This is a genomic window from Acidaminococcus sp., assembly GCF_057597765.1.
Window position 1 is genome coordinate 114,233 of sequence record NZ_DBMBXK010000006.1, and the last position, 56,623, is coordinate 170,855.

At 57.2% G+C, this 56,623-nt stretch carries 54 protein-coding genes and 1 riboswitch (1 of these 55 only partly in view); of the genes, 8 read left to right on the forward strand and 46 right to left on the reverse strand.

All coding sequences use genetic code 11. The features are described 5' to 3' along the window. From ACZOF8_RS05670 to ACZOF8_RS05740, 15 genes are all read right to left on the reverse strand, one after another. On the reverse strand, positions 1 to 1,005 hold the 5' portion of the coding sequence (locus ACZOF8_RS05670; RefSeq protein ID WP_022487194.1) for a TonB-dependent receptor plug domain-containing protein. 978 nt of this gene lie to the left of the window's left edge; 1,005 of the gene's 1,983 nt are visible here — the first part of the coding sequence; it begins with the start codon at positions 1,003 to 1,005; its stop codon lies beyond the left edge, outside the window. A 103-nt stretch (positions 1,006 to 1,108) separates the two neighbouring features. Further along, a complete protein-coding gene (locus tag ACZOF8_RS05675) occupies positions 1,109 to 1,909 on the reverse strand; it encodes an energy transducer TonB (RefSeq protein ID WP_154487717.1) in 801 nt (266 codons plus the stop codon). Beyond that, on the reverse strand, positions 1,896 to 2,318 hold the full coding sequence (locus ACZOF8_RS05680) for an ExbD/TolR family protein (protein WP_487426666.1): 423 nt from the start codon (positions 2,316 to 2,318) through the stop codon (positions 1,896 to 1,898). The genes ACZOF8_RS05675 and ACZOF8_RS05680 overlap by 14 nt, the downstream gene beginning before the upstream one ends. Further along, the gene (locus ACZOF8_RS05685) at positions 2,315 to 2,968 is read right to left on the reverse strand and encodes a MotA/TolQ/ExbB proton channel family protein (RefSeq protein WP_441373805.1); all 654 of its coding nucleotides are present in this window, start codon (positions 2,966 to 2,968) and stop codon (positions 2,315 to 2,317) included. Before ACZOF8_RS05685 ends, ACZOF8_RS05680 begins: the two co-directional genes overlap by 4 nt. Beyond that, on the reverse strand, positions 2,965 to 3,336 hold the full coding sequence (locus ACZOF8_RS05690; RefSeq protein ID WP_481143761.1) for an ABC transporter ATP-binding protein: 372 nt from the start codon (positions 3,334 to 3,336) through the stop codon (positions 2,965 to 2,967). The genes ACZOF8_RS05685 and ACZOF8_RS05690 overlap by 4 nt, the downstream gene beginning before the upstream one ends. A 26-nt stretch (positions 3,337 to 3,362) precedes the next feature. Next, the gene (locus ACZOF8_RS05695; RefSeq protein WP_441373807.1) at positions 3,363 to 3,833 is read right to left on the reverse strand and encodes a NanQ anomerase/TabA/YiaL family protein; all 471 of its coding nucleotides are present in this window, start codon (positions 3,831 to 3,833) and stop codon (positions 3,363 to 3,365) included. Then, on the reverse strand, positions 3,830 to 4,723 hold the full coding sequence (locus ACZOF8_RS05700) for an amidohydrolase family protein (protein ID WP_308664296.1): 894 nt from the start codon (positions 4,721 to 4,723) through the stop codon (positions 3,830 to 3,832). The genes ACZOF8_RS05695 and ACZOF8_RS05700 overlap by 4 nt, the downstream gene beginning before the upstream one ends. Continuing rightward, the gene (locus ACZOF8_RS05705; RefSeq protein WP_308664297.1) at positions 4,710 to 6,134 is read right to left on the reverse strand and encodes a lipase family protein; all 1,425 of its coding nucleotides are present in this window, start codon (positions 6,132 to 6,134) and stop codon (positions 4,710 to 4,712) included. The genes ACZOF8_RS05700 and ACZOF8_RS05705 overlap by 14 nt, the downstream gene beginning before the upstream one ends. A gap of 1 nt (position 6,135) precedes the next feature. Next, positions 6,136 to 6,756, reverse strand: a complete 621-nt coding sequence (locus ACZOF8_RS05710) for a hypothetical protein (protein WP_487426667.1) — start codon at positions 6,754 to 6,756, stop codon at positions 6,136 to 6,138. A 162-nt stretch (positions 6,757 to 6,918) separates the two neighbouring features. Further along, positions 6,919 to 7,623, reverse strand: coding sequence for a tRNA (N6-threonylcarbamoyladenosine(37)-N6)-methyltransferase TrmO (gene tsaA, locus ACZOF8_RS05715; protein WP_279126789.1), 705 nt, complete (start codon positions 7,621 to 7,623; stop codon positions 6,919 to 6,921). After that, a complete protein-coding gene (locus ACZOF8_RS05720; protein ID WP_022487184.1) occupies positions 7,620 to 8,255 on the reverse strand; it encodes a YSC84-related protein in 636 nt (211 codons plus the stop codon). The genes tsaA and ACZOF8_RS05720 overlap by 4 nt, the downstream gene beginning before the upstream one ends. Positions 8,256 to 8,288: 33 nt before the next feature. Continuing rightward, positions 8,289 to 9,722 carry a hypothetical protein gene (locus ACZOF8_RS05725; protein ID WP_288311001.1) on the reverse strand — a complete coding sequence of 478 codons (1,434 nt, stop codon included), beginning with the start codon at positions 9,720 to 9,722 and terminating at the stop codon, positions 8,289 to 8,291. 84 nt (positions 9,723 to 9,806) lie between these two features. Continuing rightward, positions 9,807 to 11,132, reverse strand: coding sequence for an AMP-binding protein (locus ACZOF8_RS05730; RefSeq protein WP_022487182.1), 1,326 nt, complete (start codon positions 11,130 to 11,132; stop codon positions 9,807 to 9,809). 18 nt (positions 11,133 to 11,150) lie between these two features. Beyond that, positions 11,151 to 12,371, reverse strand: coding sequence for a thiolase family protein (locus tag ACZOF8_RS05735; protein ID WP_022487181.1), 1,221 nt, complete (start codon positions 12,369 to 12,371; stop codon positions 11,151 to 11,153). After that, entirely contained in the window at positions 12,361 to 12,936 is a 576-nt protein-coding gene (locus ACZOF8_RS05740) for a biotin transporter BioY (protein WP_022487180.1), read from the reverse strand. Before ACZOF8_RS05740 ends, ACZOF8_RS05735 begins: the two co-directional genes overlap by 11 nt. 713 nt (positions 12,937 to 13,649) lie before the next feature. Between ACZOF8_RS05740 and ACZOF8_RS05745 the strand changes: the two genes are divergently transcribed. After that, positions 13,650 to 14,939 (forward strand): dicarboxylate/amino acid:cation symporter, encoded by a 1,290-nt coding sequence (locus tag ACZOF8_RS05745; protein ID WP_022487179.1) that lies wholly within the window; start codon positions 13,650 to 13,652, stop codon positions 14,937 to 14,939. Further along, positions 14,929 to 15,765: an alpha/beta hydrolase family protein gene (locus ACZOF8_RS05750; RefSeq protein WP_288311005.1), complete on the forward strand. Its 837-nt coding sequence runs from the start codon at positions 14,929 to 14,931 to the stop codon at positions 15,763 to 15,765. The genes ACZOF8_RS05745 and ACZOF8_RS05750 overlap by 11 nt, the downstream gene beginning before the upstream one ends. 21 nt (positions 15,766 to 15,786) lie before the next feature. Here ACZOF8_RS05750 and ACZOF8_RS05755 read toward each other — a convergent pair whose 3' ends face one another. The 8 genes from ACZOF8_RS05755 to ACZOF8_RS05790 form a co-directional block, all read right to left on the reverse strand. After that, positions 15,787 to 16,158 carry a DUF488 domain-containing protein gene (locus tag ACZOF8_RS05755; RefSeq protein ID WP_487426668.1) on the reverse strand — a complete coding sequence of 124 codons (372 nt, stop codon included), beginning with the start codon at positions 16,156 to 16,158 and terminating at the stop codon, positions 15,787 to 15,789. A 19-nt stretch (positions 16,159 to 16,177) separates the two neighbouring features. Continuing rightward, the gene (locus ACZOF8_RS05760) at positions 16,178 to 16,339 is read right to left on the reverse strand and encodes a hypothetical protein (RefSeq protein WP_022487176.1); all 162 of its coding nucleotides are present in this window, start codon (positions 16,337 to 16,339) and stop codon (positions 16,178 to 16,180) included. A gap of 6 nt (positions 16,340 to 16,345) precedes the next feature. Continuing rightward, the gene (gene hcp / locus ACZOF8_RS05765; RefSeq protein WP_022487175.1) at positions 16,346 to 17,983 is read right to left on the reverse strand and encodes a hydroxylamine reductase; all 1,638 of its coding nucleotides are present in this window, start codon (positions 17,981 to 17,983) and stop codon (positions 16,346 to 16,348) included. 126 nt (positions 17,984 to 18,109) lie between these two features. Then, positions 18,110 to 18,895, reverse strand: a complete 786-nt coding sequence (locus ACZOF8_RS05770; RefSeq protein WP_022487174.1) for a ZIP family metal transporter — start codon at positions 18,893 to 18,895, stop codon at positions 18,110 to 18,112. Between the two features lie 12 nt (positions 18,896 to 18,907). Then, positions 18,908 to 19,522, reverse strand: coding sequence for a hypothetical protein (locus ACZOF8_RS05775; protein WP_288311007.1), 615 nt, complete (start codon positions 19,520 to 19,522; stop codon positions 18,908 to 18,910). Continuing rightward, on the reverse strand, positions 19,519 to 20,742 hold the full coding sequence (locus ACZOF8_RS05780) for a phosphopentomutase (RefSeq protein WP_154487704.1): 1,224 nt from the start codon (positions 20,740 to 20,742) through the stop codon (positions 19,519 to 19,521). Before ACZOF8_RS05780 ends, ACZOF8_RS05775 begins: the two co-directional genes overlap by 4 nt. Continuing rightward, positions 20,739 to 21,539, reverse strand: a complete 801-nt coding sequence (gene udp, locus ACZOF8_RS05785) for a uridine phosphorylase (protein WP_487426669.1) — start codon at positions 21,537 to 21,539, stop codon at positions 20,739 to 20,741. Before udp ends, ACZOF8_RS05780 begins: the two co-directional genes overlap by 4 nt. Positions 21,540 to 21,632: 93 nt before the next feature. Then, complete coding sequence (locus tag ACZOF8_RS05790) at positions 21,633 to 22,223, reverse strand: hydrolase (RefSeq protein ID WP_154487702.1); 591 nt, start codon at positions 22,221 to 22,223, stop codon at positions 21,633 to 21,635. 163 nt (positions 22,224 to 22,386) lie between these two features. On the opposite strand from ACZOF8_RS05790, the gene ACZOF8_RS05795 reads away from it, so the two are divergent. After that, entirely contained in the window at positions 22,387 to 22,953 is a 567-nt protein-coding gene (locus ACZOF8_RS05795) for an ECF transporter S component (protein ID WP_229778404.1), read from the forward strand. Between the two features lie 49 nt (positions 22,954 to 23,002). Here the strand turns inward: ACZOF8_RS05795 and rny are convergent, their stop codons facing one another. From rny to ACZOF8_RS05870, 15 genes are all read right to left on the reverse strand, one after another. Beyond that, positions 23,003 to 24,532, reverse strand: coding sequence for a ribonuclease Y (gene rny, locus ACZOF8_RS05800; RefSeq protein ID WP_022487168.1), 1,530 nt, complete (start codon positions 24,530 to 24,532; stop codon positions 23,003 to 23,005). Between the two features lie 200 nt (positions 24,533 to 24,732). Beyond that, entirely contained in the window at positions 24,733 to 25,269 is a 537-nt protein-coding gene (locus tag ACZOF8_RS05805; RefSeq protein ID WP_022487167.1) for a regulatory protein RecX, read from the reverse strand. Beyond that, positions 25,259 to 26,347 carry a recombinase RecA gene (gene recA / locus ACZOF8_RS05810; RefSeq protein WP_022487166.1) on the reverse strand — a complete coding sequence of 363 codons (1,089 nt, stop codon included), beginning with the start codon at positions 26,345 to 26,347 and terminating at the stop codon, positions 25,259 to 25,261. The genes ACZOF8_RS05805 and recA overlap by 11 nt, the downstream gene beginning before the upstream one ends. A 60-nt stretch (positions 26,348 to 26,407) precedes the next feature. After that, the gene (gene hslO, locus ACZOF8_RS05815; protein ID WP_487426670.1) at positions 26,408 to 27,268 is read right to left on the reverse strand and encodes an Hsp33 family molecular chaperone HslO; all 861 of its coding nucleotides are present in this window, start codon (positions 27,266 to 27,268) and stop codon (positions 26,408 to 26,410) included. 9 nt (positions 27,269 to 27,277) lie between these two features. Then, positions 27,278 to 27,739: a 6,7-dimethyl-8-ribityllumazine synthase gene (ribH, locus tag ACZOF8_RS05820; protein ID WP_022487164.1), complete on the reverse strand. Its 462-nt coding sequence runs from the start codon at positions 27,737 to 27,739 to the stop codon at positions 27,278 to 27,280. After that, positions 27,736 to 28,962, reverse strand: a complete 1,227-nt coding sequence (locus tag ACZOF8_RS05825; protein WP_154487699.1) for a bifunctional 3,4-dihydroxy-2-butanone-4-phosphate synthase/GTP cyclohydrolase II — start codon at positions 28,960 to 28,962, stop codon at positions 27,736 to 27,738. Before ACZOF8_RS05825 ends, ribH begins: the two co-directional genes overlap by 4 nt. A 12-nt stretch (positions 28,963 to 28,974) precedes the next feature. Further along, positions 28,975 to 29,613, reverse strand: coding sequence for a riboflavin synthase (locus tag ACZOF8_RS05830; RefSeq protein WP_022487162.1), 639 nt, complete (start codon positions 29,611 to 29,613; stop codon positions 28,975 to 28,977). Positions 29,614 to 29,617: 4 nt separating this feature from the next. Next, complete coding sequence (gene ribD, locus ACZOF8_RS05835) at positions 29,618 to 30,733, reverse strand: bifunctional diaminohydroxyphosphoribosylaminopyrimidine deaminase/5-amino-6-(5-phosphoribosylamino)uracil reductase RibD (protein WP_423776545.1); 1,116 nt, start codon at positions 30,731 to 30,733, stop codon at positions 29,618 to 29,620. Positions 30,734 to 30,795: 62 nt separating this feature from the next. Continuing rightward, a riboswitch (FMN riboswitch) is annotated at positions 30,796 to 30,908 on the reverse strand. A 196-nt stretch (positions 30,909 to 31,104) separates the two neighbouring features. Continuing rightward, positions 31,105 to 33,036: a TonB-dependent receptor plug domain-containing protein gene (locus ACZOF8_RS05840; RefSeq protein ID WP_487426671.1), complete on the reverse strand. Its 1,932-nt coding sequence runs from the start codon at positions 33,034 to 33,036 to the stop codon at positions 31,105 to 31,107. A 162-nt stretch (positions 33,037 to 33,198) separates the two neighbouring features. Further along, the gene (gene truA, locus ACZOF8_RS05845) at positions 33,199 to 33,936 is read right to left on the reverse strand and encodes a tRNA pseudouridine(38-40) synthase TruA (protein ID WP_022487159.1); all 738 of its coding nucleotides are present in this window, start codon (positions 33,934 to 33,936) and stop codon (positions 33,199 to 33,201) included. Further along, positions 33,933 to 34,739: an energy-coupling factor transporter transmembrane component T family protein gene (locus ACZOF8_RS05850; protein ID WP_022487158.1), complete on the reverse strand. Its 807-nt coding sequence runs from the start codon at positions 34,737 to 34,739 to the stop codon at positions 33,933 to 33,935. Before ACZOF8_RS05850 ends, truA begins: the two co-directional genes overlap by 4 nt. Beyond that, complete coding sequence (locus tag ACZOF8_RS05855) at positions 34,733 to 35,596, reverse strand: energy-coupling factor transporter ATPase (RefSeq protein ID WP_154487695.1); 864 nt, start codon at positions 35,594 to 35,596, stop codon at positions 34,733 to 34,735. The genes ACZOF8_RS05850 and ACZOF8_RS05855 overlap by 7 nt, the downstream gene beginning before the upstream one ends. Beyond that, entirely contained in the window at positions 35,581 to 36,417 is an 837-nt protein-coding gene (locus tag ACZOF8_RS05860) for an energy-coupling factor transporter ATPase (RefSeq protein ID WP_022487156.1), read from the reverse strand. Before ACZOF8_RS05860 ends, ACZOF8_RS05855 begins: the two co-directional genes overlap by 16 nt. Positions 36,418 to 36,768: 351 nt before the next feature. After that, positions 36,769 to 38,313 (reverse strand): AbgT family transporter, encoded by a 1,545-nt coding sequence (locus ACZOF8_RS05865; protein WP_154487694.1) that lies wholly within the window; start codon positions 38,311 to 38,313, stop codon positions 36,769 to 36,771. Positions 38,314 to 38,872: 559 nt separating this feature from the next. Next, positions 38,873 to 40,417 (reverse strand): AbgT family transporter, encoded by a 1,545-nt coding sequence (locus tag ACZOF8_RS05870; RefSeq protein WP_022487154.1) that lies wholly within the window; start codon positions 40,415 to 40,417, stop codon positions 38,873 to 38,875. 366 nt (positions 40,418 to 40,783) lie between these two features. On the opposite strand from ACZOF8_RS05870, the gene ACZOF8_RS05875 reads away from it, so the two are divergent. Beyond that, entirely contained in the window at positions 40,784 to 41,281 is a 498-nt protein-coding gene (locus ACZOF8_RS05875) for a hypothetical protein (protein ID WP_288174435.1), read from the forward strand. Positions 41,282 to 41,363: 82 nt separating this feature from the next. Here the strand turns inward: ACZOF8_RS05875 and rpoC are convergent, their stop codons facing one another. The 6 genes from rpoC to rplU form a co-directional block, all read right to left on the reverse strand. Further along, the gene (gene rpoC / locus ACZOF8_RS05880) at positions 41,364 to 45,413 is read right to left on the reverse strand and encodes a DNA-directed RNA polymerase subunit beta' (RefSeq protein ID WP_195839655.1); all 4,050 of its coding nucleotides are present in this window, start codon (positions 45,411 to 45,413) and stop codon (positions 41,364 to 41,366) included. Positions 45,414 to 45,429: 16 nt separating this feature from the next. Then, positions 45,430 to 49,164 carry a DNA-directed RNA polymerase subunit beta gene (rpoB, locus tag ACZOF8_RS05885; RefSeq protein ID WP_022487151.1) on the reverse strand — a complete coding sequence of 1,245 codons (3,735 nt, stop codon included), beginning with the start codon at positions 49,162 to 49,164 and terminating at the stop codon, positions 45,430 to 45,432. 294 nt (positions 49,165 to 49,458) lie between these two features. Further along, positions 49,459 to 49,845: a hypothetical protein gene (locus ACZOF8_RS05890; RefSeq protein WP_022487150.1), complete on the reverse strand. Its 387-nt coding sequence runs from the start codon at positions 49,843 to 49,845 to the stop codon at positions 49,459 to 49,461. A 58-nt stretch (positions 49,846 to 49,903) separates the two neighbouring features. Continuing rightward, entirely contained in the window at positions 49,904 to 50,194 is a 291-nt protein-coding gene (gene rpmA, locus ACZOF8_RS05895; RefSeq protein ID WP_012937737.1) for a 50S ribosomal protein L27, read from the reverse strand. A 5-nt stretch (positions 50,195 to 50,199) separates the two neighbouring features. Next, on the reverse strand, positions 50,200 to 50,529 hold the full coding sequence (locus ACZOF8_RS05900; protein ID WP_022487149.1) for a ribosomal-processing cysteine protease Prp: 330 nt from the start codon (positions 50,527 to 50,529) through the stop codon (positions 50,200 to 50,202). A gap of 3 nt (positions 50,530 to 50,532) precedes the next feature. After that, complete coding sequence (gene rplU / locus ACZOF8_RS05905; protein ID WP_012937735.1) at positions 50,533 to 50,844, reverse strand: 50S ribosomal protein L21; 312 nt, start codon at positions 50,842 to 50,844, stop codon at positions 50,533 to 50,535. A gap of 256 nt (positions 50,845 to 51,100) precedes the next feature. On the opposite strand from rplU, the gene ACZOF8_RS05910 reads away from it, so the two are divergent. Genes ACZOF8_RS05910 through ACZOF8_RS05925 form a run of 4 tightly spaced genes read left to right on the forward strand, consistent with a single transcriptional unit; the run spans position 51,101 to position 54,808 of the window. Beyond that, positions 51,101 to 52,105, forward strand: a complete 1,005-nt coding sequence (locus ACZOF8_RS05910) for an ABC transporter ATP-binding protein (protein WP_022487148.1) — start codon at positions 51,101 to 51,103, stop codon at positions 52,103 to 52,105. Continuing rightward, positions 52,102 to 52,962, forward strand: a complete 861-nt coding sequence (locus tag ACZOF8_RS05915; RefSeq protein WP_022487147.1) for an ABC transporter permease — start codon at positions 52,102 to 52,104, stop codon at positions 52,960 to 52,962. Before ACZOF8_RS05910 ends, ACZOF8_RS05915 begins: the two co-directional genes overlap by 4 nt. After that, positions 52,943 to 53,740, forward strand: coding sequence for an ABC transporter permease (locus ACZOF8_RS05920; protein WP_022487146.1), 798 nt, complete (start codon positions 52,943 to 52,945; stop codon positions 53,738 to 53,740). The genes ACZOF8_RS05915 and ACZOF8_RS05920 overlap by 20 nt, the downstream gene beginning before the upstream one ends. A 6-nt stretch (positions 53,741 to 53,746) precedes the next feature. Beyond that, a complete protein-coding gene (locus ACZOF8_RS05925; RefSeq protein WP_022487145.1) occupies positions 53,747 to 54,808 on the forward strand; it encodes a polyamine ABC transporter substrate-binding protein in 1,062 nt (353 codons plus the stop codon). Positions 54,809 to 54,885: 77 nt separating this feature from the next. On the opposite strand, the gene ACZOF8_RS05930 is transcribed toward ACZOF8_RS05925, so the two are convergent. Together ACZOF8_RS05930 and ACZOF8_RS05935 are read right to left on the reverse strand one after the other, a co-directional pair. Next, complete coding sequence (locus ACZOF8_RS05930; RefSeq protein WP_022487144.1) at positions 54,886 to 55,335, reverse strand: hypothetical protein; 450 nt, start codon at positions 55,333 to 55,335, stop codon at positions 54,886 to 54,888. Positions 55,336 to 55,358: 23 nt separating this feature from the next. Next, complete coding sequence (locus ACZOF8_RS05935) at positions 55,359 to 56,558, reverse strand: LL-diaminopimelate aminotransferase (protein ID WP_022487143.1); 1,200 nt, start codon at positions 56,556 to 56,558, stop codon at positions 55,359 to 55,361. Between the last annotated feature and the right edge of the window lie 65 nt (positions 56,559 to 56,623).

The following is a 56,623-nucleotide window of genomic DNA, read 5'->3' on the forward strand; positions in this document are numbered from 1 at the left end:
GTCCATCTTGTAGGTGTTCTTGGCTTCGTTGACCCAGGTGGAATACCGGGCATGGTTGAAATCGTCCCAGGCGGCTGTCCGGGTACGGCCCACTTTCCCCAGCCGGCTGTAGTAGGACTGGATCTCCCAGTCGTTCTTCCGGTCGAAGCCGTAGTACTTCACATGATAATCGGACCGGTTGTTGTCATAGTAGCTGGTGGTGGTGCCGGCGGTGGTGCTGCCGGACAGGCTGGTGAGCTGTTCTTTCATGAAACTGGCCCCGAAGTCCAGGCCGCTGTGGTCATTGAACCGGTAGTTCCCATTGAAGGAGAAATTCCGCCGGGGGCCGTACATGTTGGTACTGCCGTTGTTGTCCTCCTTCCGGACCTTGGTCAGGTTGAAATCGAAGTTCATGTTCAGCTTCCCCATGTCCCCGGTGGCAAAGCCTCCGTACACGGAAGATTCCAGGCTGCCGGTGCGGGTACCCGCATAGCCGCCCTGGGGCTTGTTCTTTTTGGTGATGATGTTGATCACGCCTCCGGTGGCATCACTGCCCCAGACGGCGGAACCGGATCCCCGGAGGATTTCCACCCGGTCGATCTGGTTCACGTTGATCCGGTCCAGCTCGTAGGCATTCATGGTGCTGGCGGAATCTTCTCCGGCAATCCGGCGGCCATCCACCAGGATCAGGGTTTCCGTGGTTCCCATGCCCCGGACGCTTACATTGTTCCCCACCAAGGAGGTGCCGTTCCGGGACACGTCGATGCCTGTGGCGTTCTTGATGGCGTCCCGGACGTTGTAGGCCCCTTTCTTTTTCATTTCGTCAGCCTTGATCACCTGGACCGCCATGGGGACCTGTTTTTCCTCCAGCTTGGTCCGGGTGGCGGTGACCACCGTCTCTCCCAGTTCCAGATTGTCCATCGCAGTATCAGATGCCTCTGCGGCACTGCACAGCTGGGCACCGCCCAGTACGGCTGCCAGGCTTACCGCCAGCAGGATTCTTCTTTTCAGCCACGTTTGATCCATGGTAACGCTCCTTTACACTGTATTTTGCAGGTCATTCCTTTCCGCATGTTTCAGATTCCCCCGTGAGACCGGTCCGCCCGAAAGCCGCGGCCGGTCTCCCCGGTCAGTTCAGCCGGAAGGTAAATGTTTTTGTCGCATAGCACCGGACCGGGTATCCTTCCTTGTACGCCGGTTCAAAAGCATAGCCGTAGGCCGCATCCAGGGCTGCCTGGTCCATGGGACCATAGCCGGAACTGGACACCACCGAAGCGCTTTCCACGGAGCCGTCCTTCCCCACAATCATCCGGACCCGGACGGAGCCCTGGATCCCGTGATTCCGGAGCGCATCAGGATATTCCGGCGCCGGCCCTCCCAGGAAGCTGGCGGATACATCGGACTGGACCGCTTCCGTGTCGAAGCCGGGGCCATCCGCCCCTGCCGGGCCCGGAGGTTCTCCCGGGCTGCCTGACGGATTGCCCCCATTGGAGACTCCGTCAGGACTACCCCCTTCCAGATCCCCGGCAGCCTGGCCGCTGGAAGATGCTTCTCCGCTGCCGGTCAGAGCCGAACTGGCATTTTCTGTCGGTACAGGGGCTGCCGGGCTGTTCTGGGCAGCGGTCCGTTCTTCCGGAATGGCATCCGGGGCCGTCATCCGGGGCACCGCCGGAACCTGGGGACGGGAAGCAGCAGTCATCGGCTTTTGTCCTGCTGCAGGAGCCGGAGGGTTCCCGTTCCCCAGCCGGGCCCCGGGCACTTCCCCATACCCATGATAGGGACTGCCGGAAACGATGTTTACGGTGTAGACTTTATCCTGTTCCTGCTGTTTCTGCCAGGCCTGGAACCCGACGCTTCCCAGAGCCAGGAACACCGCCAGATGGACCCCCAGGGACACCAACAGCCCCTTCCGGCTGTCACTGCTGCCCATGGTCCGCCGCCTTTTCCGCCGCCAGGCCCACCCGGAGGATCCCGGCGGCCTTGCAATCGTCCAGGAGCCCCAGGACCTTTTCATAGGGCACCTGCCCGTCCCCGTAGATTACCAGGGAAAACTGGGGGTCTTTGGCCGCAGCGGCTTTGGCCTGGGCGATGAGGGCTTCCCGGGTCACCGGTTTCGTCCCCAGGTACAGACTGCCGTCCGCCTTGACCGCCACATTGAACCGGGCCTCCGGCTGGATCCGGGTCTGGGTGCCCGCTGGCAGCTGGACCGGCACCGTTTCCACTTCACTCATGTTCATGGTGGTAACGATGAAGAACACCAGCAGCAGGAAACTCATGTCGATCATGGGACTGATCATGATTCCCAGGTCGTTTTTTTTCCGGTCCTTCAGCTTGATCATGCCCGCCTCCGTTCCGAATGGCTGCATACGCTGAAGGTTTCCTTCTTCCGCACCGCTTCCAGAAGGGTGTTGCCCATTTCCTCGATGTTCAGGGTGATGGTCTTCATCCGCCGTTCAAAATATCCATGGAACACTACGGCGATAATGGAGATGCACAGGCCAAATACCGTGGTAATCAGGGCTTCCGCCAAGCCGGAGGTAACTCCCATAGGGTTGGTCATCCGCTGGGTCAGGTGGGTAAAGGCTCCCATCATCCCGGTAACAGTACCCAAAAGTCCCAGCACCGGAGCCAGGGTCACGATAATGTTCAGATAGGGCAGGTTCTTCTCGAATTTGTCCAGGGCCCGTTCCGCCCGGTAGCTGATGAAGTTTTCCAGGTACCCGTAATTGTCATGCCGCTCCATGACAATGGTGGCCAGCTTGGCGATTTCTCCCTGGGTGTGGTCCGCCAGTTCCTTGGCCTGGTACCAGTCATTGTTTTCCACATAGGTGCAGAAGTCCTTGGTGAATTCCCGGCCGCTGTCTGCCTTCCGGAAGAACAGCATCCGTTCCACCCCGATGGCCAGGGCGGCAATGGAACAGAAAAGCAGGGGCCACATGACCCAGCCCCCTTTGATGAAATAATCCACGCCTGCAGTCAGTATGTTCATGTTTCCTCTCTCTTTCCAGCCGCATTGTCTCCGGCTTCTTTCTTCCATAAGGCATAATACAGGCCCCGGCGGGCCAGCAGTTCTTCCGGAGGGCCCTCCGCGTATTTCTTCCCGTTCTGGATCACCACCACCCGGTCGCTGACTTCCAGAGCCTGGCCCAGGTCATGGAGGACCATGACGATGCCCATACCATTTTCCCGGTTCAGCTTCTTGACCAGCTGCATCACTTCCACCTGGTAGGAAATGTCCAGAAAAGTAGTTGGTTCGTCCAGGAACAGAAGATCCGGCTGCTGGGCCAGCACCGTGGCGATCCACACCCGCTGGGCTTCGCCTCCGGAACAGTCGCAGAAATGTTGCAGGGTTTTCACATAAAAAGCAGGCTGACTCCCTGCTTTTATTGATCCATCCGTACCTTGACTACGATTTTTTTTACCTTTTCCGCCTTCCCGTCAAATTGGCAGTTGGGCCGATGGACTTCCCAGGGGTAGAAAATGGCGAAATCCCGTTTTTCCAGCTTCACCACGTTTTCCTTTTTCACCTGGCCGTAGAACACCACGTCATTGGCTTCCCGCCGGTCTTCGGTGATCTCTCCGGCATTTTCCACGTCGGTGTAGCCGATGGCTTCCCGTCCGGCACCCAGGATCTGGATGTCGATGTACTGAAAGTGTTTTTCCGGCCGCCGGTCCCGGGCCGGTTCCGTTTCATACTCGTTGACGCTGGCAAAGATGTCTTCTCCGGCCAGCAGTTTCTTTCCCACCGGCAGCTCCGTTACATCCCGTTCCGCCAGCAGTTCAAGGGCCTTTTTCACCGGCCCGGTAAGCTGGCCTGCCAGCCGGTCCAGATGGTCCAGATTTCCTGTAATCATGCGTTCTCCTCCTTAGGCAGGAGCCCCAGCAGCTTGGTGTAGACCCGCAGGGCGTTCCTGTAGAAAAATTCTTCGTGGTGGGCTTCCGGCACCACCAGCTTCATATTTTCGATATAGCTGTGGATATTGATAAGCGGCCAGTCGGTGCCGTAGATCACCTTGTCATACCGGTCCACATAGTCCAGCCACATCCGGATATAGCGGAAATAATCCCGGTGCTTTTCGTAGAAGATGGCCCCGTCGAACTTCCCTTCCAGGAGCCCAGACAGGTCCACATACACATTGGGATTCTTGGCCACCACTTCCATGGCGTCCAGGATCCAGGGATTGCCGCAGTGGGCAATGACGAACTTCACCCGGGGGAACTGGCCCGCCACTTCGTCGATGGTGAGAGGATGGGCGTATTTCAGAAACCCGTGGCCCCCGGCGGTGTCTCCCGTATGGAACACCACCGGCACCTGGTAGGCTTCCGCCAGTTCATACAGGGGAAAATGCCGTGGATCATAGGCATACACCTGGTTGTAGCCGGTGTAGATCTTGATCCCCACACAGTGGGGGTTCCGGACCACCGGTTCGAATTCCTGGGCGGTCTTTTCGCAGTTCTCTTTGGTAAGGGCGTTGCTTTCCAGCCCGGCACAGAAGGCGATTTCCGCCGGCTGGTTGTAAGGATCCAGGGTGCAGGGGCCCGCCAGATCCGGCACCCTGGGCACCACCCCTCCGAACCGGCTGGGCCCCAGAGGTGCGTTGCCCATGGCCACCGACAGCACCACGTTGTTCTCCCGGCAGGCCTTCAAATAGTTCTCCACTGTATTTTCATGGCCGGCGGCTTTAGCCACCTGGTCGAAGCCTTCATACCGGAAAAAATGCATATGGCCGTCAATGATTTTCATTCAAATTCCCCTCTTCCCGCAAAAATATCCACAATGGTTCCTGCCTGTTGGCTTCCGGCAGGACGTTCTGTACTTCTTTTTTCTGTTCTTCCCACAGGGTCAGCAGGCTCTGGAGTACTCCCTGCTCGAAGCGCACCCGGGTGGTTCCTGCTGTGACCCGGTGGACTCCGCCATTCCTCAGGTCCAGCACTTCCTGGCCCAGCTGGATGGACCATTTGTCGCTCTGGCCCACCCGGTGCCGATCCACCTGGGCCACCACCAGGATGTCCGCCCCGGCCTGCCGGGCTTTCTGCCGGATCTCTTCCTGGGACCAAAGGTCCTCGCTGCCGGCGGTGTGCCGGTACTCCAGCACCACATACCGGGGCAGCAGGTTCCGGTATTCATCCAGCAGGAATTGGCCCAGATCCGGGGAATACCGGGTATCCGCCCCGTTGTCCCGGCTCAGGATCACCAGGGCCGTCAAGGGACCGGCGCCTTCCCGCTGCTCCCAGGGCGCCGGGGGCCAGATTCCCGCTTCCACCGCCTTCTGCCGTTCCTGATAATAATCCCGCACCGCCAGGTCCAGATAATAGGAAATGGGATGCTGGTAGTCCGTGTATTTTCCCGACAGGGCATATTCTTTCTTTTCTCCGAACTGCTGATACCCGGACCGGGTCACGGTCTGGAGCGCCCCGGGCACCGGGTCCAGAGAGGTCACCGCCCGGAGCAGGCTGATCTTCGTTCCGTATTCCCGGGCAAAAGCCCGGTTTCCCACCGCCGGGGCCCCGAAGGTGATCACCGGGATCTGGGCCCGGGATACCCCCTGGGCCGCCAGTTCTTCTCCCACCAGGGTGGCCCCGGCTCCGCCCAGGCTGTGGCCGGTGAGCAGCAGCCGTTCCCTGGGATGGGTTTTCAGGTAGTCCCCCAGGTTTTCCGTCTTCCCGTCCCCATCCACATCCAGAGGCTGGGAAAGAGCCGTCCGGGCGTACTGGAGGAAGCCTTTGTGGACCGCTGGTCTGTCCGTTTCTCCGACGGCCGGTTTCCCGGAAGGATAGTCCACCGTCTCCATCTGGAGATTCAGCTTCCAGTCCCCTTTGGAGGCACTGCCCCGGAAGGCCAGCACATTCCAGATTTTCCCCCGGAGGGGATCCGGTTTCCGGGCCAGGGTGAAGTTCACTTCCGTTTTCCCGTCCTTCAGGGTATAGGGAGTGAGCTTCCAGCCGTAGTCTTCCAGATACCGGACTTCTTCACTGTTTTCCGGGTGATAGCTGCCGGCGCACACGGCCGCTGCCATGGCCGTCATGGCCGCCTGTTTCACCGGACGGTCCGGCGCCGGCTGGGAGGCCGCCCAGGCCGCCCGGTGCAGCACCAGCAGGGCAGCGGCCGCCAGAAAACGGACCAGCCGTCCCCCTTGATTTCTTTTCAGGACCATCTCAGGCCCGGGGATTCCGGGTGTTCAGGTCCTGGAGGTCCGGCTGGCTCAGACGGATATACACCGGCCCGTCCAGGAGGGTTCCCAGTTCGTCCGTCTGGAACAGGATGGAAATGCTCCCGTCCTGGTTCAGGAAGAAATCTTCCGGCACCCGGGTCACCTGCTTGGTGGGATGGATCTTCACATCACTGCTGTTGTAGCACTGGTTGGCCAGGTATCCGTTCAGGTCGGCCACCGTCACCCGTACAAAGGCGGACAGAGGCAGCCGCTGGCCGCTGGCCAGTTCATACACCACGGCACTGGTCCGGACCTTGTTGTCGCTGCCCTGGGTCCGCAGATCGCTGAGCACCAGGGAAACCAGCTGGTTGTCCTCGTAATTGGTTTCATACCAGGTCCGGCCGGAGGTGAACTTCCGGTCCACGAACCCGGCCCGGAAATCATCCATAAAGGTCTTGATGTCCTTGTTGATCATGGTATCCGCTTTTTTGTTCTTGGTATGTACCACCGGCCAGGTCATTTCCAGGTTCCCCACCTGGGCCTGCTGGCTTTCCACCTCGGCAAAAGCCGGGACGGACAGGCTGAAGCAAAGGGCCAGAGCCGCCAAAGCCGCTTTTTTAAACATGGTTCCACGCTCCTTTTTTCCTTAATATTCCTAGTATAACATAAAAAGATGCGGTTGGATAAACAACCGCATCTGGTCGGAAGAGGGAATTGCAAGACAGATAAAAAAAGAGCTGTTCTCTGTAAAATACAGGTAACAGCTCTTTTTTTCTTATTTTGATGATTATTGAATCTTTTCAATGGAAATTACAGTTACATTTTCTTCTGCAATGCGGAACTTTACATTCCATTCTCCGAAGGCCATACCGTAGATCCGGTCCGGATCTTTCTGGTAATGGGGCCGGGGGTCCTGAGACAGGATCCCCAAAAGGGCCCCCCGCTGGTCTTCCGGCAGTTTGGCCAGAAGGTCCGGGGAACACCGGACCTCCAGGGTGCTGTCCGCCCCCTGGGCGAAGCCGCTCCGTGCGTCGGGACGGGCATCGGCGTAGGGCACATAGGGCTTGATGTCATAAATGGGGGTACCGTCCATCAGGTCCGCCCCCTTCACCCACAGTTCCGGGCCATGGGGGCCCTCCCAGATGATTTTGTCCAGTTCCACCAGGGACAGGCCCAGGGGATTGGGACGGAAGGGGGACCGGGTGGCGAAGACCCCCAGACGGGTATTGCCTCCCAGCCGGGGCGGCCGCACGGTAGGCGACCAGGTGTGGTTCTTGGAAAAGCCCCAGATCAGCCACAGGTGGGAGAACCCTTCCAGGCCCCGGAGGGCTTCCCGTTCCCGGAACCCTTCCGCCATTTCCACCCGTCCTGTCAGATCCGGCACCAGGCCGCTCTGCCGGGGCAAGCCGAATTTTTCCGGCAGCAGGCCCCGGTACCAGGCCACCGGCCGGAGGGTCAGGAGGCCCTGTTCCAGGGATTGAGGTTCCGTCATTTCACCACCGTGTTCACATTCAGGTCCTTGTCCACATAGAACCGGGTGCCCTTTACGGTAAGATCAGCGGCCAGACCCTTGGTGGTCACCTGGTACATCCACATACCCGGTGCCACCTGGAAGGAGCCTTCCAGGGCGTCCCCGTTGACTCCGTCTCCGGCAGCAGCCACCGCTTCACCACCAAAAGTCCATCCTTTGGTAATGAAAGAATTGAAGGCGTCTTCATTGCCGAACACAAAGATGATGTTGGACTGCCGGACCCCCAGGCCCAGGCCCACTTTCATCTCGCCCATTTTCATGAACACTTCCCGGCCGCTGTGCTGGTTGATAGCCCGTCCCCGGCCGTGGCCCCCACCTAAAAGTCCCACGCTGTAGCTGGTGTCCACAAACACTGCATAGCCAAAAGCGTTCTGGATGGCCTTCCGGGACTGGGGTTTCCGTTTGTACAGATCCAGCAGGGCCTTGTAGGTCTTGGTCCGCAGTTCCGCCCGTTCCCGGTCTTCTTTGGTCAGAGGAGCCGTCTGGGCCGTTTTATCACCGGCCGGCTGGGCCGCAGCCCCCGCAGCAAAGCAGGGAGCCGTCAAAGCCAGAGCCGCCAGCAGAGACGCCGTGATTTTTTTCGTTTGTTTCATGATCAGACCCTCTTCACTCTTTACTCTTCACTCTTATTTCTCCGGCTTCAGATACCCGCCGCCCTGGAGTTCGTAGGTCTTGCCGCCCAGCCAGGCGTTGGCGGCACTGCTGCTGTTGTAGTACAGGGTGTGGCCGTTGCCCTTCAGGTTGGTCAGGGCCGTAGTTCCGTCGGTGAACCCGTCCACATGGCTGTCAGCGGTCAGGGACCAGCTGGAGGAGGCGTCCAGGTTCACGTCCACCTTCTTGCCGGTGTTATCCGTATTAATGGCTCCGGACCAGTGGCTGCCGTTCTGGAGGTCCATCAGGATGGTGCTGCTGGCGTCCACGGACACATTGCCGTAAAGCCCCTGGTTGTTGGCCATGAAGGTCAGGTCACCGCCGTTGGTCCCGGCGTCCCCGAACTGGTTGGCTTCCACCCGGATCAGGGTGCCCCCCAGATACTGCATGGTGGTCATTTCCGAATAGATCCGGGCTGCGGTATTGGTCACGTAGAACAGGGGGCCTTCCTTCAGGCTCCGGAGAGCGGACCCTTTGGCGGCGAACCGGCCCAGGGCCTTGCCGTCAGTGCCGTTGTCCCGGGTCTTGTTCTGATACAGCATCACCCCGTGGCTGCCGTTGCCGGACAGATCCACATATTCCAGATGGATGGAGTTGTTCCCTTCCACCACGGCGATTTCACTGGCTCCGGCGGTGCCCTTTACTTCGCTGACCTTGATGGTTCCCTTGGAATACACCAGGGGAGAGCCTTCTCCGGAAGTGTTGATGGTGCTCTTGCTCACTGTCACGCTGGCTCCGGAAGGTTCCGTTGCCAGGGCCGCAGACCGGATACCGGTGGTACCGATGTTGATGTTGTCCGCCGTAATGGTACCCCCTTCGGTGGCATCCAGGCCCCGGGAAGAAGCCCCGGTGGTGCGGATGTTGGAATCGTGGAGCTTCACGCTGCCTTTGGACCCAGTGGCGAACACGGCGTTGGCCCCGTCCGCTTCCGTCCGGATGGTGCACCCGTCCATGGCAAGGGCTCCGTCTGCAGCCAGCACGGCTGCATTCTGGCCGTGGAACTTGCTGCCCAGCACGTCAGTGGTGGCGCCGCTTTTGGTAATGGCCCCATGGGACAGTGTCACGTCCGCCCCGTTCTTCACCAGAAGGGCACTTTCGTCCGCCACCAGAGCCGCATAGCTGTCAGCCAGAGCGGTCTTTTCGCCGCTGACCACCTTGGCAGCACTGTAATTGTCCGCCGGCAGGGGTTCTGCCGCCGTGGTTTCTGCAGCTGCCGTTTCCGCCGGGGCAGTCTTTTCAGTCGTTTTTTCCGCCTTGGCAGCGGCTTTTTCGGCCTTGGCCGGTTTCGCCGTTTCCGTCTGGGCAGAAGTGGCGGCAGCAGCCGCCGTGGTCTTATGGGCCGCCCAGGCGCAAGGGGTGGACAGCAAAGAGGCCAGGATGGCCAATGTTAAAATCTTGGAATTTTTCATGGGAATCCCTACTTTCCTGTATATACTTCTACATAATATAGTATACCGCAAAAGGGTGCCACCGTAAACGATGGCACCCTTTTGTCACGAATGAGGGTATGAGAACGCCAGACTCTCCTTCACCTTCTTGTAATCCACCTTCCCCACTCCCGTAAGGGGCAGCTGGTCCAGCTGTTCCCACCGGCCGGGGATTTCTCCCGGGAGCAGGGTTTTCCGGAGGGCTTTTCGTACCTGGGGCAGGGTGATCCCCGGTTCCAGCACCACACCAGCGCCCAGGTCTTCTCCCCGCTTTTCGTCCCGGACGGGCACCACACAGGCATCCCGTACCCCGGGCACCTGCAGCAGGGCCTGTTCCACCCGGCTGCAGCTGATGGTAAGGCCTCCCTTGTTGATTACCTGACCCCGGCGGCCCAGGAAGATCAAATATCCGTCCTTATCGAAATATCCCATATCCTTCAGGGTACAGGGCCGGGACAGACCAGCCACATGGTAAGGCGTATCGATCCAGATCATCCCCTCCCGGAGCTCCACCTTCACCCCGGGGCAGGGCTTTCCCACGCTCTGGGGATGGGCCAGCAGCTCCTCATAGGTGAGCCAGGTGATGTAGTCCAGTTCGCTGGCCCCGTAATACAGCAGGACCTGGCTGGAAGGAAAATGCGCTTTCAGGGTCCGGGCTGTTTCCCCATCCAGCAGCTGGGACCCTGCCAGCACCGTCTTCATGGCCGGATAGGACCGCTCCAGCACCTGGAGCAACAGTTTCAGCTTCACCGGCACCAGGTACAGCAGTGTCACCGGGTACCGGTCCAGCAGGTCCTTCCATCGGATGCTCCGAAGGTTGGTGGCCAGCACCAGGGTGGCACCGGCATGGAGCAGCTGGGCCCACACATTCAGGTTCCCGGTAAAGCTCATGCTCCCTTCACAGAAACCCACCGTGTCCCGGTCCACCTGGAACTTCCGGTCCTGTTCCGGAAAGAAATCCCCCCAGCTGCCATAGGTCCGGAACATCAGCTTGGGCAGCCCGGTGGAGCCGCTGCTCAGGACCCCCATGCACAGTTCCCTGGCCGGCACTGGAGCCTCCGGGCACCCGGGCCGCAGGATTCCGTCGTCGATCCACCCGATCTGCCGGACCCGAGCCAGTTCGTCCGCCGCCTCTTTTGACAGGTCCGGATGGCCCAACACCGGCACCCAGCCTGCCAGTTCCGCGCCCAAAAAGGCTTCCAGCTGAGCCGCCGGTCTGGGCCGGATGATCAGAACAGTTTGCCGGGGAATCCCCAGCTGCTTCAGGCTGTCCCTGTACACCCGGGCCTTCCGGGCCATTTCCCCATAGGAAAAGACCTGTTTCTCTTCCACCAGGCAGGCCTTTTCCGGCTGGACCCGGGCCCATTGTTCCAGTATCGTTCCATAATCCATGGCTGATTCTTCTTTCTGCTACAAAGTTTCCAGGAGTACCCCGGCTCCTGTGCCTCCGGCTCCGGCAATGGCGCACAGGGCCTTTTTTCCCTCCTGCCCCTCCAGAGCCGCCAGGGCATGGAGCACCAGCACAGCACCGCTGCATCCATAAGGATGGCCATAGGCCAGGGCACCCCCCAGAGGCAGGTACCGATCGGTACAGGTGGGATACTGCCGGGCAAACAGGGCGGAGATCACCCCGAAGGCTTCATTGTATTCAAAATCGTCGATGGCTTCCACCGGGAGCCCGGTTTCTTCCAAGATCTTTTCTCCCACGGTCAGGGCGCCCAGAGGGCTGAACCGGGGATCCACGCCCGCTTCCGTACCGTGGAGGATCCGGGCCAGAGGCCGCACCGGTTTCCCGGCCCGGCGCCAGGCAGCCAGCTGCCGACCGGAAGCCAGCACCAGGAAGGCTGCCCCGTCCTGGGTCAGGCAGGCATTGGCCGCAGTCAGAGTGGGGGTACAGTCTCCCGCCAGGTTCCGTTCTTCCGGGGTCAGCAGGGCCGCCGTTTCCTCCCGGGTGAACAGGGTGGGCATCCGCCGGGCCAGTTTCCCGTTCATCCGGGGCCGGATGCTTTCATCTCTTGTACTGCCGAACAGGGACACCACCCAGGGTCCCAGCCGGCCTTCTTCCGCCGCCTGGGCCGCCCTCCGGTGGCTGCGCACGGCCCAGCTGTCCAGTTCCTCCCGGGGCACCCCATACACCTGGGCCGTCCGTTCCGCTCCTTCCAGCATGGCCCGGGGGCTATGGGTATCCGGAGAGAACTGGGCGGTCATGTAGCCTTCCGGGGTGTACCGGCTGTCCCAGGGCTGGTACACCCGCCGGGGCTGCATGGAGGAAGATTCCACCCCCCCGCACAGGACCACATCCAGCTGGCCGCTGGCAATCTTCCCCCAGGCCAGGGACAGGGCCCCCAGAGCGGAAGCGCACTGCATGTCCAGGGTAAGGGCCGGCGTTTCCACAGGGAATCCGGCAGTGAGGGCCATAAGCCGGGTCAGGTTCCCCCCGCTGCCTACAGCATTGCCGCCTAAAATCAGCTGGGCCTCCCGGGCTGCCGGGCAGCGGATACAAAGCTGCCGGAGAAGAGCAGCGCCAAGTTTCTCCGGCGGTACATTTTTAAAGATTCCATTTTGGAGGCCCAGATGGCTCCGAAGGCCTCCCACCAGGAACACGTCCTGGACCGTTCTCTCAGAATCCATAGCGCTGGAGCCGGTTGGCCAGGAAGGCAGCCAGGACCACTTTCAGGGTATCCCCGATCAGGAAGGGGAACACAGCCATCACCAGGGTCTTCCAAACCCCCACTTTAGCCACCAGGTACATGCTCAGGCAGCCCCCCACATAAATGATGGGCATGCCCACACAGATGCCGACGGCCACCAGCTTCTTAAAGGACCGGGTGTTCCCCCGGACGGCACTCATGGCCACAGCCGCCGCCAGAAAGCCCAGGTTGAAGCCCCCGGTGGGCCCGACCAGCTTCATCATTCCGGAGGTACCTCCCACGAACACCGGAACCCCCACGGCTCCCAGCAGCAGATAGATTCCCAGGATGATCGCTGCCTGTTTCGGCTTCATGATGAAGGCCACCAGGTTCACCATAATGGTCAGTGCTGTTACCATGGCCGGAGTAAAAGGCAGCGGAAAAGAAATGTACGCCGAGACCGCCAACAGCGCGACACAGACGGCGCTGCCGGTCATGAACCGGATCTGTTCCCGGCTCCCGGTTGCGGCCACAGACGGATGCAAATTCTTTCTCATTTCGCTCATTGATAGGTTCCTCCCTGCAGTAAATCATTTCTCCCCCGTGGACGGGGGCTTTGAACAACATATGGATGGTTTCCGGTTCTCCCAGGTGCCGGAACAGGCTCTGCCACAGGAGCAGTCCCTGGACCACCGGCCGGCCATCCAGATGGATGGGATTGGTATCCCCGGTGCGCCGGGAAAACTCCCTCACTTCTTCCGGGGAAAAGGCCCGCCAGGGCCCGTACCCTTCCGGAGGTCCGGGGTCCCGTTTCAGTAAACCTATTTTTTCTGTAAGGTTTACCTTTGAGCCGGCAAAAAGCAGTTCTACCTGGAGGGTCCCCACCTGGATTTCTCCCTCCCAGGCTTCCGCCTGGAGCAGCTGGCTCCGTTTCCGGTCCTTCAGGCACACGCACCGGAACCGGCAGTCCGGCCCGGCTTTCCGGACCCTGGCATAATGGATCCGGGCAATGAAGCTGTGGTCATAGCGGCTGCCCTGGAACTGGCCCAGGGCTCTGATGTATCCTTCAGTGTATTCTTCCATAATGGTTTTAGTGTAGCGGATTTGGACTGATTGTTCAACCCCTGATTGTTTCAGGTTAACGCAACTGATGGTTTCCAGAATCCCATGCATCCACAATAGACATCTTGCAAAAAAGCTGACTTTTTCTTGTGTTTTGACAATGAAAGTTCTATAATTTGTTCATATCTTCATTCATACTCAGTTAGGGGGACTTTTTATGACAACCGCAAACCGGTCGGGCCGTTCCGCCCTGGCCAACTATCGGGATCCCATTATCCTGATCACCTTCTGCATCCTGGGGGCCATCCTGGGCCTGGTACTGGGAGACAAGGCTTCCTTCCTGAAGCCCATTGGACAGATTTTCCTGAACCTGCTGTTCTGTCTCATCGTACCGCTGATTTTTTTCTCCATTGCCGGCTCCATTGCCGCTACCAAAGATACTGGTAAGGTGGGGAAAATGATCGGCTATACCCTGATCATTTTCGTTCTCACGGCCACCATTTCCGGTGGCCTGATCCTGCTGGTGACCCATTTCACCGGAGTGCCCACCTCCTTTACAGCTCCTGCGGCGGCAGCAACCCAGGCAGCGGCCAAACCGGTGACCATTGCGGACCAGATCGTCAACACCCTTACGGTGGGAGATCTGCCGCTCCTTATTTCCCGGTTCCATGTGCTGCCCCTCATCATCCTGACCATTTTCTTCGGCATCTGCGTTTCCCTGATCGGGGAACCTGCCAAACCGGTGGTGGACTGGATGAACGCCATGAGCCTGGTGTGCTATAAAATGGTGGCCATTCTCATGAAGGCGGCTCCCATCGGCCTGGGCGCCTATTTTGCGGATCTCACCGGCACCTACGGCATCGACCTGCTGAAGACCTACGGCAGTGCCATGGTGGTGTTCTACACCGTGGTCTTTGTATACTTCTTCGTATTCTTGGGATTCTATGCCTGGCTGGCCGCCGGCACCTGGGGCGTGAAGAACTATTTCCGGGTGATCCTGGCTCCGGCCCTGACGGCTCTGGGCACCCGTTCTTCCGCCGCCACCATCCCGCTCCAGATGGAAGCCTGTGACAAACTGGGGGTACCCCGGGACATTTCTTCCGTGGTGGTCTCCATGGGAGCCACCTGCCATATGGACGGTGCCTGCATCGCCGTGGTCTATTCGGAAGTACTGGCCACCACTCTGTTCGGCCATCCTCTGGCGGGCTTTGACTTCATCCTGGCCCTGTTCCTGGGGGTTGCCGCTTCCGTGGCCACTTCTTCCGTACCGGGAGGCGGAGCTGCCGGTGAAACCATGATCGTTTCCGTATTCCACCTGCCGGAAAGCGCCTTCCCCATCCTGCTGATGGTCATTGAACTGTTCGACCCCGGGTGCACCCTGCTGAACTCCTGCGGGGATACGGTGGTATCCATGCTGATTACCCGGATCTTCCACGGAAAAGACTGGTACAAAAAGAATCTCAACGGAGACGCTGCTGGAAAGGAAGCTTTGACTTATGAAAATTGATGCCCGTTATGTGCTGGAAGAGCCCGATTACCAGGATGCTCCCCTGCCGGATTCCCTGGAACTGGACCTGCCCATTGACGGGGACCGGGTGCTGGGGGAAATCTACCTGCCCTCGGGGATCTATGAGGCACCCCACCCGGCGGTGGTCCTGTGCCACGGTATCCCGGGCACCAACAACAATGACGACCTGGCCCAGTGCCTGCGCCGGATGGGCTGCGTGGTGATCCGCCCCTACCACCGGGGAGCCTGGGGCAGCGAAGGTACCTATTCCTTCTCCCACTGCATCGAAGACGCAGTGGCCCTGGCCCGGTGGGCCCGGGAAGAGGTAGCCAAAGCCTACGCCATCGATCCGGCCAACATCTTCCTGGTGGGCCATTCCAATGGGGGGAACACGGTGCTGAACGCTTCCCGGGTCCTGCCCTTTCTCCGGGGCACCGTGGCCTTCTGTCCCTACGACCACCAGGCGGGGCTGGAACACGTGCCCCACAGCCAGCTGAAGGAGCTGTTTGCCCAGGCGGCCGCCGTGCTCCATGTGGGGCGGTTTGAGGATTTGTGGCAGGACAGCGTCCAGCACGCCCGGCAATGGAGCTTCGTCCAGAACGCCCACCGGTTCCAGGACCGGAACCTGCTGCTGATCGGAGGCAGCCGGGATACAGTGGCCCCTCCGGAATGGATGGTGGAGCCCCTGTGGAAAGAGCTGGAAGCCCTTCCGGGTACCGGCCATCACAAAAAAGTGATCCTCCCCAGCAACCACGCACTGGACACCGCCCGGCTGGAACTGGCCCGGGTGATCGGGAAGTGGATCGAGGAGACCATTGACCGCTGACAGAGAAAAAGAGACTGATGCTCAGGCACCAGTCTCTTTTTTCTCTATCCACTTTTTCAACACAACCGCATTGTTATGCTCCTGGTCTTTGGCTCCGTACAGCAAGGTTACGTTGCCCTGGGCCAGGGCTTTTTTTATTTTTTCCACAAAGGGTCCCGCTTCCAGATTGGCTTCCAGCTCCTGTTGGTAGCCGGCGGCGAATTCCGGGAACTTTTCCGGATCGTGGCCGAAGGACCGACGCAGTCCGTTGGTGGGAGCAATCTCCTTGTCCCAACCGGTAAGGGCTGCGTTTTCCTTTTTAATGCCCCGGGACCACAGCCGGTCCACCAGGAACCGGCTGCCGTCCGTCTCAGCGGGGTCTTCGTAAATCCGTTTTACTTGCAGCTTTCCCATGGAAAAGCCTTCTTTCTTGTCAGCGGGCCTGCCGTTTTTCCCTCTCAGCCACCTGCTCACAGGCGGTCAGGGGATATTCCTCCGAATTGTGGTGGAATTCGATGCAGGGCTCACAGTCCTTGTACCGGGGGCAGTGGGTATGGCTGCAGGGGCAGGTATCCGGATCGTACAGTTTGATCATGGCTGATCAGGCTCCGAAGAACAGTTTCATGTCGTCTTCCACGTTGGTGATCCCGGCAATGCCGAAGTTCTTCACCAGCACATTGGCCACGTTGGGGGACAGGAAGGCAGGCAGGGTGGGTCCCAGATGGATGTTCTTCACACCCAGGTACAGCAGGGCCAGCAGGACGATGACGGCTTTCTGTTCGTACCAGGCAATGTTGAAGATCAGGGGCAGTTCGTTGACATCTTTCAGGCCGAAGACTTCCTTCAGTTTCAGGGCGATCAGAGCCAGGGAGTAGGAGTCGTTGCACTGACCGGCATCCAGCACCCGGGGAATCCCGCCGATGTCACCCAGATTCAGTTTGTTGTATTTGTATTTGGCGCAGCCGGCGGTGAGGATCACCGTATCTTTCGGCAGAGCCTTGGCAAATTCCGTATAGTATTCACGGCTCTTCATCCGGCCGTCGCAGCCAGCCATGACCACGAACTTCTTGATGGCGCCGGATTTCACAGCATCCACCACTTTATCAGCCAGGGCAAAGACCTGTTCATGGGCGAAGCCGCCTACGATGCTGCCGGTTTCGATTTCAGTGGGAGCCGGGCAGGTCTTGGCCTGGGCGATCAGTTCGCTGAAATCCTTGTGGCCGTTTTCGTCAGCGTCAATGTGACGGCAGCCGGGGAAGCCGGTGGCACCGGTGGTCCACAGACGGCCCTTGTAGCTGTCTTTGGGAGGAACGATGCAGTTGGTGGTCATCAGGATGGGCCCGTTGAAGCTTTCGAATTCTTCCTTCTGTTTCCACCAGGCGTTGCCGTAGTTGCCGGCGAAGTTCTTGTATTTCTTGAAGAACGGATAGTAGTGGGCAGGGAGCATTTCAGAATGGGTGTATACATCCACGCCGGTGCCTTCGGTCTGATCCAGAAGCATTTCCAGGTCTTTCAGGTCATGGCCGGAGATCAGGATGCCCGGGTTCTTCCGGACGCCGATGTCTACAGTAGTGATTTCAGGGTTGCCGTAAGCGGTGGTGTTGGCTTTGTCCAGGAGAGCCATGCCCTGTACGCCGTATTTCCCGGTTTCCAGAGTCAGAGCCACCAGGTCATCCACGCTCTTGCTGTCGTCCAGAGTGGCAGCCAGGGCCCGCTGGATGAAAGCATCCACTTCTTCGTCGTCCTGAGCCAGCACGTTGGCATGCTTGCTGTAGGCAGACAGGCCTTTCAGGCCATAGGTGATCAGTTCCCGCAGGGACCGGATGTCTTCGTTTTCGGTGGCCAGGACGCCTACGGTTTTGGCTTTGGCGTCGAATTCGCTTTCGTCCCCGTTCCACAGAGCTGCAGCAGGCAGGCTGGAAGTGTCATCCAGCTGGGTCAGCAGATCAGCTTTCACAGCCAGGGTTTCTTTGATCCGGGCAATAATGGATTCCCGGTCGAAGTTGGCGTTGGTGATGGTGGTGAACAGGTTCACGGTCACCAGATGGTTCACGTTCCGGCTGACGGATTTGCCGGCGGCACGCAGGGCGGTAGTCACAGCGGACAGACCCTTGGTGGCGTAGATCAGCAGATCCTGCATGGCAGCCACTTCCGGCTTCTTGCCGCAGACCCCGACAACGGTGCAGCCTTTGCAGCCGGCAGTTTCCTGACACTGATAACAGAACATCTTGTTTTCCATAGGTATACTCCCCTTTTCTTATAAAAACTTCAACAGATTGTTTTCTCACTCGATGGCTTTATTATAGTCCGGAGCAGGAAAAGAATCCGTTGTTTAAACAACGCATAGAAAATTTTATGATTTTCTCTACCCCAGTGCCACATCCAGGGTCATCATCACTGTGAACCCCAGGGCGAAGGTGAGGACTCCAATATTGGAATGTTCTCCTTCGGACATTTCCGGAATCATTTCCTCCACCACCACATAGAGCATGGCCCCGGCGGCGAAACTGAGGAAATAGGGCAGCAGGTGGCCGATGACCCCGGAGGCCAGGATGGTCCCCACCGCCGCAACGGGCTCCACGATGCCGGACAGTACCCCGCCCAAAAACGCCCGGTGCCGGTTCATCCCTGCCGCCTTGAGAGGCAGAGAAATGATAGCCCCTTCCGGGAAATTCTGGATGGCGATCCCCAGGGACAGGGCAATGGCGCTGCCCAGGGAAATGGATCCGGGATCAGTGAGGAACCCTGCGTAGATCATCCCCACCGCCATCCCTTCCGGGATGTTGTGGAGGGTCACCGCCAGCAGCATCATGGTGGTCCGGGCCAGATGGCTCCGGGGCCCTTCCGGTTCATCGGTGTTCATGTGGAGATGGGGGATCACCACATCCAGCAGCAGCAGGAACAGGATTCCCGCCCAGAAGCCCACCACCGCCGGTACAAAGGCGAAATTCCCCAGCCCGGCACTTTCCTCCAGGGCCGGGATCAAAAGGCTCCAGATGGATGCTGCCACCATGACACCGGCGGCAAAGCCGGTGAGCCCCCGCTGGACATTCCGGTGGAGCTGTTCCTTCATAAAATACACGCAGCCGGCCCCCAGACTGGTTCCGGCAAAAGGGATCAGGATCCCTTTCCAAACTTCAGGACTGATCATCATTCACCTCCTTCAAATCAAATCTTTCCCCTCCATGGTCATGGCCAGGTTGCTGAGGGCGTACTGGATTTCTTTTTCCGGATGGACCGCCAGGGCGATATCCGTAGTTTCCACCTTCCGGAGCTTTTTCTTCATGTACTTCCCCGTATCCTTCCGATAAATGTACATATCCGCCCCGGACACCACCCGGAGCAGGGTATCCGGTCCGTCATCGTCCCAGCCTCCCAGGAACATGGGCTGGATGTAGAATTCGTCCATGGCCCGGACCACCAGGAGGGACACCACGGTGGCTCCCGTTTTGTCGGCAATCTTATCCAGGACTTCCTTTTCAATAGGGTACCCGTCTCCTCCGAACTGGAGCAGCACCTCATTGGCCTCTTCCGCCGCCTGGGCATCAGGGAGGAAGACGAACTTCGCCCGGGGATAGGCCTGGCGAACCTGGCGCTTCCACACTTCCTTCATGGAGGTTGTGGCTTCTCCCGTATGGTCATAGACCACAAAGGCAATGGTCTTCCGATCCAGCAGGTCAGGGGCGGCCGCCTGTTCTGCCGCCTCTGCCGGCACCATCAGGAACAGTCCCGTAAGGACGAAACAAAGGGTCAGCAGCAGCTTTTGGACTCTTTTCATTTCAGCACCTCCTGGGCTTTCCCCCGGGCCAGTTCCAGTCCCAGATGATGGGCCAGGATCTGCCCTGCATCACTGTAGGTATCCATGGGTTCCAGGGGCCCGGGCTTCACTTCCGGCCCGAAGAACAGCATGGGCACGTGTTCCCGGGTGTGGTCCGTCCCTTTCCAGGTGGGGTCGCACCCGTGGTCCGCAGTGACCAGCACCAGGTCTCCGGGCTGGAGCCGGGCCGCCAGTTCCGGCAGACGCCGGTCCACGGTCATAAGCCCTTCCCCGTAGCCTTTGGCGTCCCGCCGGTGGCCGTAGGTGGAATCGAAATCCACGAAGTTGGTGAACACCAGGCTCCGGTCTCCGGCAGCGTCCAGGGCCTCCAGGGTGGCGTCGAACAGGGCGTCCAGGCCGGTGGCATGCCAGGCCCGGGTTATCCCCCTGTGGGCGAAAATATCTGCGATTTTCCCCACCGCATAGACCCCACCGGCTTTTTCGTACACTTCATCCAGCAGGGTCTTTTCCGGCGCCGGTACTGCATAGTCGTGGCGGTTCCCGGTACGGGTGAATTCCCCGGCCTTTTCCCCTACAAAGGGACGGGCGATGACCCGGGCGATGTGGTAGGGCTGGACAAGTCTGTAGGCAATCTCACAGAGTTTGTACAGATTCTCCAGTCCGAAGGTCCGTTCATGAGCGGCAATCTGGAGCACCGAATCAGCGGAAGTGTAGACAATGGGCTTGCCGGTACGCATGTGCTCTTCTCCCAGTTCCTGGATGATCACCGTGCCGGAAGCGTGCTTTTCCCCCAGCACACCGGGGAGATGGCCTTCCCGGATCAGCCCGTCAATGATGTCCTTCGGGAAGCAGTGGGGCTTGTCGGGAAAATAGCCCCAGTTGAACATCACCGGCACTCCTGTCAGTTCCCAGTGGCCGCTGAGGGTATCCTTGCCGCTGCTGATCTCTTTGGCATAGGTATAGGCCCCGGCCAGGGGTTCCGGACTGCCGATGGAATGGGCCAGGTCCTCTCCAGTACTCCTTTTGTGGGCCAGTTCCAGCCCATACCGGGCCAGGTTGGGCAGGGCCAGGAAGGACGCTCCCGGGGCCTGCTCCTTCTGCCGGGCAAACCAGCGGGCAATGTGGCCCAGGGTATCCGCTCCGGCGTCTCCGAATTTTGCCGCATCAGGGGCGCCCCCGATGCCAAAGGAATCCATCATCAGGATGATGCACCGTTTCATTTCTTTTCCTCCCTTCCCAACAACTCGTTCAATGCCCGGCGGACAATGGTCTGGAACCGGTTCTCCGCCAGCCGGTAGATTCCCGGCGAGGCAATGCTTTCGCTTTCCGTCCGTTTGGCCACCACCCCGCACAGGCTGGCCGCCTTCAGGCCCAGGGCCTGGGAGGTGACGAACACCGGAGCGGTTTCCATTTCGTAGTTGGTGACCCCCAGCTGCTGCCATTCCTTCATGCTCCCCTGGAACCGGCGGAGTACATAGCCGGTGAAGCTGTCGTACCGTTCCTGGCCGGGCCAGAAGGTATCCGAGCTGCAGCAGATGCCCACCTGATGGGGCACGTTTTCCACCAGGGCCGCATAGGCCAGCAGCTGGGTCAGTTCAAAATCCGCCACCGCCGGGAATTCCAGGGGGGCATAGTGGGAGCTGGTGCCCTCCAGCCGGACCGCTGCCTTGATGATCACCACATCTCCCAGTTCCAGGCCGTCCTGGATGGAGCCGGTGGTCCCCACCCGGATCACCCGTCTGATCCCCAGCCGGGCCAGTTCTTCCAGGCAGATGGCGGTGGAAGGGCCTCCCATGCCGGTGGAGCACACCAGTACCGGCCGGTTCTGGACCTGGGTGAGACAGCTGGTGTATTCCCGGTGGCTGGTCAGATCCACCGTAGGGCCCATGGCTTCCGCCAGGGACCGGACCCGTCCCGGATCCCCGGGCAGCAGGGCCGTATCCGCTCCCATCAGCCGTTCCCGGGACAGCTGGGTATGATACATGACTTCATGAGGTTCCGCATAATGACGATCCATGGTATCACTTCCTTGGTTGCAGTTCTCTTACCCTTTATTATACGAAAGAGCAGGACCCCTGTTCAAGGCCCCGCTCCCCCTGTTTTTGGCCCTTCAGGCCTTTCCTTCTTCTTTTTCCATGGTTTCCCGCACGGTTTCCTCACAGGACCGCATGGCCAGGATGCTCTGTTCGAACAGTTTGTTCAGATCCCAGCCCAGCATGTCCGCCCCCTGCTGGATCACGTCCCGGCTGCAGCCGGCAGCAAAATGCTTGTCCTTGAATTTTTTCTTCAGGGACTTCACTTCCATATCCTGGACGCTTTTGCTGGGGCGCATAAGGGCCGCTGCCCCGATGAGCCCGGACAGTTCGTCCACCGCATAGAGGACCTTTTCCATTTCCTCCCTGGGTTCCACATCGCTGCACCGGGGCCATCCGTGGCTGGCCACCGCATGGATCAGCCGGTCGTCCCAGCCTTTTTCCTTCAGGATCTCCGCTTCCTTCCGGCAGTGCTGTTCCGGATATTTCTCAAAATCCAGGTCATGGAGCAGGCCCACCATGCCCCAGAAGTCTTCCTCATCCCCATAGCCCAGTTCCCGGGCAAAGTACCGCAAGCAGCCTTCCACCGTCAGTCCATGCTGGAGATGGAAGGGTTCCTGGTTGTATTCTTTCAGCAGTTCCCAAGCTTCTTCGCGCGTATTGGCCATTTCTGTCTCTCCTTCCAACGTCATTATCCCCAGTATACCACAAGGAGTGGATGAAGGAGAAACAAAAGTTCCGGAAGAAGCACATTTTTCTTTCAAAAACGTTCAAACCGTGTATTTTTTCACAGGAGGGCCGGCGCTATAATAAAAAGCTATAAGGGAGTTGATGAAATTGCAGGAACAGCAAATACGCAAACTGACACTGGCAGGGATGTTCGCCGCACTGGCCTTCGCCTGCTTCTCCTATCTCCGGATCGAGATTCCCATGGGTCTGGGACTGACCGGGAAAATCTACGTGGGCCACGCCTTCATCCTGCTGTCCGCCCTGGTGCTGGGGGCCAGATACGGAGCCCTGTCCGGGGCCATTGGCCTGGCTCTGGCGGACCTGCTGGCCGGGTACACCACTTCCGCCCCACCCACCTTCCTGGCCAAGTTTCTCCTGGGCTGGTCCACTGCCTGGGCGGCTCAGCACCTGTGCCAACTGGACCGGCTCACGGAAGACAGAGCCCGGCTCCGGGCCGCGGCCCTGGCCTCCATCTTCGGTTCCATGGTGAACGTGATCACCGAGCCCCTGATCCGCTACAGTTTCAAAGTGTTCATCCTGGGCCTGCCCCAACCAATCGCTTACGTAAGCGCCATAAACTGCGCCGTCAGCATGGCGGTGAGCAATGTGGTGTCCGTGGTGCTGGCAGTGGTGCTGTATCGGGTGATGGAGAAAAGCATAGGGCTGTGACCCACAAATAAAAAAGGACTGTTGCCCATGCAACAGCCCTTTTTTATTTCTACTTCGCATAATCCACTGCCCGGGTTTCCCGGACGATGACCACTTTGATCTGTCCCGGATATTCCATATCCTCTTCGATCTTCTTGGCCACATCGTGGGCCAGGATGGTGGCGGCATCGTCGTCCACCTTTTCCGGTTTCACCATGATGCGGATTTCCCGTCCGGCCTGGACAGCATAGCATTTCTCCACGCCGTCGAAGGATTCGGCGATTTCTTCCAACCGCGTCAGCCGTTTCAGATAGGTTTCCAGGGTCTCCCGACGGGCTCCCGGCCGTGCCGCAGAAATGGCATCGGCGGCGGAAACCAGCACTGCCTGGACGGATGTGGGTTCGCAGTCTCCGTGGTGGGACATGATGGTGTTGATGACGATATCGGATTCGTGATACCGTTTGGCCACTTCCGCCCCCAGGTCCACATGGGACCCTTCCACTTCGTGGTCCACGGCCTTGCCGATATCGTGGAGCAGCCCGGCCCGTTTGGCCGAGTTCACGTCCACCCCCAGTTCGGCGGCCATCAGGCCGGCCAGATGAGCCACTTCGGTGGAATGTTTCAGCACGTTCTGTCCGTAGCTGGTCCGGTATTTCAGACGGCCCAGCAGCTTGATCAGTTCCGGATGGATGCCGTGGACACCCACTTCGAAGGTAGCCTGTTCCCCGGCTTCCTTGATCTTCTGATCCAGTTCCTTCTGGGCTTTTTCCACCATTTCCTCGATCCGGGCCGGATGGATCCGGCCGTCGTTGATCAGTTTCTCCAGGGCGATCCGGGCCACTTCCCGGCGTACCGGGTCGAAGCCGGAAATGATCACCGCTTCCGGCGTGTCGTCGATGATCAGATCGATACCGGTGAGAGTTTCCAGGGTCCGGATGTTCCGGCCTTCCCGGCCGATGATCCGGCCTTTCATCTCATCGTTGGGCAGGGGCACCACAGTGACCGTGGTTTCCGCCACCTGGTCGGCAGCGCACCGCTGGATGGCCAGGGAAATGATTTCCCGGGCCTTCTGGTCCGCGGTATCCTTGGCTTCCTGTTCCATTTCCTTGATCAGGCGGGCTTTGTCATGTTTGACTTCCTCCCGGACATTGTCCAGGAGTTCCTGCTTGGCTTCTTCACTGGTGAGACCGGAAATCCGTTCCAGTTCCACCATCTGCTGGTCGTACAGGGCATCGACTTTGGCCTGGGCTTCCCGCAGGCGGTTGCTTTGTTCCAGAAGTTTTTCTTCCTTCTTTTCATAAGCATCCATTTTTTTGTCGACGTTTTCTTCCTTCTGGACCAGACGCCGTTCATTTTTGCTGAGTTCCGCTCTTCTTTCTTTATTTTCCCGTTCCATTTCGGACCGGAGACGGTGGATTTCTTCCTTGGCTTCCAGCAGCGCTTCCTTCTTCTTGGCATCGCCTGCTTTCTTGGCATCTTCCAGGATCTGTTTGGCTGTCTCTTCTGCAGAGCCGATTTTTCCCTCAGCTACATTTTTACGAGCCAGATATCCGCCTCCAACGCCTAATAAACAAAGGACTACAGCAATAACTACACTCATGGGATCTATGATGAGCACCTCCTCTTTTGCGAATTTTTCATAAAACCCTACTCATACAACAAATAAGGCAACCAGAGGTCGCCTTAATACCCAATGAACGCGATTGGACAGAAATATTTTATAGTATTTTCACAGAGGTGTCAATAAAAAGGGGCTGTTGCCTGGGCAACAGTCCCTTTTTAGTCTCTAATCGCTAGTCCCTAGTCTCTAGCCAGTGGAGGGAACCCGGTCTCGGGTTCCTGGGATTCCATTGAAAAATCTTCCAGGGCCATGGCGATGGGGCCGGTGCCGAAGCCCCGGCTGGCCAGCATCCGGGCCAGAGCGGCTTTGGCCTTTCTGGGGTCTTCCGGATATTTCCGCCGGATCTTGTCCCCCTGGGCCTGGGCCAGAGCCAGAGCCCGGTCCGTTTCTTCCTCTTCGGTGACTTCCCCCAATGCCTCCCGGGCGTCCTCTCCGGACAGGCACCGGCGGGTGAGCATCAGCCGGAGATACTGCTTTCCGTAGAACTTCTTCCGCCGCCAGGCATCCAGCACCGACCGGGCACACCGGGCATCATCCACAAAGTGATGGTCCGCCAGTTTCTGGAGCACCTGGTCCTGGAGTTCTTCCGGGCAGCCCCGTTCCCCCAGCTTCTGCCGCAGTTCCCGGGTACTGTGGTCCCGGAGGGCCAGCTTGTCCAGGCAGAAGTTGTAAGCTTCCGCATGGGTGGTCAGCAGCTTTTTGGATTTACTCCACATGGTCTCCATCCGTTTCCGGAGTCATGACCAATTCATCCGGTTCCTGGGCGCCATCCTGTGCCTGGACCGGTTTCCCGTCCGCCGGCAGGCCGGCTGCTGCCCGGATCCGGGCTTCCACTTCAGCAGCCATATCCGGATGTTCCTTCAGGAAGGTCTTGGTGTTTTCCCGCCCCTGACCGATCCGCTGGTCTCCGTAGGAATACCAGGCACCGCTCTTGTTCAGGATGTTGTACTGGACACCCAAGTCCACCAGGCATCCTTCATGAGAAATCCCTTCCCCGTACATAATGTCGAATTCCGCCTGTTTAAAGGGAGGCGCCACCTTGTTTTTCACCACTTTCACCCGGGTATGGTTCCCGATGATGTCGTTGCCGCTCTTCAGGCTTTCCACCCGGCGCACATCCATCCGGATGGTGGAGTAGAACTTCAGGGCACGGCCCCCGGTGGTCACTTCCGGATTCCCGAACATGACCCCCACCTTTTCACGGATCTGGTTGATGAACACGGTCGCCGTACGGGACTTGGCAATGACCCCGGTGAGCTTCCGGAGGGCCTGGCTCATAAGCCGGGCCTGGAGCCCTACATGGGAATCCCCCATATCCCCTTCGATTTCCGCTTTGGGCACCAGGGCCGCTACGGAGTCGATGACGATAATGTCTATGGCACCGCTGCGCACCAGGGCGTCACAGATTTCCAGGGCCTGTTCCCCGGTATCCGGCTGGGAAATCAGCAGGTTGTCGATATCCACGCCCAGGTGCCGGGCATATTCCGGATCCAGGGCATGTTCCGCGTCAATGAAGGCCGCGTAGCCGCCCCGTTTCTGGGCCTCGGCGATCATGTGCAGGGCCACGGTGGTCTTGCCGGAAGATTCCGGTCCGTAGATCTCGATGATCCGGCCCCGGGGAATCCCCCCTACCCCCAGCGCAATATCCAGGGACAGGGCCCCAGTAGGAATGGTTTCAATGTTCATTTTGGCGCTGGCAGCCCCCAGCTTCATGATGGACCCTTTGCCAAAGTCCTTTTCAATCTGTTTCAGAGCCGCATCCAACGCTTTATTCTTATCCGCATCCAAACTCATGGTATCATCTCCTTGTACTGCAGTTGCTTCTATTTAGTATATAAACATTTGTTCGTAAAGTCAAGGTTTTCTGGGGAGATCTTTCAATTCCTGCTGGGTAAACACGTAGGATTTGTTGCAGTACTGGCAGTGGACCTCGGTCTGAGGGTCCTGGAGGATTTCTTCGAAATCCTTTTTGGGCAGGCCGCAGAGCATGCCCGCCACTTTGTCCCGGCTGCAGCCGCAGTGGAAGGAAACCGGATGGGATTCCAGGATCTCCACAGGCAGCCCCTTGGCCACCTTCCGGATCATTCCTTCGGCATCCAGACCGGTCTGGAGCAGTTCCGTCACATAGGGCAGGGTCAGGATGTTGTCTTCCAGGGTCTTGATGGTCTCTTCCGAAGCATCAGGGAGCAGCTGGACAAAGTATCCGCCGGAAACGGCCACGGAGCCGTCCTTCTCAATGAGTACCCCCAGGGCCACGCTGGAAGGGGTCTGTTCCGATACTGCCAGGTACCGGGTAAGATCCGCGGCGATTTCCCCGCTTTTCAGGGTGGAGACCCCGGTGAAGGGTTCTCCCTGGAGAGGGCACCGGGTAACGGTGACCACCCCATAGTGGCCCACCCCGCCGCCTACATCCAGCTTGCCGTTTTTCAGAGGCAGCATCACTTCCGGGTGCATTACAAAGCCCCGGACCTGATAATCCCGGGCATCGGCCATCACCTGGCCCAGGGGGCCGTCCCCCTTGAACCGGACCGTCACCGCTTCCCCGGCCTTCATGGTGGCCGCCAGCAGCAGGGCTCCGGCGGCGGTACGGCCCAGGGCTGCCGCTGCCAGAGGGCTGCAGTGGTGGATCTCATTCATGTGCTGGGTCAGTTGGGTGGTGGTCACGGCATAGATCCGGGCATCCCCGGCGGTGGCCTTGACTAACACATCTTCCATAGGCACCTCTTACAGCTGTTTGGCCAGGTTGACCATTTCGATCACGGCCATGGCCGCATCGGAGCCCTTGTTCCCGGCTTTGGTGCCGGCCCGTTCCACGGCCTGTTCGATGTTTTCCGTAGTGACCACCCCGAAGGCAGTGGGCACTTCCGTTTCCATGTTCACCAGGGCAATCCCCTTGGACACTTCGTTGCATACATAGTCGTAATGGCTGGTGGCACCCCGGATCACAGCCCCCAGGGCGATGATCCCGTCATACTTGCCGCTTTTGGCCATTTTCTTGGCGATCAGAGGGATTTCAAAAGCCCCGGGCACCCAGGCCACGGTAATGTCATCCCCATTGGCCCCATGCCGGCGCAGGGTGTCTTCCGCCCCGCTGAGCAGCTTGCTGGTGATGAATTCGTTGAAACGGGATACCACGATTCCGATTTTCAGCCCTTCCGCTAACAGTTGTCCTTCCAGAATTTTCATTTTACATCCTCCACATCTTCATGTAATTCATGGCCCATGCGCACCTGTTTGGTGACCATGTACCGATGGTTGTAGCAGTTGTCTTTCATGATGATGGGCACTGTTTCCGTAATGGTGATTCCATAGCCGGAAAGGCCTGCCCGTTTGGCCGGGTTGTTGGTCATCAGCCGGATGCTGGTGAGCCCCAGGTCCGCCAGGATCTGTGCCCCGATGCCGTAATCCCGCATATCCGGTTTGAAGCCCAGCTTTACATTGGCGTCCACCGTATCCATTCCCTGATCCTGGAGTTCATAGGCCCGGAGCTTGTTGGCCAGGCCGATGCCCCGGCCTTCCTGCTGCATGTACAGCACTACCCCGCAGCCTTCCTTTTCGATCATCTTCAGGCTGGTGGCCAGCTGGTCCCCGCAGTCGCAGCGGAGAGATCCCAGGGCGTCCCCGGTCAGGCATTCGGAATGGACCCGGACCAGCACATTCTTTTTGCCGGCCACATCCCCTTTGATGATGGCCACATGGCATTTGTCATCCAGGTCGTTTTCATAGCCGATGGCCCGGAAGGTACCGTATTTGCTGGGCAGGGCCACATTGGCGATCCGGTGGACCATTTTTTCCGTCTTTTTCCGGTAGGCGATCAGATCCGCCACGGTGATGAAGGTCAGATTGAACTTCTTGGCAAATTCCATCAGTTCCGGAGTCCGGGCCATGGTGCCGTCATCGCTCATGATTTCACAGCAGATGCCCACCGGTTTCAGCCCTGCCAGACGGCACAGGTCCGTGGTGGTTTCCGTATGGCCCGTACGCCGGAGCACCCCGCCTTCCCGGCTGCGGAGGGGGAATACATGTCCCGGCCGCCGGAAGTCTTCCGGTTTGGCACTTTCGTCGGCGCATTTTTTGATGGTGTAAGCCCGTTCCACGGCAGAGATCCCGGTGGTGGTATCCTTGTGGTCGATGGATACGGTAAAGGCGGTTTCATGGTTGTCCGTGTTGTTGGCCACCATGGGTTCCATCTGGAGCCGGTCCAGGATGGCCCCGTCACAGGGCATGCAGATCAGGCCCTTGGCATGGGTGGCCATGAAGTTGATGTCGTCGGGAGTCACATACTCCGCACTCATGATCAGATCCCCTTCGTTTTCCCGGTCGGGGTCGTCGGTGACCAGGACCATTTTGCCGGCACGGATGTCCGCAATGGCCTGTTCGATGGAATCAAACTGAAATTTTTTATCCATGGTTTTCACTCCTTAAAAAAATCCATTTTCGAAAAGGGTTTCCTTGGTAAGTCCCCCGGTTTTTCTGGTTTCCAGCATCCGTTCCACATATTTCCCCAAAATGTCCGTTTCCAGGTTCACCTGGTCTCCGGTCTTTTTGAAGCCCAGGGTGGTGAACTGGACGGTAAGGGGAATCAGGGAAACGGAAAACGTGGTGTCCGTCACTTCCGTGATGGTCAGGCTGATGCCGTCGATGGCAATGGATCCCTTAGTGACCATGCCCCGGAGCAGCTCCGGGCTGCAGCTGATGGTGGTGACTTTGGCAATGCCTTCCGGGCGGATCTTCACAATGGTTCCCACCCCGTCCACATGGCCGCTGACAATGTGCCCATCCAGTCCGTCCCCTACATGGAGGGTCCGTTCCAAGTTGATCCGGTCCCCCTTCTTCAGGGAACCGATGGTGGTTCGCCGGGCGGTTTCCGGCATTACGTCCACCGTGAACCGCTGGCTGTCGAATTTCGTCACCGTCAGGCAGGCCCCGTTGCAGCAGACGCTTTCCCCGATTTTCAGCAGGGGCGGAATGGTCTGGGCGGCAATGGTGAGCCGGTAGGAATTCTGTTCCCGGCGCAGGTCCTCCACCTTGCCCAGTTCCGCAATGAGTCCCGTAAACATGGCCTCAGCTCCTTTCCAACAGGCCCGTGACCATCAGGTCCGTGCCGAAGGCTTCGTACTGAGGTTCCTGGAGGGTCACCCGCAGGTCCATGTTCCGGGCCCCCCGGCCCCCGATGGCACCCAGGTTCCGCTTGCCCCCGATCAGGCAGGGAGCGATAAAGGCATAGACCCGCTGGGCCAGCTTGCCATCAAAGAAGGCACCATGGACCTGGCTGCCTCCTTCCACCAGCACGCTGGTCTTTTCCTGCTGTCCCAGTCTGTCCAGCAGGATGCCCAGATCCAGGGCCCCGTTCTTTTCCGGGATCTGCCATACGGTCACCTGGTCCAGGGCCTGGAAGGCTGCCGCTTTGTCCCGGTCCGCTTTCAGGGAGGTGACCAGGAGGGTCCTGGCTTCCCCGTCGGTGAACACCTTCCGGTCCATGGGCAGCTGACAGTGGCTGTCCAGGACGATCCGCAGGGGATTCTTTCCTTCCACCAGCCGACAGGTCAGGGACGGATCATCGTTGAGCACAGTGTTCTTTCCCACCAGGATGCAGTCGTAGATGCTCCGGAGCTTGTGGGCATAAGTCCGGGACTGCTCATTGGAGATCCATTTGGAATCTCCGGAGGCCGTGGCGATTTTCCCGTCCAGGGTCATGGCGTATTTCAGGGCCACAAAAGGACGGCCCGTCTTCATCCAGTGCATGAACACTTCGTTCTGCCGGTTGGCTTTGTCCGCCAGTACCCCCCGGACCACTTCCACCCCTGCTTCCTGGAGCCGGGCAAAGCCCCGTCCGGCCACTTTCGGGTTGGGGTCGTCCGCCGCCGCCACCACTTTTTTGATGCCGGCCCGGATCAGGGCCTCACAGCAGGGGCCCGTACGGCCGTAATGGGAGCAGGGCTCCAGGGTCACATAGGCGGTGCAGCCTTCCACCTGGTTCCCGGCATCCGCCATGGCCATGATTTCCGCATGGGGCTGGCCGGCTTTGTGGTGGTAACCTTTGCCAACGATCTGCCCTTCCGGGTTGACGATGACGCAGCCCACCAGAGGATTGGGACTGGTGCAGCCCCGGGCTTTTTCCGCCAGGTCCAGGGCCATCTGCATATATTCTTCGTCTGTCACTGTTTCACCCGCTTTCATGATTTGCCAAATATAAAGCCGTGCCATCCGGGGAGGATAGCACGGCAAATATACTTTTCCGAACCTGTCTTTTCTCATCCAGACTGTACTGTCGGTATCGGAATTTCACCGATTCGTGCCAAGGCTCGCGGACTTTACCGCCGGTAGGGAATCGCACCCCTCCCCAAAGACAAAACTTATGCTGTTGTTTCGGGATTATTATATCATATCTGGGAGGGAATGCAAGAAGGGGGCCACAGAGTGGCCCCCTTCTTGCACTAGTCTCTCGTCTCCAGCCAAAGGGAAAATTTGCAAACAAATTTCAGCAATGGACTGTTAATTCCTTCCGTCCCGCTCTGCACTCTTCACTCTGCACTCTTCCTTTTTTGTTGTCAGAACGAATATTCTGCCCCGACGATGATCCGCCGGCCAGGCATGGGGTAGTTGTCCTGTCCGTTCATTACACCGCCCTGTTCCGCGTAGGCTGCGTTGTTCAGGTTGTAGAAGTTGGCAAAGCCGGTCCAGCTCTGATTGAATTTGTACCGGGCAATGAAATCCATGGTCAGGTACCTGTTTTCTCCGAATCCGGCATCACTGTACAGATTGTTGCTCCGCCCTTTCTTGCTGAGTCCATTAGCTGCCCGTACCCGGAGGTTCAGGTTCCATTTGGTATCATGATACCGTACACCGGCCTGGTAGTAGTTGGGTGCGTAGTTGTCATCCCGGATATACCCTTCTGATTTACCTGTTACTCTCACATAGGTGTAAGAAGCATCCACATCCCACAGTTTGTTCAGCTTGTGAGTTACATTCAGAGACAGCCCCCGTTTCTTTTCCCGCTCGATATTTTCTGCATAGGAATCAGAAACCCAGAGAGAAACTGGGACTTTTCTCCAGTTAATGGCATTGTAGAGATTGCTGTAGAAGGCGCTGATACCCACATCTGTTTTGGAATCCGCCTTGAAGTTGTAGCCCAAGGTATACACATTCCCGGTTTCTGCCTTCAGGTTTTCATTACCTACATACTTGCCATACATCCCATAATCTTTATCGTAGTACAAATCATCGATAGTAGGAGTCCGGAACACCTGATTCCAGGAGAAGTAAGCATTGCTGTCCTTGCTGAACTTCTTGTTGATGGAGGCACTGCCGGTGGTCCGGTTGCCGCTGCGGCTGTGGTCCGTAAACCGGATGCCCGTATTCAGCTGCCAGGTGGGAGCAAACTGCCACTGATCCTGGAGGAAAACAGCCTTGGTATTGTAGCCTTTTTTCCCGCTGTAATTTCCCTCACTATGCGCTTTGGCATTCCGGTATTCCAGGCCGCCCACCAGGGTATTGGTGTCAGACAGGACGAAGTTCTGCTGGCCTTCGATGCCCCAGTCCGTTTCATCCATGCTACCCTGGTTGAAATAACTGTAATAATTCCGGTAGGTCTGCAGATACCCGCTGTTCTTGGCATCCCGGTTCCAGTCATACCGCAGACCTACATTATTGGTTTTTTTATCAATCTGAGAAGGAGAGTAAGAATTGACACTGTAAGGATTGTTTCCATCCATGATGGAATAGTCATAGTTCAGGGTCAGTCCATCGCTTTCCGTAAAATCATGGGTCAATTTCAGAGAAATGTTGTCCTGAGTATAGTTGGACTGTCCCGGCCATTTTTTTGTATCCCCGTTGGTATCCTTGTATTTGAAGTAGGAAGCCTTGTTCCGGCTGGCCGCCACCTGGATACCGTTCTTGTCAACTTTGCCCCCTACGGACAGACCCAGATCCTGGTTGCCCCAGGAACCGTATCCCACCCGGATTTTTCCAGTGGTTTCTTCAGGAGTCTTGGTGATGATGTTGATGACGCCGCCTACCGCATCGGCCCCGTACAGGGTGGAAGCCCCGCCTTTCACCACTTCGATCCGTTCAATCATATCCACCGGAGGCAGGGTATGGGCATCAAAAGTGGATTTGACCATGGTTCCCATGCTGTGATTGAACCGACGGCCATCTACCATCACCAGTACCCGTTCATCCCTGTTGAGCATAATATGGGATTCATAGGCTCCCACCCCATTCTGCATCACCCGTGCCCCGGGCACATCCTCCAGGGCGTCGGTAACGGTCCGGTAGCCCCGGTCGGTGATCTGCTGGCTGGTGATGACCGTTACATCGGCAGGAGTATCTGCCTTGGTGTTCTTCAGCCGGTTGGCGGTAATCACGATGGTTTCATCCTTGCCGGTTTCCGGTGCGTCTGCAGCCCAGGCCACCCCGGTACTCCCCAGCGTCACCGCAGCCAGAACGGCCCCAGTCACTTTCCGTTTCCAAATTTTCTTCATCTTAAAACTTCCTTTCTTTTTCACGAAATATTCACCTAACAGTGTACTGTAAAAAAGAACTTCCCGCCAATAGGGGGAAGTTATGGGTTGCTATAGGTTTAAGTTATAGCAGAGGGAGGATTCTGTACATTGCGTCCAGCATCCTCCCTCTGTCAGCGGCCCCTAATACCTTACCCTTACCAGATACAGCCCCTGGGGCGGAGCGGCCATGCCGGCCTGTTTCCGGTTTTTGGCGGCCAGGACTTTGGCGAAGTCTTCTGTATCCCATTTTCCCGTGCCCACCCGGACCAGGCAGCCTACGATGTTCCGGACCATCCGGTACAGGAACCCATCCCCGGTGATGGTAAAGGTGTACAGGTCCCCCTCCTGGACCCACCGGGCTTCTGTCAGGGTCCGCACCGGGGAAGTATCCTGGCTCCCCTGGTTCTTGAAGGAGGTAAAGTCGTGCTTTCCCAGGAGCAGGGCCGCAGCCCGGTTCATGGCCTCCACATCCAGTTTCTCCCGGATCTCCCAGGTGGTGTTCCGCTGGGTAGGGTCCGGCAGGGGGGAATAGTAGATTTTGTACTGGTAGGTTTTGTCCACCGCATCGAACCGGGCGTGGAAATCGTCCCGGACCACTTCCGCCTCCCGGATGGCAATATCCGGCGGCAGATGGGGCTCCAGGGCCCGGCGGTAGTTTTCCGGAGGGATCCGGGATTCGGTGGCAAAGGAAATCACCTGGCCCAGGGCATGGACCCCCGCGTCCGTCCGGCCGGCAGCCTTGATCAGGATGGGCTCCTTCAGCACCTCTGTCAGGGCCTTTTCCAGCACCTGCTGGACCCCCACCCCGTTTTTCTGCCGCTGGAACCCCTGGTAGTTGGTCCCGTCATAGGCTACCGTAGCTTTGATGGTCCGCTTCATGCAGGGAGCCCCCATCTCAGGAAGGCCAGCAGGGCAAAGAGTCCCAGCATCACCAGACCGGTGAGAGCATCCCCTTTGCCGTAGACCAGTTCATGCATCCGGGTCCGGCCTTCTCCGCCCCGGTAGCACCGGGCTTCCATGGCCAGGGCCAGTTCGTCGGCCCGGCGGAAGGAGGAGATGAACAGAGGGATCAGGATGGGCAGCATGTTTTTGGCCCGCTTCATGATGTTCCCGGAAGAAAAGTCCGCACCACGGGACATCTGGGCCTTCATGATCCGGTCCGTCTCTTCCAGCAGGGTGGGGATGAACCGGAGGGCAATGGTCATCATCATGGCCAGTTCATGGGCGGGCACCCCGATTTTCTTGAAGGGCCGGAGCAGAGCCTCGATGCCGTCAGTAAGCACAATGGGCGAGGTGGTGAAGGTCATCAGGGAAGACACCAGGAGCAGCAGCACCAGCCGCAGGGACATCTTCACCCCCAGTACGATCCCTTCTTTGGTGATGGTGATGAATTTCCACTGCCACAGCACTTCCCCCGGGTCCGTGACAAAATGGATCACCATGGTAAGCAGGATGATGATCCACAAGGGCTTGATGGACCGGAGCAGGAGTCCGGCCGGCAGTTTGGCCAGGGCCGCCCCCACCACGATGAACCCGATGAGGATCCCGTAGGAAAGGGGCGAATTGGCCAGGAACACCATGACCATGTAAAACAGCACCGCCAGGATCTTGGTCCGGGGATCCAGCCGGTGGATACAGGAATTCCCGGGATAATACTGTCCCAGGGTAATGTCTGTCAGCATGCTTTCCACCCCTTTGCTTTGTCAATGGCCCGGATCAGTTCGGCTTTGGTAATGGGCGTCCCTTCAATGGGGAGTCCCTGCTGCCGGAGTTCTTCCGCCAATTTCACGCTTTCCGGCACATCCACGGAAAGAGCTTCCAGTTTTTCCCGTTCATGGGTGAACAGTTCCCGGGCCGGTCCGTCCAGCTGGAGCCGGCTGTCGCTCATGACCAGGAGCCTGCTGGCGTACTGGGCTGCTTCTTCCATGCTGTGGGTGATCAGCAGCACCCCCATTTTCCGTTTTTCGAAAATCTTCCGGAGCTGGCCGAAAATGCTGTCCCGGCTGATAGGGTCCAGACCGGCACTGGGTTCGTCCATGATCAGGTAATCCGGTTCCATGGCCACCACCCCGGCAATGGCCACCCGGCGCATCTGTCCCCCGGACAGCTGGAAGGGGGACCGCTGGGCGAAACTGTCAAAATCCAGGTCCACGAATTCCATGGCGCTGCGGACGGCTTCTTCCACTTCCGGTTCCGTCTTCCCCTGGTTCCGGGGACCGAAGGCAATGTCTTCATAAATGGTTTCCGCAAACAGCTGGTGCTCCGGATACTGGAACACCATACCCACCCGGTTCCGGGCGGCTTTGGCTTCCGGTGTCTTGGCGGCCAGGTCCACCCCGTCCACCAGCACTTTCCCGGCCATGGGATGGAGCAGCCCGTTGAGATGTTCCGCCAGGGTGGATTTGCCGCTGCCGGTGTGGCCGATGAGAGCCACGAATTCCCCTTTTTCCAAGGTAAAGGACACATCATCCAGGGCTTTCTTTTCCAGGCTGGTGTGGGTCATATAGGTATAGGAGATATGGTCTACTTGGATGGACATAATGCTTCACACAACTCCTTGTGGGTAATGATGGGCGGCAGCTGGTGCCCCTGTTTGTCCAGGGCATCGGCCACTTCTGCCGCCAGGGGACATTCCAGCCCCAGGCCCCGGATCCGGTCCACCTGGGTGAAGACTTCCTTGGGAGTCCCTTCCAGGACGATTTTCCCCTTTTCCATGGCGATGATCCGGTCCGCCAGGATGGCCTCCTCCATTTTGTGGGTGATGTACACAATGGTAATGTGCTTCTCTTTGTTCAGTTTCAGCACGGTGGAGACGATTTCCTTCCGGCCCTTGGGATCCAGCATGGCGGTAGGTTCGTCAAAAACGATGCACCGGGGTTCCAGAGCCAGCACCCCGGCAATGGCCACCCGCTGTTTCTGTCCTCCGGACAGCCTGTGAGGGGCCCGTTTGGCGTAATCCAACATGTCCACTGCCGCCAGGGCCTGTTCCACCCGGGGACGGATCTCCGGCCCGGGAACCCCGATGTTTTCCAGCCCGAAGGCCACATCTTCTTCCACAATGGCCGCCACGATCTGGTTGTCCGGGTTCTGGAACACCATGCCCACCGTCTGGCGCACCGGCCAGAGATTTTCTTCTATGGCGGTATCCAGACCGCCCACCAGACAATGTCCGCTGGTAGGGGTCAGGAGACCGTTGAAATGACGGGCCAGGGTGGACTTGCCGCTGCCGTTGGTCCCGATAATGGCGACAAATTCGCCGGGGGCAATGGACAGATCGATACCCTGGAGCGCGGTCATTTCCTGATTTTGCCCATCCACATAGGTATGGGTGAGATTTTTCGTTTCAATGATCGGTTCCATAACTTCCTCCATAAAGTTAAATTATAGCTTTGTTTACCGGAATCAGTCAATAATAAAGGGGGGTGTCGCACGTTCCGTGCAACACCCCCTTAGCTGTAGAGCCGCATAGCGGCTCAAGTCTGGAGTCTGAAGTCTGGAGCCGAAGGTTAAATTTGCAGGCAAATTTTTTGAATGTGTAGAACCTTTGGACGAAATAATCTCTCAGATTGATTGCGATTCTGGTTTTACAGAATCAAAAGGATCCGTCCAGCCAGACGGATCCTGTCCTGAGACTTCCGACTTCAGACTTCAGACTAAGGGGCTGTTGCGCATGCAACAGCCCCCATCAACGGTACAGCATTTTTTCTATTCTTACAGCACTCCCGCCGGCAGGGCCATTTCCACCCCCGGCCCGATGGGCAGCCCCAGGGTCATCCAGCCAATCAGGAAGATGATCCAGGCAATCTGCAGGCAGACGGCAATGGGGATCAGGTTGGACACCAGGGTGCCGATGGCCGCCTTAGGCATGTATTTTTCCTGAGCCACACTGAGGATCATCCACAGATAGGGATTCATAGGGGTAAAGCAGTTGGTGGGAGAATCCCCCAACCGGTACAGCAGCTGGGTAAAGCCGGGATGATACCCCAGCAGCATGAACATGGGAATGAAGATGGGGGCAAAGATGGCCCACTTGGCGGACCCGGAGGACATGAAGATGTTCACCAGGCTGGTAATCAATACAAACAGCACGCACATGGGCAGGCCCGTAAAGCCCACATTCTTCAGGAAGTCAGCCCCACCGATGGCCAGCAGGGTCCCCAGATGGGTCCAGCTGAACAGGGCCTGGAACTGGCCGCAGAAGAAGCAGAACACCACAAAGGCGCCCATGCCGCTCATCTGATGGACCATGGCCTTGTTTACATCCTTGATGGTCTTGAAGGACCCGGTGGTGAACCCGTAAGTGAGCCCGGCCAGGCTGAACATGACGAACAGCAGGGGAATCAGCCCTTTCAGCAGAGGGGATCCTACGAAGGTGTGCCCGTCCTTGGACAGGACTCCGGCGAAGAATCCGGCCACCAGCACCAGGATGTAGGCCACCACAACCAAAGCGGCCCGGTTCAGCCCCTTCACTTCGATGGGCTTCACTTCTCCCAGTTCCTCATCGGCTCCCGGACCGTCATAGACCCCGAACCGGGGTTCCACGATCTTGATGGAAACCAGAGCGATGATAAAAGCGCACAGGAAGGTGGAGGCAAACATAAAGTACCAGTTGCAGGTCACATCCACCGCAAAGACCCCGGCCTTGCCGAAGAACCCGTCAATGGCCTGGTTGGTGAGCCCCTGGAGCAGGGAGTCGGTGCCGGCAATCATCAGGTTGGCCCCGAAACCGGCTTCCGCACCGGCAAAGCCCACCATCATCCCCACTACAGGATGTTTCCGGACCCCGATATATGCCACAGCCGCCAGGGGCGGGATTACCACCATGGCCGTATCAGAGGCGATGTTGCCGCAGACCCCCAGGAAGGCCACAATAAAGGGCACCAGGGACGGAGGCACCCCTTTCATGCACCGGCGGAGGAGAGCCGCCAGCATACCGGATTCTTCACAGAATCCGATGGCCAGAGTCATGGTGATTACCAGGCCCAAAGGAGCGAATCCGGTGAAGTTCTTCACCAGGGTAGTCAGCAGCCACTGGATGCCGGCGGTGGTGAAGAAGTTCTGGGAGGTTACGATTTTGTGGGAAGCAGGGTTTTCCAGAGCGAAGCCTGCCTGGGTGCAGATGGCCCCCACCACGGCGGTGATTACAAACAGGATGCAGAACAGAATGGCCGGGGGCGGCAGTTTGTTGCAGACCCGCTCTACCGTATTCAGGAAGCGGTCCAACAGACTGTTTTTTGTTGCGTTCTTGGTTTCCATTGAGAGTCCTCCTTTGTTTCGGTTCCACTGGAAAGAGACAACATTTTTCTTTTTCCAAAAGGATCCGGATGTTCTCTGAAAAGAAATTCAGAGACATTGTCAAGAATATTACAAGATTTCTCCCATATTATATCAGAAACCAGGACAAAATTGTTGAATTTAAAATAATTTTCTGAAGAAAAGTCCATTTCATACGGACATTCTCGGGATATTTTTCATTTTTTGTTCCGACTTTCCACTCCAATTCGTTCCAGTCTCCTTGGTTCTGCAGCAAGAACATAGTTTGCTGATTTTAACAGAAAATTGCAGATTCTTTCTTTTCCATACTAAAGTGTATTCCCCCATCTCCAAAACAGAACAGCCCCATCCGCCTGCACCGTCCCTGCCCTTTCTATCCGGATTCCTTACTGGCACTGACAATGAGAAGTATCGTTCGGATGCCCTCCTTTCAACTGCCGTATTCCCCAATAAAAAAGAACCCGTCCGTTTGGGACGGGTTCTATCCATCGGCCCGAGACTCGAGACCCGAGACCGTGTGCCGCCAGGCGGCACACAAAACTTACAGCACTCCGGCCGGCAGGGCAATGCCCACGCCCGGTCCAAAAGGCACACCCAAGGTCATCCAGATCACCAGGAAGATAATCCAGGCAATCTGCAGGACAACAGCAATGGGGATCATGTTGGAAATCAGGGTCCCGATGGCGCAGTCCGGCATGTATTTTTCCTGGGCCACACTGAGAATCATCCAGATGTAGGGACTCATGGGAGTGAAGCAGTTGCCCGGGGAGTCACCCAACCGGTACAGCAGCTGGGTAAAGCCAGGATGGTAGCCCAGCAGCATGAACATGGGAACGAAAATCGGTGCGAAAATGGCCCATTTGGCAGAGCCGGAAGACACGAAGATGTTGACGAACGCGGAAATCAGGATGAAGGCGATGCACATGGGAATCCCGGTAAAGCCTACACCCTTTAGGAAGTTGGCCCCGCTGATGGCCAGCAGGGTCCCCAGCTTGGTCCAGTTGAACAGACCCTGGAACTGGCCGCAGAAGAAGCAGAACACCACATAGGCGCCCATGCCGCTCATCTGCTTCACCATGGCGGAGTTGATGCTCTTCACCGTGGTGAATTTTCCGGTGGTCTTCCCATAAACAATGCCCGCAATGCTGAACAGGAAGAACAGCAGAGGGATCAGGCCTTTCAGCATCAGGGATCCCACTACGGTCACCCCGTCCTTGGACAGGATCTGCATCTTGAAGCCCAAAATCACAATGGCGATGTAGAGCAGGCAGGCCAGGCCGGCATTGTGCAGCCCCTTGATTTCCAGGGGAGTCACTTCTTCCAGCAGCGCTTCTTCTTCGGATCCTTCATATTGAGGGAACCGGGGTTCAATGATGTGGATGGACACCCAGCCGATGACAGCACCGCAGAGGAAGGTGGATACAAACAGGAAGTACCAGTTACAGGTCACATCCACTGCAAACAGCCCAGGAGCGCCCAGGAACGCATCGATGGCCTGGTTGGTGAGCCCCTGGAGCAGGGAGTCAGTCCCGGCCACCATCAGGTTGGCAGTGAACCCGGCCTGTGCCCCGGCATACCCTACCATCATGCCTACCACCGGATGTTTCTTGACCCCGATGTACACAATGGCGGCCAGAGGGGGAATCACGATCATCGCCGTATCAGAGGCAATGTTCCCGCAAGTCCCCAGGAAAGCGATCAGATAAGGAACCACCCCTGGAGGCACATTCTTCAGGGACCGTCTCAGGAGGGCCACCAGCAGCCCGGATTCTTCACAGAACCCGATGGCCATGGTCATGGTGATTACCAGACCCAGAGGAGCAAATCCGGTGAAGTTCTTCACCAAATTGGTCAGCAGCCACTGGACCCCTGCCTTGGAAAACAGATTCTGAGAAACAACGGCCTTCCCCGTTGCCGGGTTGGTCAGGCTGAAGCCCGTGCTGGTCAATCCGGCACCAATCACAGCAGTAATAAGAAATAAGACCACGAACAGAATGGCGGGCGGCGGCAATTTGTTGCACACCGTTTCGATGGTGTTCAGGAAACGGTCCACCCAGGTTTGTTTTGCTGCGTTTTTTGCGACCATTGAATGACAACCCCCTTCAAAGAAAGTATTGTATGCTGAATGCAGTATATCAAAAACTGCATTGGAGCCAAAATATCAAACATTCTCATTCTTTCCAAAGGAATTGTTTATATAATACCATTATTTTCCTACCCTTGTCCAGTTTTTCTTTCCTCTGGACGTGTATACTTTCCATATGTTATAATCTGTACAAGTTTTACCTTATGATTTTGTAACAGGAAAGGATTGAAAGAAAAAATGGAAGAAGTTGTGATACAGATTTTCCCCAATATGACCGTATGGAAGCTACATTCCCTGAAAGAATACCTGATTTTCTTTCTTGTGCTCCTGACCGGGATCCTGGTATTCTATTTTTGGATCCGGAAGATGAAGAAGAACCGGACTTTTGCAGGCGGAAGAAAACGGGTGTTAAAAGCTGTAAAATCTGGCTCTCGGGATGATTTTATTGAAGTTTCTCCTTTTTCATTCACTTTTTCACCAGATTCCATCTGTATCCTCCTTCCCCATGACATCCTGCTGCTTCGGGTAGTGTATCATGGATACAGAATACAAGGTTCGGAACGGGACGAACAATGGAAGTTGAAAGACAATTCTGGAATTACCGAAATTCCCAATCCCCTGCCACTTCTGGAGAAAGAACGGGAAAAACTGACAAAATCGCTGGAAACAGCCCACAGTCCCCTTTTACCCATCCATACTTTTATCATTGGAGCGGATAATTATGCAGACCCGGTGTTCCAGCTGGACGAAGCCTCCCGGGCCCACGCCCTGAGCCTGCCGGAACTGAAAAAGTGGATCCGGACAAGGAACCTGGAGCCCATCACAGAAAAAAAGCGCCAGGAGATCCTGGCGGGGATGAAATAAAAGGGGGTGTGAAAGGATTCACACCCCCGGTCGCAACTAAAAATGGGGTGCTGCACGAAATGTGCAGCACCCCATTTTTTATTTATTCTTCCACCGGTGCTTCTGCAGTGTTGTCTGCTGCAGGTGCTTCGGTCACAGCGGGAGTTTCCTCGGCGGCTTCTGCCGGCCGATGGATCTTCAGCTGGATGTTCCGGTACTTGGGCATACCGGTCCCGGCAGGAATCAGTTTCCCGATGATGACGTTTTCTTTCAGACCCAGCAGCGGATCCACCTTGCCTTTGATGGCGGCATCGGTGAGGTTCCGGGTGGTTTCCTGGAAGGAAGCGGCGGACAGGAAGGAATCGGTGGCCAGAGAAGCCTTGGTGATCCCCAGCAGGATGGGATGGCCGGTAGCCGGCTGTTTCCCTTCGGCCAGTACTTCATCGTTTTCGTCTTCAAACTGGGCGATATCCACTACGGAGCCCGGCAGCATATTGGTGTCGCCGGCTTCGTCGATCTTGTACTTCCGCATCATCTGACGGACCATGACTTCCACGTGCTTGTCGTTGATTTCCACGCCCTGGGACTTGTAGACGCCCAGTACCTGCTGCACCAGATAATGCCGGGTGGCGGCAGGACCGGAAATCCGCAGGATGTCGTGGGGGTTCAGGGACCCTTCGGTGAGCCGGTCGCCCACTTCCACTTTGTCCCCTTCGGCCACATGGATCTTGGCGCCGTAAGGAATGTGGTAGGATTCTTCCGTACCGTCTTCCTTGTGGATCACCACGAAACGGCCATCGTCCTTTTCCTGGATTTCCACCGTCCCGGCCACTTCGGTCAGGATGCCAGGGTGTTTCGGTTTCCGTGCTTCGAACAGTTCTTCTACACGGGGAAGACCCTGGGTGATATCGTCAGCACCGGCAACACCGCCGGTGTGGAAAGTTCTCATGGTCAGCTGAGTACCCGGTTCGCCAATGGCCTGGGCAGCGATGGTGCCGACGGCTTCGCCCACTTCCACCTTCTTGGCGGTAGCCAGGTTCCGGCCATAGCAGGCACGGCACACCCCGAAGTGGGATTTGCAGGTCAGTACGGAACGGATCTTGACTTTTTCCCGGAGATCAGCAATCACATCAGCCATATCTTCGGTGATGTAGTCGTTGATGTGGTAAATGACCTTGCCGTCTTTGTCAGCAATGTCTTCCGCCAGGGTACGACCCACCAGACGGTCACGGAGAGATTCCAGAACCGTGCTCTTGTTCTTCCCGGAAGTGATGGCTTCCACATAGACGCCGTCCACTTCGTTGTTCCGGATCTTCAGTTCCTTTACAGTCCCGTCAGCCAGGATCTTTTCGATCACGTCAGCGGTGAACTTGTCTCCGGCTTTGGCCAGGACTTCGTCCTTTTCGTTGAGGATGTCTTCTTCCACCTGTTTGTCCAGGAAATGATGGGTCATGTGTTCCCGGAAGGCGGCTTTCACCTTTTCTTCCGGCACATTGATGGCCACGGTTTCCGGTTCTTCGCCGCTTTCCTCATCAGCCGGATACAGGCTGATTTCCAGAATATGGGCGGCCATGAGACGGTCGTAGACTTCTTCGGTGACCACCGTGTCGGCTTCCGCCAGCAGGGAGTCATCTTCCGGATTCATGACGCCGGCAGCCAGGGTGCGGCCGATCACGTAATCCTTCAGCTTGTGCTGGCTGGAACCCAGGACAGCCTTGCAGAACCGCGCCCGTTCCCGGACCAGGTTCATACCCGTTACGTCGCAGTCGTCTTCCCGGACGATAACATCCTGGGCCACGTCTACCAGACGGCGGGTCAGATAACCGGAGTCTGCGGTACGCAGTGCGGTATCGGTCAGACCTTTCCGGGCGCCGTGGGAAGAAATGAAGTATTCCAGAATGGTCAGGCCTTCACGGAAGTTGGATTTGATGGGTCGGTCGATGATCCGGCCGGAAGGGTCAGCCATCAGACCGCGCATGCCGGCCAGCTGACGGATCTGCTGCACGTTACCACGGGCACCGGAGTTGGCCATCATATATACAGGGTTGAAGGGGTCCATGGTGTGTTTCATCAGGGCATTGGCCACGTCTTCGGTAGCCTTGTCCCAGATGGCGATAACCTTGCGGTACCGTTCGTCATCGCTCATGAGACCGCGGTTGAAGATGGTTTCCACTTTGTCTACCTGCTTTTCAGCAGCAGCCAGGATGGAAGCTTTTTCTTTCGGGATCTTGATATCGGAAGCGGCAATGGACAGGCCGGATTTGCAGGCGTTGTCATAGCCCAGTTTCTTGACGATATCCAGTACCCGGGCGGTACCGAAGTTGCCGTACAGCTTGTGGGCCTTGGCAACCAGACGGCCCAGTTCCTTCTTGTCGATCAGTTTGCCCAGGAGCCAGGTGCCGTCTTCCTGTTTGGAGTAATACCGCATTTCCACAGGCAGTTCAGAGTTGTAGATGATGTTGCCCATGGAGGTGGTAACCAGGCTTTCGCCCTTGTCGGAGGGTTCCGGGAAGATTTCCGCATTGGGAACCTTCACCTTGATCCGGGCCTGGAGGTCGATCACATGGTTGAAGTAAGCCAGACGGGCTTCGTCGAAGCTGATGAACCGGCGGCCTTCCCCTTTGGCTCCATCCTTGAAGATGGTCAAGTAGTAGGCCCCCAGTACCATATCCTGGGTAGGAACGGTAATGGGTTTCCCGTCTTTGGGTGCCAGGATGTTGTTGACGGACATCATCAGCACCCGGGCTTCAGCCTGGGCTTCCGCAGACAGAGGCAGATGGACAGCCATCTGGTCCCCGTCGAAGTCGGCGTTGTAAGGAGTGCAGACCAGAGGATGCAGCTTGATGGCCCGGCCTTCGGACAGGATCGGTTCGAAAGCCTGGATGCCCAGTCTGTGCAGGGTCGGGGCACGGTTCAGCAGTACAGGATGTTCTTTGATCACGTCTTCCAGTACATCCCATACAGCGTTGGTGGCCCGTTCCACCATCCGTTTGGCGCTCTTGATGTTGGTGGCGGCGCCGGTTTCCACCAGGCGCTTCATTACAAAGGGCTTGAACAGTTCCAGTGCCATTTCTTTCGGCAGACCGCACTGGTGCATTTTCATTTCAGGCCCTACCACAATTACGCTACGGCCGGAATAGTCAACCCGTTTCCCCAGCAGGTTCTGACGGAACCGGCCCTGTTTCCCTTTCAGCATATCGGACAGGGATTTCAGAGGACGGGTGCCAGGGCCCGTTACGGCACGGCCCCGACGGCCGTTGTCGATGAGGGCATCCACGGCTTCCTGGAGCATCCGTTTTTCGTTCCGGACGATGATGTCCGGAGCCTGGAGTTCCTGGAGCCGTTTCAGACGGTTGTTCCGGTTGATCACCCGGCGGTACAGGTCGTTCAGGTCACTGGTGGCGAACCGGCCGCCGTCCAGCTGGACCATGGGGCGCAGGTCGGGAGGAATGACCGGGATTACATCCATGATCATCCATTCCGGCTTGTTGCCGCTCTTCAGGAAGGCTTCACACACGTCCAGACGGCGGACGATGTTCCGTCTTTTCTGGAGGCTGGTTTCCGTCTTCAGAGCTGCCCGCAGTTCCTTGGTCAGTTCTTCCACGTTGATTTCATGGAGCAGTTCCTTGATGGCTTCTGCGCCCATGCCCACCCGGAAAGTAGGACCGTATTCATCCAGTTTTTCCTGGTATTCCGCTTCGGTGAGCAGCTGTTTCTTGGTCAGGTTGGTATCCCCTGGATCCAGGACGATGTAGCTGGCAAAGTACAGGACTTTTTCCAGAGCTCTCTGGCCGATGTCCAGGATGGCGCCCATCCGGCAGGGAATCCCTTTGAAGTACCAGATGTGAGAGACAGGAGCGGCCAGTTCGATGGACCCCATCCGGTCACGGCGGACCTTGGAACGGGTGACTTCCACGCCGCATTTGTCGCAGACCACACCCTTGTAGCGGATGCGTTTGTACTTGCCGCAGTGGCATTCCCAGTCTTTGGTGGGCCCAAAGATCCGTTCACAGAACAGGCCGTCCCGTTCCGGTTTCAGGGTTCTATAGTTGATGGTTTCCGGTTTGGTCACTTCCCCGTGGGACCAGGCTCTGATCTTCTCCGGAGAGGCCAGACCGATTCTCATAGAATGAAATTTATTTACGTCCAACAAGAGCACTCACTCCTTCCTACTCTGCATCAGACCCGTTGTCGTCGCCGTTGTCATGGGAATCATCCAGATTCATGTTCCCGATATCGGCAATCACGTCGAAGTCGCTGCCTTCCGGCTGGTCTTCGTCAGGGCTCAGTTCTTCGCCGCTGGACTGGGCCGGGTTCTCTTCGCCCACATTGGCTGCGGTATGGGGAGCCTTGTTGGCCATATCCATATCCAGCTCTCTGGCGATGTCGCCCATTCCGATATCTTCGTCTTCATCATCCAGATCGATTTCATCATCGTCTTCATCCAGCACCTGGATGTCCAGACCGATGCTCTGCATTTCCTTCACCAGTACCTTGAAGGATTCAGGCACACCCGGTTCAGGGATGTTTTCACCCTTCACGATGGCTTCATAGGCTTTCACACGGCCCACCACGTCATCGGACTTGACGGTGAGGATTTCCTGCAGGGTGTAGGCAGCCCCGTAAGCTTCCAGGGCCCACACTTCCATTTCCCCGAATCTCTGGCCGCCGAACTGGGCTTTACCACCCAGAGGCTGCTGGGTAACCAGGGAGTACGGACCGGTGGAACGGGCATGGATCTTGTCCGCAACCAGATGGTGGAGCTTCAGGTAGTAGATGCAGCCTACGGTAACCGGGTTGTCGAAGGGTTCCCCGGTACGGCCGTCGTACAGGGTGGTCTTCCCGCTGGGATCCACACCAGCCAGCTTCAGGGTCTTTTCCATGTCGTCTTCCCGGGCGGAATCGAACACGGGCACAGCCACCGGCACTGCATGATCCACGGTTTCCGGCATGCCGTACTTATCCACATCGTAGCCGGCTTCCTTCAGTTCGCCTGCCAGTTTCGGGTCTCCGGATTCGATCCGCATCCCCAGGGCGCAGGCAGCCCAGCCCAGATGGGCTTCCAGGATTTGCCCGATGTTCATACGGGAAGGTACGCCCAGAGGGTTCAGCACGATCTGGACCGGTTCCCCGTTGGGCAGGAACGGCATGTCTTCTCTCGGCATGATCCGGGAAACAACACCCTTGTTCCCGTGACGGCCTGCCATCTTGTCCCCTTCACTGATCTTCCGTTTCTGGACAATATGGACGCGGACCTGTTTGCTTACGCCAGGGGGAAGTTCATCCCCGTTTTCACGGGTGAAGATCTGTACGCTGACGATGATCCCGGATTCCCCATGGGGTACCCGCAGGGAGCTGTCCCGGACTTCCCGTGCCTTTTCAGCAAAGATGGCCCGGATCAGCCGTTCTTCTGCGCTCAGTTCCGTTTCCCCTTTGGGGGTGACTTTCCCTACCAGGATATCCCCAGGGCGGACTTCCGCACCGATGCGGATGATCCCGTCTTCGTCCAGGTCCTTCAGGGCTTCTTCAGAAACGTTGGGGATGTCCCGGGTGATTTCTTCAGGCCCCAGTTTGGTATCCCGGGCGTCGCAGTTGTATTCTTCGATATGGATGGAGGTGAAGACATCTTCCTTCACCAGGTCTTCGCTGAGAAGTACGGCGTCTTCGTAGTTGTAGCCTTCCCAGGGCATGTAGGCGGCAATGGCGTTGCGGCCCAGAGCCAGTTCGCCATGGTCCGTGGCAGGACCGTCAGCCAGTACCTGGCCTTCTTCCACCTTGTCTCCCTTGAAGACGATGGGGCGCTGGTTCACGCAGGTGCTCTGGTTGGAACGTTTGAATTTCAGCACGTTGTATTCATCGATGCCGGCACCGTCGGCCCGGGTCACGATGATCTTGTCGCCGCTGACGTATTTCACCGTCCCGGCATGTTTGGCCAGGATGCACACGCCGGAGTCCACGGCCACTTTGTATTCCATCCCGGTCCCTACTACAGGAGCCTTGGGGTTCAGCAGAGGCACAGCCTGACGCTGCATGTTGGCACCCATCAGAGCCCGGTTGGCGTCATCGTTTTCCAGGAAAGGAATCAGGGCTGCTGCAATGGACATAACCTGTTTCGGGGATACGTCCATGAAATCCACCCGGGTGGGAGGAATGGACAGCACGTCGTTCCGTTCCCGGCAGGTTACATGGCTGTTCACGAAGGACCCGTCATCGTTCAAAGGTTCGTTGGCCTGTGCCACGATGTAGTTGTCTTCTTCGTCGGCGGTCATGTAAACGATTTCGTTGGTAACCTTGCCGGTCTTCTTGTCCACTTTCCGATAAGGAGTTTCAATGAAGCCGTACCGGTTTACCACCCCGTAGGCGGCCAGAGATCCGATCAGACCGATGTTGGGGCCTTCAGGGGTTTCAATAGGACACATACGGCCGTAGTGGGAAACGTGCACGTCACGGACTTCGTAACCGGCTCTTTCCCGGGACAGACCGCCGGGCCCCAGAGCGGACAGACGGCGTTTATGGGTCAGTTCAGCCAGAGGGTTATTCTGGTCCATGAACTGGGACAGCTGGCTGCTGCCGAAGAATTCCTTCACAGCGGCCACCACAGGACGGATGTTAATCAGAGCCTGAGGCGTGATCACATCAGCATCCTGGAGAGTCATCCGTTCCCGGATCACCCGTTCCATACGGCTCAGGCCGATCCGGAACTGGTTCTGGAGCAGTTCCCCTACGCAGCGGACACGCCGGTTGCCCAGATGGTCGATGTCGTCCTTGCCTTCCATGCCGTCGATTACGTTCAGCAGGTACGCAAAGGAGGCGATTACATCAGCGGGAGTAATCACCCGTACGGATGCGTCGATGTCCTTGGTCACGATGATCCGTTCCGGTTTTTCCTGGTATTTCACCCAGACTTCCGCATAGCCCGGTTCGCTGTAAATGCCGCTTTGTTCGATTTTATCGATTTCATCGTCACCGATGATGGTGCCGGCCGGCAGGACCACTTCGCCCCGGGTTCCGTCGGGATTTTCGAAGGCAATGGGAGAAGTCAGTTCCTTGCCCAGCAGGCGCTGGCGCCAGCCCAGTTTCTTGTTGACCTTGTAACGGCCCACATTGGCCAGGTCATACCGCCGGTTGTCAGAGAAGATGTTCTTGATCAGCTGGGCGGCGTTTTCCAGGTTGGCCGGTTCGCCGGGACGCAGTTTCCGGTAGATTTCCAGCAGGGCATCTTCTTCGTTTTTGGTGGTATCCTTGGCCAGGGTAGCCATCAGGAAAGGATGTTCCCCGAAGGTCTGGATGATGTCGTCGTTGGTGGGCAGGCCCATTACACGGAGCAGTGCCGTAGCCGGCAGTTTCCGGGTCCGGTCCACACGGGCGTAGATAATGTCGTTCAGATCGGTTTCATATTCGATCCAGGCGCCCCGGTTGGGGATCACCGTGGTCCCGTAGAGGAATTTCCCCATGGGATCCATGTCCTTGGCGTAATAGACACCGGGAGACCGGACCAGCTGGCTGACAATGACACGTTCCGCCCCGTTGATCACAAAGGTGCCGGTATCGGTCATCAGAGGGAAATCCCCCATAAACACAGTGGATTCCTTGATTTCCCCGGTGTCCTTGTACAGCAGCCGTACATCCACGTTCAGAGGCGCCGCATAGGTGGCATCCTTTTCCTTGCAGGTTTCGATATCGTATTTGGGATCCCCGATGGTGAAGTTTTCAAAACTCAGTTCCAGGTTGTCCGTAAAATCCTTGATGGGAGAAACATCCTTGAACACGTCGTGCAGCCCTTCTCTTATGAACCACTCATAAGATTTTCTCTGCAGGTCAATCAGATGCGGCATCTTCAGGACTTCTTTGATCCGAGCATAACTGTACCGGATGCGGTCGCCATTATGTACCGGCTTAAACATGTGGTCTCTCACTCCTTTTCTCTAGGCAGGTATTTCGAAGAAAGTACCAAGAAATCTATCACACAAAAAAAACAAGGCAGTCAACACAATCAAGATTGATCAGCCTTGTATCCTGCAATGTCTCTCAGTCAGCATTTCGTGCTCCTCTCCTCACTTGAGCGGGAACGCGATGTCCAACCACTGAGCACTCGCGAAACCTATATAATCCTGCTTTAGCAAACTTCATGGACGATAATTATACCATAATATAAGGGCTATCGCCAAATTTATTTATGATTTTTTTGTGAAACTTTTTTAATGGAATTTTTTCCCGTCCCGGATCAGTTCCTTCCACTCCGGTCGGTCCAGGGCCAGCCGGATCACCGTCACCAGCCCGTAATTGGAATTGTACCGGTAGAAAATCAGGAACCGGCCGGCCCCGAAGCACCGGACTCCTTCCAGGTCCAGGAGGGAATCCCGGGCATTGGCCGCCAGTTTGGGGAAGGCTTCCACTTCCTTCAGCACCCGGTCCAGGACTGCCATTTCCTCCCGGCTGCAGCTGCTTTCAGCCGCCTTCCGGTCCCGGAGGGCTTCCCGGGTGAATGCCAGATTTCCCCGGGCATCGGGCATGTCTTCCTGTTCCAGGCTTTTCAGGCCCCGGGCCGCAAAGTCCCGGACCTGTTCCCGCAGGGCTTCCTCCATGTTCTCCCGTCCTTCCATGAAAAAAAGGGCTGCCGCAATGCGGCAGCCCTTCTGGTCTTTAAGCTTCGGCTTCCACCGGGTAAACGCTGATGGTACGGCGGTCTTTGCCCCATCTTTCAAAAGCAACCTTGCCGGCCACTTTCGCATAGATGGTGTAGTCCTTGCCCATGCCAACGTTCTGGCCCATATGGAAACGGGTGCCGCGCTGACGGACGATGATGGAACCTGCGGTTACCAGCTGACCGTCATGGGCTTTGGTCCCCATGCGCTGTGCGTTGGAATCACGGCCGTTGTGGGTAGAACCGGACCCTTTCTTATGAGCGTGTAATTGAAGGATTAATTCGAACACGATGTTCACCTCCTGTGTTCCTTGATCATGAGATAATCCTGGGAATAGGTCTTCTGCAGATGGCGCAGGCCGCAGACCATGGTCTTCAGCACTGCATCCGTCTTCGCATCAGGCTCATCCACCAGTCTTACAGCCAGGCTGCCGTCTTCCTGGTCAATGGAGTAGTCCACCTTCCGATGGAGGACTTCATTGAGGCCATTGGCGGCCACCTGAGTATTCAGCGATACAGCATAGCACACTTCGTCGAACCCATCCGGGCTGTACTCCGCATGCCCCGATACCCTGTACCGTCTGATTCTGCCACGGCTGTTGTAGTAAATGTCTACGGCAATCATGGCTTAGGCTTCGATAGAAGTGATTTCAACCTGGGTGAACGGCTGACGATGACCCTGACGTTTCCGATAGTTGGATTTAGCTCTGTATTTGAAAACAAAGATCTTATCAGCTTTGCCCTGTTTGGCAACCTTGGCGGTTACCTTGGCGCCGGCTACGGTAGGAGCCCCTACTTTCACATCGCCATCGTTGACAACAGTCAGAACTTCGTCAAAAACGACTTCCTGGCCTTCTTCAACGTTCAGTTTTTCAACGTTCAGTACATCGCCTTCGCTGACGCGGTACTGTTTGCCACCTGTACGGATAATAGCGTACATATTCTGCACCTCCCTCATTCCAAGACTCGCCGAATACGGTAACTCCTTCCGGAGTTTTTGGGAACCTCTCCGGGCGGTAGTGCCAAATTCACATTCAGCCTTGATAGTTTACTACAAAACGGAAAAAAACGCAAGTTTTTTCCCGTTTCTCCCCGTTTTTTTCCGGGGAAATTTCCTGTTTTTCCTGTATTCCTCAGAAAGGAAACATGCTATAATTATTAGATTGCAAACTGCAGAAAGGTCGTGAGAATCAAAGATGAAAGAAATGATTCGTCTGGTTGGAATCACCAAGGAATTTGAAAACAACCTGATCATCCCTACCCTGAACCTGACAATCTATGACGGGGAATTCGTGACCCTTCTAGGCCCTTCCGGCTGTGGGAAAACCACCATGCTGCGCATGATCGCCGGTCTGGAGACGCCTACGGCGGGCCATATTTTTTTGGACAACGAAGACGTAACCCGTCTGGCTCCCTATAAACGAAACGTGAATATGGTGTTCCAGCACTATGCCCTGTTCCCTCATATGACCGTGGAGGAAAATATCCGCTTCGGGCTGATGATGAAGAAAGTCCCTCAGAAAGAACAGCAGAAACGGGTGGCCGAAGTGCTCCAGCTGACTCAACTGGAAGAGCTGCGCTACCGCCGGCCCCAGCAGATGAGCGGCGGTCAGCAGCAGCGGGTGGCCATTGCCCGCGCCCTGGTGAACAACCCCAAAGTGCTCCTTTTGGACGAACCATTGGGTGCCCTGGACTACAAGCTCCGGAAAACCATGCAGCTGGAACTGAAGAACCTCCAGCAGCGGCTGGGCATCACCTTCATCTATGTGACCCATGACCAGGAGGAAGCTCTCACCATGAGCGACCGGGTCATCATCGTCAACGGCGGGAAGATCGAACAGGACGATCCCCCGGCCCGGATCTACCAGTATCCCCGGAGCCGGTTTGCCGCCAGCTTCATCGGGGAGAACAACTTCTTCCCGGTGCCCGGGGATGACAGCCGTCTCCTTTCCGTCCGGCCCCAGTTCATCAATGTCCGGAGCCTGGAAGAAGCCGCAGCTGCCGGAACCCAGCCTGCCCACACCGGCACGGTGGAACAGATCCAGTTCTGCGGCACCCTGGACAAGCTGTTCATCCGGCTGGATTCCACCCGGGAAATCATCACTGCCTACCAATATTATGATGAATACCGGAAATGGGAAGTGGATGACCGGGTGGCCATCAGCTGGGACGCCAAAGACGGCGTCCAGGTGACGAAATGAAGCGGGGGAAACTGCTGGTGCTGCCGGCCATGGGGTGGCTGACCCTGTTCTTTGCCCTGCCCCTTTTGATCGTGGTGGGCGTATCCTTTGCCTCCCGCACAGCCTACGGACAGGTGGTGTTCCAGTGGACCCTGACCAACTATACCCGGTTCCTGGAACCTCTGTACCTGATGATTTTCGTCTCCACCCTGGCCACGGCGCTCATCACCACTCTGTTCACCTTTGCCATGGGCTATCCGGTGGCCTATACCATCGCCATGGTGCTGCCCAAAAAATGGCAGCAGGCCGGGATCATCCTGGTAATGATCCCCTTCTGGATCAACTTCCTGATCCGTTCCTATTCCTGGGTGATCATCCTCCGGGCCCAGGGGCTGGTGAACACCTTCCTCCTCCACCTGGGAGTGATCCAGGTACCCATGACCCTGCTCTACAACAACTATGCCGTGATGCTGGGAATGGTCTACGCCCTGCTGCCCTTTATGGTACTGCCCATCTACGTTTCTCTGGAACAGATGGACAAGCGGCTGCTGGAAGCCGCCAGTGACCTGGGGGCCGCTCCCTTCACCGCTTTTCGTAAGATCACCCTGCCTCTCACCCTGCCGGGGGTGGCCGCCGGTTCCATCCTGGTGTTCATTTCCTCCCTGGGGATGTTCGTGGTGCCGGACATTATGGGAGGTGCCAAAAGCGCCCTGATGGGAAACGTGATCCAGAACCAGTTCCTGGCTGCCCGGGACTGGCCTTTCGGATCCGCCCTGTCCATTATCCTGGCGCTGCTCTCCCTGGTGATGATTGCCCTGTACTACAAAGCCCTGGAAGCCCAGAAAGGAGGGAAGTCCCATGCAGAAAAGCTGGCGTAACGCCACCCTCCTGTCCTATTCCCTGGCCATCCTGGCCTTTTTGTACCTGCCCCTTCTGATCCTGTCCCTGTACTCTTTCAACGATTCCCGGATCAATGCGGTGTGGACAGGGTTCACCCTGAAATGGTACGCATCCCTGCTCCAGAATGACCGGGTGCTGGAAGCCCTGGAAAACAGCCTGCTCATCGCCTCCATCACCACAGTGGTCACCACCGTCATGGGAACCCTGGCGGCCCTGGCCCTCCACCGGTACCAGTACAAATGCAAATTTCTCATCAACAGCCTGCTGTACCTGCCCATCCTGATCCCGGAAATCGTCATGGGGCTGTCCCTGCTGGTGCTGTTCTCCCAGACCGGGATCCCCCTGGGGAAAACCACCCTGATCATCGCCCACATCACCTTCTGCCTCTCCTTTGTGATCATCACCGTGGGAGCCCGGCTGGAAGGCTGCCGGCAGGACCTGGAAGAAGCGGCCAGCGATCTGTATGCCACTCCCTGGCAGGCCTTCCGGTATATAACCTTCCCCATGATCCTGCCCGGGGTGGTGGCCGGTGCCCTGATGGCCTTCACCCTGTCCATCGACGATTTCGTGATCAGCTTCTTTGTGGCCGGGCCCAATTCCACCACCCTGCCCCTGTACATTTACGCCATGGTCAAACGGGGGATTTCTCCCCAGATCAACGCCCTGTCCACCTGCATGATGCTGGTCACCGTCTCCCTGGTGGTGATTTCCCAGCTGCTGCAGAAAAAGGGCTACCATTCTTCCCGAAAGGACTGATGCTGCGTGAAAAAACTTTCCTGGCTCCTGGTCCTGTGTCTGGTGCCCCTGGTGCTTGCTCTTACCGGCTGCAGCAGTGAAAAAAAGCCCGCCGATGACGGGAAACAGGTGCTGAACATTTTCAGCTGGGCGGACAATTTCGACCCGGACATGATCAAAGCCTTTGAACAAAAATATAACTGCAGGGTGAACTACGACGTGTTCGCCAACAACGAGGAGCTTCTGGCCAAACTCCAGGCCGGGGGCGCCCAGTACGATCTGATCCAGCCTTCCGACTATATGGTGTCCACCATGATCAAACTGAACATGCTGGAAAAGCTGGATAAGGACGCCATCCCCAATACCCGGAACATGATGGACACCCTCCAGCATCCCCAGTTCGATCCTAAGGGAGACTATTCCGTGGTCTACACCTGGGGTATGACCGGAATCGTCTACAACAAGAAATACATCAAAACCCCGCCCACCTCCTGGAACGATCTGTGGGATCCCGCCTACAAGGGCCGGGTAATCCTGCTCAACGACAGCCGGGAAGTGTTCGGCATGGCCCTGAAGAAGAACGGCTGGTCCAACAACTCCACGGATCCCGCCCAGCTGGCCAAGGCTTTCCAGGATTTGAAGGCCCTGGCCCCCGATGTGCTGGCTTACGATACGGACAGCCTGAAGCAGAAATTCATTGCCGAAGAAGGCTGGATCGGCACCATGTGGTCCGGGGATGCCTCCTTCAGCTACCGGGAGAACCCCAACCTGGGGTTCGTGATCCCCAAGGAAGGGACCCTGGTGTGGGCGGATACCCTGGCCATTCCCAAAGGGGCCAAACACAAGGAACTGGCGGAGAAATTCATCAACTTCCTGTTTGATCCGGAGGTCAGTGCCAAAAACTACGAAGCCATCGGCTACAACGATCCCAACAGCAATGCCCGGAAGTACCATTCCAAAGAATACCTGGCAGACCCCATGCTGAACACCGCCATCACCCACCTGAAAGAGGGCGAATGGCTCCACGACCTGGGGGACGGGATCACCCTGTATGACAAGTACTGGACAGAACTGAAAACGATACGGTAAGGAAAAGGGACTGTGAAAAAATGATTTCTCATTTTTTCACAGTCCCTTTTTGTCACGGACCGCTTGTGCGGCACCTCTTATTTTGCCTGTTCTTTCTGGCTGTTCTGTACCTGTTTCACTTCCACAGGGATCAGGTTCAGGCCCTGGAGTTCGGCTTTTTTGCCTTTGACGCTGAACACGAAGGTCATCTGCACATTGGGAGCCTTTTTGGCATCGCCGATATACACCAGACGGTCTGCGTCAGCAAATTTGTCCAGACGGACCAGTTTCAGATTGCTGATGCCACCCAGCTGTTCCGTTACACCTTTTTTCATGTTGTCCAGTGCGGCAGCGTTGAAGTTCTTCTGGAGAGCCGGAGAGAAACCGGTGGACACTTCCGCCAGCTGGCCTTTCCCCTGGATCAGTTTGATGACATTGCTGGTAGTAGTTTCTTCTTGGGCCAAGAGGTCACTGGCCGGGCTGGCAAAGCCCAGGCTGGCCATACCCAGAGACAGGACTGCCGTCAGCATCAGAATGATTTTTTTCATGTTGGATCCAACCCTTCTTTTTATCAGATATTGTCTTTTTCGATCCGTTCCATGGCTTCTTTGGTGCCTTCGTGAGTACCGAAAGCACTGAGCCGCAGATACCCTTCGCCCATGGTGCCGAAACCGGCACCGGGGGTCCCTACAATGGCCAGGTCGTTCAGCAGGTGGTCAAAATATTCCCAGCTGCCCATGCCATTGGGGCACTTCATCCATACATAGGGAGAATACACGCCCCCATAGTATTTGTAGCCCTTCTTGTCGAAGGTTTCCATCATCATCCGGGCGTTTTCCCGGTAGTAGGCCAGCATATCCCCGCATTCCTTTTCGCCCACAGGGGACATGGCAGCTTCCGCCCCTCTTTGGACAATGTAGTTCACACCGTTGAACTTGGTGGTCTGCCGGCGGAGCCACATTTTGTTCAGGCTCATTTCCTTCCCTTCCGGAGATTTCCGGGTCAGCTGGAGAGGCACCACCGTGTAGCCGCAGCGGGTACCGGTGAACCCTGCAGTCTTGGAGAAGGAGCAGAATTCAATGGCGCAATCCTTGGCGCCAGGGATGGTGTAGATGCTCCGGGGCATATCCGGGTTGGTGATGAAGGCTTCGTAAGCCGCATCATACAGGATGATGGCGTCGTTCTTCAGAGCGTAGTCCACCCATTCCTTCAGCTGTTCCTTGTTGTAGGCAGCCCCGGTGGGGTTGTTGGGGGAACACAGATAGATGATGTCCGCCTTCACAGCCGGATCCGGCATGGGCAGGAAGTCGTTTTCCGGAGTCCCGTTCATGTACAGGATCTTCCGGTCCCGCATCACGTTGGTGTCCACATATACCGGGTACACCGGATCCGGAACCAGGATCACATTGCTGTCATCGAACAGGTCAGTGATGTTTCCGCAGTCGCTTTTGGCCCCGTCGCTGACGAAGATTTCCTTGGTTTCCAGCTGGACCCCGTGACGGGCATAGTATTTGGCAATGGCTTCGTGAAGGAATTCATAACCCTGTTCGGGACCATAGCCCCGGAAGGTTTCCTTGTGGCCCATTTCCTGGACGGCCTTGGTCATGGCTTCCACCACAGAAGGAGCCAGGGGCAGGGTAACATCCCCGATGCCCATTTTAATGAGCTTTTTTTCCGGATGGGCTTCGGTAAAAGCCTTCACCCGTGCAGCAATATCCGAAAACAGATAGCTTTCCTTTAACTTCGCAAAATTCCCATTCACTAACGCCATATCTGACTCTCCTTTAATGCAAAAGAATGTATTCCTCTTAGGAACCTTTATTTATTGTAAAGTAG

Coding starts and splice junctions, on each gene's coding strand:
- ACZOF8_RS05675 (WP_154487717.1), bottom strand. CDS start 1,909: ATGGGCAGCAGTGACAGCCGGAAGGGGCTGTTGGTGTCCCTGGGGGTC.
- ACZOF8_RS05680 (WP_487426666.1), bottom strand. CDS start 2,318: ATGATCAAGCTGAAGGACCGGAAAAAAAACGACCTGGGAATCATGATC.
- ACZOF8_RS05685 (WP_441373805.1), bottom strand. CDS start 2,968: ATGAACATACTGACTGCAGGCGTGGATTATTTCATCAAAGGGGGCTGG.
- ACZOF8_RS05695 (WP_441373807.1), bottom strand. CDS start 3,833: ATGATTACAGGAAATCTGGACCATCTGGACCGGCTGGCAGGCCAGCTT.
- ACZOF8_RS05700 (WP_308664296.1), bottom strand. CDS start 4,723: ATGAAAATCATTGACGGCCATATGCATTTTTTCCGGTATGAAGGCTTC.
- ACZOF8_RS05705 (WP_308664297.1), bottom strand. CDS start 6,134: ATGGTCCTGAAAAGAAATCAAGGGGGACGGCTGGTCCGTTTTCTGGCG.
- ACZOF8_RS05710 (WP_487426667.1), bottom strand. CDS start 6,756: ATGTTTAAAAAAGCGGCTTTGGCGGCTCTGGCCCTTTGCTTCAGCCTG.
- tsaA (WP_279126789.1), bottom strand. CDS start 7,623: ATGACGGAACCTCAATCCCTGGAACAGGGCCTCCTGACCCTCCGGCCG.
- ACZOF8_RS05720 (WP_022487184.1), bottom strand. CDS start 8,255: ATGAAACAAACGAAAAAAATCACGGCGTCTCTGCTGGCGGCTCTGGCT.
- ACZOF8_RS05725 (WP_288311001.1), bottom strand. CDS start 9,722: ATGAAAAATTCCAAGATTTTAACATTGGCCATCCTGGCCTCTTTGCTG.
- ACZOF8_RS05730 (WP_022487182.1), bottom strand. CDS start 11,132: ATGGATTATGGAACGATACTGGAACAATGGGCCCGGGTCCAGCCGGAA.
- ACZOF8_RS05735 (WP_022487181.1), bottom strand. CDS start 12,371: ATGGATTCTGAGAGAACGGTCCAGGACGTGTTCCTGGTGGGAGGCCTT.
- ACZOF8_RS05740 (WP_022487180.1), bottom strand. CDS start 12,936: ATGAGCGAAATGAGAAAGAATTTGCATCCGTCTGTGGCCGCAACCGGG.
- ACZOF8_RS05745 (WP_022487179.1), top strand. CDS start 13,650: ATGACAACCGCAAACCGGTCGGGCCGTTCCGCCCTGGCCAACTATCGG.
- ACZOF8_RS05750 (WP_288311005.1), top strand. CDS start 14,929: ATGAAAATTGATGCCCGTTATGTGCTGGAAGAGCCCGATTACCAGGAT.
- ACZOF8_RS05755 (WP_487426668.1), bottom strand. CDS start 16,158: ATGGGAAAGCTGCAAGTAAAACGGATTTACGAAGACCCCGCTGAGACG.
- ACZOF8_RS05760 (WP_022487176.1), bottom strand. CDS start 16,339: ATGATCAAACTGTACGATCCGGATACCTGCCCCTGCAGCCATACCCAC.
- hcp (WP_022487175.1), bottom strand. CDS start 17,983: ATGGAAAACAAGATGTTCTGTTATCAGTGTCAGGAAACTGCCGGCTGC.
- ACZOF8_RS05770 (WP_022487174.1), bottom strand. CDS start 18,895: ATGATCAGTCCTGAAGTTTGGAAAGGGATCCTGATCCCTTTTGCCGGA.
- ACZOF8_RS05775 (WP_288311007.1), bottom strand. CDS start 19,522: ATGAAAAGAGTCCAAAAGCTGCTGCTGACCCTTTGTTTCGTCCTTACG.
- ACZOF8_RS05780 (WP_154487704.1), bottom strand. CDS start 20,742: ATGAAACGGTGCATCATCCTGATGATGGATTCCTTTGGCATCGGGGGC.
- udp (WP_487426669.1), bottom strand. CDS start 21,539: ATGGATCGTCATTATGCGGAACCTCATGAAGTCATGTATCATACCCAG.
- ACZOF8_RS05790 (WP_154487702.1), bottom strand. CDS start 22,223: ATGGCCAATACGCGCGAAGAAGCTTGGGAACTGCTGAAAGAATACAAC.
- ACZOF8_RS05795 (WP_229778404.1), top strand. CDS start 22,387: ATGAAATTGCAGGAACAGCAAATACGCAAACTGACACTGGCAGGGATG.
- rny (WP_022487168.1), bottom strand. CDS start 24,532: ATGAGTGTAGTTATTGCTGTAGTCCTTTGTTTATTAGGCGTTGGAGGC.
- ACZOF8_RS05805 (WP_022487167.1), bottom strand. CDS start 25,269: ATGTGGAGTAAATCCAAAAAGCTGCTGACCACCCATGCGGAAGCTTAC.
- recA (WP_022487166.1), bottom strand. CDS start 26,347: ATGAGTTTGGATGCGGATAAGAATAAAGCGTTGGATGCGGCTCTGAAA.
- hslO (WP_487426670.1), bottom strand. CDS start 27,268: ATGGAAGATGTGTTAGTCAAGGCCACCGCCGGGGATGCCCGGATCTAT.
- ribH (WP_022487164.1), bottom strand. CDS start 27,739: ATGAAAATTCTGGAAGGACAACTGTTAGCGGAAGGGCTGAAAATCGGA.
- ACZOF8_RS05825 (WP_154487699.1), bottom strand. CDS start 28,962: ATGGATAAAAAATTTCAGTTTGATTCCATCGAACAGGCCATTGCGGAC.
- ACZOF8_RS05830 (WP_022487162.1), bottom strand. CDS start 29,613: ATGTTTACGGGACTCATTGCGGAACTGGGCAAGGTGGAGGACCTGCGC.
- ribD (WP_423776545.1), bottom strand. CDS start 30,733: ATGAAAGCGGGTGAAACAGTGACAGACGAAGAATATATGCAGATGGCC.
- ACZOF8_RS05840 (WP_487426671.1), bottom strand. CDS start 33,036: ATGAAGAAAATTTGGAAACGGAAAGTGACTGGGGCCGTTCTGGCTGCG.
- truA (WP_022487159.1), bottom strand. CDS start 33,936: ATGAAGCGGACCATCAAAGCTACGGTAGCCTATGACGGGACCAACTAC.
- ACZOF8_RS05850 (WP_022487158.1), bottom strand. CDS start 34,739: ATGCTGACAGACATTACCCTGGGACAGTATTATCCCGGGAATTCCTGT.
- ACZOF8_RS05855 (WP_154487695.1), bottom strand. CDS start 35,596: ATGTCCATCCAAGTAGACCATATCTCCTATACCTATATGACCCACACC.
- ACZOF8_RS05860 (WP_022487156.1), bottom strand. CDS start 36,417: ATGGAACCGATCATTGAAACGAAAAATCTCACCCATACCTATGTGGAT.
- ACZOF8_RS05865 (WP_154487694.1), bottom strand. CDS start 38,313: ATGGAAACCAAGAACGCAACAAAAAACAGTCTGTTGGACCGCTTCCTG.
- ACZOF8_RS05870 (WP_022487154.1), bottom strand. CDS start 40,417: ATGGTCGCAAAAAACGCAGCAAAACAAACCTGGGTGGACCGTTTCCTG.
- ACZOF8_RS05875 (WP_288174435.1), top strand. CDS start 40,784: ATGAAGAAGAACCGGACTTTTGCAGGCGGAAGAAAACGGGTGTTAAAA.
- rpoB (WP_022487151.1), bottom strand. CDS start 49,164: ATGTTTAAGCCGGTACATAATGGCGACCGCATCCGGTACAGTTATGCT.
- ACZOF8_RS05890 (WP_022487150.1), bottom strand. CDS start 49,845: ATGGAGGAAGCCCTGCGGGAACAGGTCCGGGACTTTGCGGCCCGGGGC.
- ACZOF8_RS05900 (WP_022487149.1), bottom strand. CDS start 50,529: ATGATTGCCGTAGACATTTACTACAACAGCCGTGGCAGAATCAGACGG.
- rplU (WP_012937735.1), bottom strand. CDS start 50,844: ATGTACGCTATTATCCGTACAGGTGGCAAACAGTACCGCGTCAGCGAA.
- ACZOF8_RS05910 (WP_022487148.1), top strand. CDS start 51,101: ATGAAAGAAATGATTCGTCTGGTTGGAATCACCAAGGAATTTGAAAAC.
- ACZOF8_RS05915 (WP_022487147.1), top strand. CDS start 52,102: ATGAAGCGGGGGAAACTGCTGGTGCTGCCGGCCATGGGGTGGCTGACC.
- ACZOF8_RS05920 (WP_022487146.1), top strand. CDS start 52,943: ATGCAGAAAAGCTGGCGTAACGCCACCCTCCTGTCCTATTCCCTGGCC.
- ACZOF8_RS05930 (WP_022487144.1), bottom strand. CDS start 55,335: ATGAAAAAAATCATTCTGATGCTGACGGCAGTCCTGTCTCTGGGTATG.
- ACZOF8_RS05935 (WP_022487143.1), bottom strand. CDS start 56,558: ATGGCGTTAGTGAATGGGAATTTTGCGAAGTTAAAGGAAAGCTATCTG.